We start from the raw sequence: 57671 nt of genomic DNA on the forward strand, positions 1-57671 counted from the left end.
ACCTAATTGATGACACGCCCTAACACTACGGCCTTTGGGCAACTTGCGTTTAGACATAATTATCCTCTAAAAGTTACGTGATATTTCAGGAAGTAATACCTTGTGGTGTATAATTCTTCCTCGATTTATGATTCCCAAAAGAATGCGGAAATATACATTGGAATGATTGAAGAAGAATTCAGAAGTCAGAATGGGCTAAACCTTAGCTATCCGCTAACAGGAGTCAGAATAAAGACGCGACTCGAAAATACTCGCTACCGCCAGTCATACAGAAAACATTGCTGAATTCTGACTCCTGACTCCTGAATTCTGTTCAATAAAAATTCAGCAGACTGAAACCTTTGATATGTATAGTTTTGAAGAAGGATAAAGTAGCGCTTGATGCTGCATCCCAGCGATCGCTTCTTCTATTAAATGCGTAATTTGATACCCAAACTGGGTATTACAAATAAGTACTTTAGATAAAATAGGTTTTTAAAGATGATTTTAAGTTTCAGAAATATCAGTGTTGTGTGTGCTGTATTTTTATCAGTCGGCGTTAGCAGCTTTCACAAGTCAGCCATAGCTACTATCAACAACCAGTCCCAACTGATAGCACAGCAGAGTCAAACCCAGCCACACCCAATTTTTAAATCTATTCTGCCTAAATTAAAGCGAAAGACTCAGATTAAGATTTTATTGCCAAAGTTTATTCCTGAGTCGGATGGGGAAAATCCAATTTACGCAATTATAGAAGCTGCTACGCCAAAGAAGTACGATATTTTACTGGGTTTCAGTCCTGACTGTACGGGTGGAACTGCCTGTCGTTTGGGTGTGCTTTCTGCTGAAGCAGTAACGCGCAAAACACCGCGCCTGACTGGTAAACCTGTATCTTTAGCTAAGGGTATTACTGGCTATTTTGTGGATTTTAGTTGTGGTGCTAATTGTTCAGATGCTACCTTGACTTGGAGACAGCAGGGTGTGCAATATGTTGTTGGATTGAAAGCAGGAGAACGCACTTCTTTAGTAAAAATGGCTAATTCTGCGATTAATCCCTAGCAACGTCAGAGTTTGATTGTACTTCCCAGCGAAACAGCCGTGGCAATTGAGATACATCTATGGCGTAGTTAACAATCCATAGCACTAATTCAAAAATCAATAAATATCGTACCCACTGCAACTCACTTGTAGAATCCAAAAGTGTCAAACCCTCATATAACTGCCAGAAGCGGTAAGGCAGATATATATAAGGAACCATTACCCATACGACATTTTGCAACTGCCTAAGTGTCACTCTTTCAGAGATGATTTGCAACCCTAATACGATAAAATACCAACCAAGCACAGTTAATACACTGCGATCGCCCCACAATACACCCCACAATAGCATGACTACTAAGGGCAGCAATCCTCCTAGCAGTTGCACTGAGCCAAACCAGATTTTATACCAACCGGGAAATGGTAAAGGTAGAGTGTAGGGCTTGGTGTTTTTCCATCCCCAGTTCACAATCACAATAAAAAGTGTGGCAACTAGGAAAAAGAGGAGATTTTCTAGGAGCAGATAGAGGTTGATGTTTAAGGAAGTCATGAGGGTATTATCAAGTTCTGGTGTTCGTGTGTCATTCTCCTGAAGTAGTATTTTTGCTATCCTGCCTTGTCTACGACACGTTCTTGCGTTCGACCTCCTGCCTTTTGCCTCCTGCCTTCTGCCTCCTGCCTCCTGCCTTCTGCCTTCTTCAACGACCTAACCAAGTCTTGATGATATCAAGAAGACTAGAACCTCCCCAAACCAGTGCCACTAGTATGGAAGTAGTTAAAACTGCCCCCATCACACACATAACTAGACCACCCAAGCTGATAGCACCATCATCTTCCGATAAGCCAAAGCTAGTTACAAAAATTCCCATTGCTGGCAGGGTATTAGTTCCTGGAATGGGAATCATCATGGAAATTCCCATCAAGGCGATCGCTATTCCAATGGTCACTCTACCTGGTAAAGTAGTACAGATATAGCTTAGACGAGGACGAGCGATCGCTTCAATTCTTTTTAACCAAGGAATTCCTGCCTTCAAAAACCCCTGAACTGTTGTAAGTTGCATAGGATGATTCATCATCCGCTTGGGTAGCCAGGGGATTTTTGCACCGGCAATCAGCTGTATAGCCAATAGAAAAATCAGGATGCCGAAAGGAGTTGAGTATCCCGGCGCTGGAACTGGCAAAGCGGAAGGTAGAGACAAAATAACTAGCAAAAATCCAAAAACTCTTTCTTTTGCTAACAGTAAAATCTCTGCCAATGTTACCTTTGAGGGTCGTTCTTCCTCAAAAAAATAGCGTTGTAATTCGTTAGACAGTTTAGCCATAGATTACCAATATTCCGCAAAATTAAGTAAATAAATATACCAATTAAAAAGCCAGATTCAGTAAAGACAATTGCTCATACCCCAAAGTAGCGAAGTGATTTCATCAGTTCTGGTAAATCCAGATGCATAGAACTTCTTACCTCTCAACAGTAGATCCACAACATCTTAACGTTTAGCAATTTTCCTGAATAAAAAGTAATATTAAATTTACATAAAGTTATGATGTAATCCTGGGAAACGTAGTGACAGATAGCAGGTTTTGAGTTAAGGGTGCAAGATGCAAAGATATTTGAAAGTACTAAGACTATTTTGGGGTGCTGCGATCGCAGCTGAGTTGGAATATCGGATTAATTTTTTCATAGCTACCCTCAGCAGCCTGGGAAATCTTGCCGGTAGCCTCTTTGGACTATTCTTGTTTTACCGCACTGGCTATACTTTTAGTGGCTGGTCATGGGAAGCAGCTTTAGTAGTTCTAGGAATTTTTACCTTACTGCAAGGATTTTCTGCTACTTTTCTGGCATCGAACTTAAATCGTATTGTCCGCCATGTCCAGGAAGGCACTTTGGACTTTATATTATTAAAACCTATCCGCAGTCAGTTTTGGCTTTCCACTCATACCCTTTCACCTTGGGGAATGCCGGATCTAGTTTTTGGTGGTATTATTATTGGCTACGCAGGTCAACGCCTGGGTGTAGGAATAGACAGCTATTTACTGGGTGTGCTGCCGTTATTGTTCAGCTTGGTGATTTTGTATAGCCTGTGGTTTATGCTGGGAGCGACAAGTATTTGGTTCGTCAAAATATACAACGTTACTGAAGTGTTGCGTGGTTTATTGGATGCTGGAAGATATCCCATTGCCGCATATCCCACGGCTTACCGCTTTTTCTTCACCTTTGTAATTCCAGTAGCTTTTTTAACAACCGTACCAGCGCAAGTGTTGTTAGGTCGGAGTGAAATTAGCTGGTTGATAGGTGCAGCAATATTAGCGGTAGCGCTGTTTTTTGTTTCTACTTGGTTTTGGCGGTTTGCGTTGCGGTTTTATACTAGCGCTTCGAGTTAACGAGATAATTGACATCCTCACCGACTTAAAGGCGCTCTTAAGAAGGAGTAATGAGTAATAAGTAATGAGTAATAAGTAATAAGTAATAAGTAATGAGTAATAAGTAATGAGTAATGAGTAAATACCCATTTTTCATCCACTCATTACTCCTTACTCATTACTTTAAAGCATTGCTTGAAGCACGGGGCTTTATAGACCCAATTATTTGGTAATCAGACAGAATTAATTACACAAGTTTTTTCCTGTAACCCTGTAACCTGTAACCTGTTCCCTATCTCCACCAATGAATTTAATTGTGTCCGACTACTTATGAAAAGTAATCAAATTCCTCCTGGAAGCTTTGGTATACCTGTATTAGGTGAAACACTTTCCTTTGTTTTCGACCGCGATTTTGCTAAAAAGCGCTATCACCAGTATGGGCCTATCTTCAAAACCCATCTTCTTGGCAGACCAACTGTGGTAATGGCAGGGACGGAGGCATTAGAGTTCGTTTTGTCCAGCCATATCGAGAATTTTTCTTGGCGGGAAGGATGGCCTGATAATTTCAAGACATTACTGGGTGAATCACTTTTTTTGCAAGATGGAGAGGAACACCGCAAAAATCGCCGTTTAATGATGCCGGCATTGCATGGGCCCGCATTGGCGAATTATGTCTCCACAATGGAAGATATTACGCGCGGCTATCTCCAAAAGTGGGAGAAAAAACAGGAATTTACTTGGTTTCAAGAGTTTAAACAGCTGACATTTGATATTGCTAGTCAATTGTTGTTGGGTACGAGTCCTGGGCCTGAATGTGTGCGCCTTAGTCAGTTGTTTACAACCTTGACAAATGGGCTGTTTGCTATTAACCCGTTGTCTTTACCATTTACTACATTTGGTAAAGCTATAGCCGCTCGTAATGAAATTTTAGAACATCTAACTCAAGTTGTCAGAGAACGTCAGCAAAACCCAACTCAAGATACCATCAGCTTGTTAATAAAAGCTAGAGATGAAGATGGTAATAGCTTAAGTGAAAAAGAAATTATTGCCCAAGCGGTGCTGTTACTTTTTGCTGGACATGAAACAACTACTTCAATGCTGACTTGGTTGTGTGTAGAGTTAGCCCGTCATCCAGAAGTACTCGAAAAAGCAAGAGTTGAACAATTGCAACTTGCAAGTAAAGGTGATTTAGATTTAGAACAATTGGGCAAAATGCCCTATTTAGAGCAGGTTTTGTGGGAAGTCGAAAGATTGCATCAACCTGTCGGAGGTGGTTTTCGTGGTGTAATTAAAGACTTTGAGTTTAAAGGCTATCACGTACCGGCTGGTTGGCAGTTGTTGTATTCAATTATGATCACTCACAGCCTAAAAGAAATTTACCTTGAACCAGAGCGTTTTGATCCAGATCGTTTCAGTCCCCAGCGCCAAGAACATAAAAAATATCCTTTTAGTTTAGTTGGTTTCGGTGGTGGGCCACGCATCTGTATTGGTATAGCCTTTGCCAAAATGGAAATGAAGATTATTGCTGCCCACCTTCTACGCGATTATCATTGGGAGATATTACCCAATCAAAGTTTAGAAACAGTGTTAGTTCCTAGCAATCGCCCTAAAGATGGGTTACGGGTTCGATTTCAACCTCGGTGAAATGTTTTATGGCATCCCAAATAGACATACACTTGCCTAACAGAGTTTTAGAACGTTTGCAAACTGCGAAAGATTTTGTGGGTGGAAGCGTTAACTCTTTAAGTAACTCAGCACAACAAGCTGGAGAGTCTTTGAAGGCAACAGCAACTACAACGACCGATAAAGCAATTAATACATTTACCACAAGCTTAGAGCAAACTTGGCAAACTGCTGATAAATTTAAAAGTACAACATCGGGAGCAGTTAAAGATGTAATGGCATCTTCTGTAAGTGATTGGCTGACACAACACCCGATATTTTTTCGGTTAGTTCAAATACTAGGTTGGGCGACTAATCACCCAATTATTAGTATAGTGATTTTGGTGTTTGCGATCGCTCTTATTTGGAGCATCATCAAAGCAATTGTCCGGTTGATTGAAACAGCTAGTTGGTCAATACTCCAAGTTCCGTTAAAATTGCTTCAGGCTTTGATTAAAGTTAGCTTTCTATCCTTAACTAAATTTGGCAGTTTTGCTGTTCAACAAATTACAGCGACTAAAACAACCGATAATCTGCCAGCTTTGTTACCTGAAAGTTTTCAACCACATAAACAACAACGATTAGCAGAAATTTCTAGTCGATTAGAAGCAATTCAAAAGGAACAGCATGAGCTTTTACAAGAAGCAGCAGACTTGATTGCTTCTGACACAATTGATAGAGACAATACAAAATTTATAATTCCGAATTCAGAACAAGAAAGTGGAGAAATTAAACCCGTTTATACTCCTATAGAGAAGCAAGCTACATCCGCCAGTCACATTCCAATTCAATTCTGAATTCTGACTCCTGACTCCTGAATTCTATTTTATTAAACAGCTAAAAAGCGTTGAATCACATCTTGGCTGAGTTCGGCTGTGGAACCGGAGGCGACAATACCACCTTTTTGCATGGCGTAATAGTAATCAGCCTGACGGACAAAGTGCAAATGTTGCTCTACCAATAATACAGAAATACCTGTGGTTTCGACGATGCGACGGACTGCGGCTTCAATTTCTAGGATGATGGAGGGTTGAATCCCTTCCGTGGGTTCATCTAAGACGAGTAATTGAGGTTCTCCCATTAAAGCACGTGCGATCGCTAATTGTTGCTGTTGTCCACCACTCAAATCGCCACCCATCCGCGAAAGCATGGTTTTTAACACCGGGAATAAGCTAAAAACTTCCTCTGGAATTTCTGCTTTTTTTACTGGCTTGCGTCTAGCTTCCAACCCCAGCAGCAGATTTTCTTTGACTGTCAACCGGGGGATAATTTCTCGTCCTTGGGGGACATAACCAATTCCCAACTTTGCCCTTTGGTCTGGGGATTTTGAGTTGATTAATTCTTCAGCTAAGTTAATAGTACCGCTGCGGGGTTTGAGTAAACCCATAATTGTTTTGAGTAATGTAGATTTCCCTACGCCATTGCGTCCAATTAGGCAAACCATTTGCCCAGATGGTACGGTTAAATCTACATTGCGGAGAATGTGGCTTTCGCCGTAGTAAACGTTGAGGTTAGAGATTTTTAGCACTATAAATTACCTAGATATTAAAATTTCACGCAGATACGCAGAGCAATATTAGCCTCCTGACCGCAACAAACAAGTAAAACCTTCTTGTTCAAAAAGATAACTAATTATACTGATGATCTCTGCATCACTTGTAATATATTGCTTAAATTTATAACATACAAAACTTTTCTAAGTATATTGAAATATACCAGAACTTATCCGTCTATTTATTCAATTTGTTATAAAGCTTTAGGATTCAATTTTGTTGTTTCTTGACTTCACGCGCATCTGAACGCAGAGCTATAAAATCTTGTACGGCGATCGCTCTTTGAGCATCTTTCTCTGACATCTCTTGCCGTGATAATACCTCTGGGGGTGTGATCAGCTAATCAGCATTTAAAATGCAACCTCAATCCGGTTGGTGAAAACCTGCTTGAGCAAGTTCTGTCATAGATCCAAGAATCTCCGTGGCTAAAGCTACGGATAGTGTCAAGGTTAGTGCTGTTGAAGTAACAGAGTTGACCCATGATGAGCAAAGCGATCGCAACATTCAAGTGTATAATAATGAGCAAGAAAAATATTTTTCAGGCAAGAAATCTAAATCTTCAAAAGTATTAACAAGTAATTTTAACGATTTGTGGATTAGTAAGGTTACGAATTAGATGACAACTGCTGACCACTTACTTTTTGCATTGAAACTTTTTACTGCCTTGGGCTGCGGACTTGTGGCGGGAGTCTTCTTTGCCTTCTCGACTTTTGTAATGAATGCTCTTGCTCGACTTCAGCCAAGAGAAGGCATGTCCGCCATGCAGTCGATTAATATCACAGCGATCAATCCGTTATTTATGATGGCGCTCTTTGGAACCGCTTTGGCTTGCCTCTTTCTGGCGATCGCTTCGCTGTCAAAGTGGCATCAACCCGATGCTGTTTACTTACTAGTTGGTAGCCTACTCTATCTCGTTGGCACTGTTGTAGTGACGATCGCCTTCAATGTGCCGCTGAATGATGCCCTGGCGATCGCCAAACCAGATAGCAGTGAGGGCGCAGACTTGTGGGCTAGATATCTGACCAACTGGACGCTCTGGAACCATGTTCGGACGATAGCAGCGTTTGGGGCAGCAGCATTGCTGACGATCGCACTCTGTAAACAAACAGTGCAATAAGGAATCCGCTTTGATTTCTGAACGAATTTGCGTAGACAGGCAATAGGCAACAGGCAACAGTCAAGAAGGCTTCTTAGTTGTACTGAGTTTTGTTCAAAAATCAAATATGAGTCCTATAGGAATGTTAAGTATCAGAGTAAAAATAGGATAATTCTACTCATGAAAATGTAGGTATTTTTTTGAGTCAATATTAGTGTTAAATCCGCATACGATAATTGGTCATAATTACACAATAAGCTAACGAATGATAGAGTTAAACTGCAATGGAAAGTATTAAAAGGATTTAACAGAACTATGCCAATTAAAAAACACATTAATCTGAATCAAGGAAGTTTCCTCAATCCCGCAGATAAAAATATAATTGTCACTTTAGCTAGTGAAGATATTTTAACTTTAATCACGCAAGAATTAAAAACTCGTTATTCCCCAGAAACTCAAAAAATCCTACTTGAGGAGAGTTCCCAGTTGTTGCCTGATTTCGTGCTTCAAGAATTATTAAAGCGCCAAGAGGAGGTAATAAACGTTAACCCAGATACCTTAATAGTGGTTAACTGTCAGCTAGCAGAGGTAGAGGTCGATGACTTGGGATTTGATTTAAATGTCGAAGCGTATTTTGTAATTACAGATACAACAGGTCAAAATCATTTTCGAGCTAATAAGATAGTTCTTTGGTCGAATATATGGGGTGATGAAGAACGTCTTTTTGAATTAGAAGATGAACTAGGTGAGCAATTCTGGACACATTATCAAATCCAGTTGCTTTTTGATGAAAAAGAGCAGCCAACAATTGGACTGGAAGTATCACAAACAGATGATTATGCAGCGAGATTAGAATTTTATCCATCACTGAAAATGTTTTCACCATCCATAGTTCCCTTTTCCCCTTTAAGCGAAAACTATTGTGAGTAAGGATGCATAGCTGTAATGAAAAACTCCACGCCACTTGCGGGATGGCACTAATACCAATTTAATGTGAAGTTGCACATATCTTGATCCCCCTAAATCCCCCTTAAAAAGGGGGACTTTGAATTCCCCCCTTTTTAAGGGGGGCTAGGGGGGATCGAATTCTATGCAGCTTCATAAAGAATTGGTATAAGTTAATCACAAAGCCCTGATATAACTGGCTTTTTGGGTGTGGGGAGATAGAAAAAAGCAGCAAACCTGCCACACCTCCCACACCCTGCCCTGACGATGTTTCAGCTTTACAAGCGTGCAATTCGGGCATGGGGAAAATATGGGGAAAAAGCTACCAATGCCCTAACTAAGCAACCTTAACCTACCAAATCTTGGGATGGAGTTTCACGCCGCTTTGAATGAACATCGTCATTAGTCCTTTGTCCTCTCTCTGTAAACACAAATGACTAATGACGATGGATAACCTAATGAGTTAATTTGTGAGTTAAATTGGTAATATAAAAACAGCGATTTTGAGATTTCAAAATGAGTAAATTGCCTGTTTAACTAATGATGGGCTTTTTCTCGTCAAATTTAAACTACTCCTGTTCCTTTCTGAACTTAGGTTAGGCATCTCTTGCCAGCAGTGGCGGCAGAACCAGTAGGTTTCTTGTAAGCGAATGTGACGGAGCATTTGGTTTGAACAGCAAGGGCAGTTTGTCATAAAATTGTTGTTTTATTAAAAAAGTTAAACAGAAATAAGTAGTTTGCTCTTGGCTTTACTACCAACAGTTTTAATTTATAAATAGAAAATAAAGAACTAATGAAGAAATGAAAGTAGTTAACAACTTTTAAAAAATCTCAGTAGTCTTGTAGTGGCGTGTTAACAGAGTGTAACGATTAGTGGTAGGCGTTAGTGGCTGGTTTAAAACCGACGCTTATACGCCTGATAACTGATGACTGGTGACTGGTTCACTCCATTAGTGAAGTAAAATCCCAACCCAGCAGTTGAGCAACTTGAGCCGGGAGGGTAACTGGATTAAAGGGTTTGAGGATTACACCTGCAACTTGATACTGTTGCAAAATTTGCGAATCGAGCCATCGCGCTTTAGCACTGAGCAGCACTACTGGAATAGCTTGAGTTTCTGGATTATTTCTTAGCTTACTCATAAACTCAAAACTAGCCATGTCACGGATTGAGATATCTAATACAATCGCATCAGGACTATGGCGTACTGCATTCTGCAATCCTTCTGATGGAGAATCTGCTGTCACCACATCCCAACCAGCTAAATCTTGGAGGCAAAATTTTACTATCTCACGTACATTCAGTTCATCGTCAATGAGCAATATCGTTTTGCCAGTTATATTTACCTCCAATAGCATATTCATACACTTTTTCAGTGAGATAAATTATTTTTATCTGCAAACAAAAAATATATATTACAAAAATAAAAAACTAATAAAGATATAAAAATTGTTACAAATCTTAAAAAATAGAATTCAGGAGTCAAGAGCCAGAATGGGCTAAACCTTAGCTATCCGCTAACAGAATTGAATTCTGTGCGATCGCTGCATGAATAAATGGGTTTAAGTCCCTACTCCCTACTCCCTCCTTAGAGGTTGTTTGAAAAGTGTTTCGCTGTGATTTTAGGCACTTTAGATCCCCCCTAACCCCCCTTAAAAAAGGTGGAACCGGAGTCAAAGTCCCCCTTTTTAAGGGGGATTTAGGGGGATCTAAAACTTTTGATACCGACAAGAGGACTTTTCAAACATCCTCTTAAGCCTTCGTTTCTGAATTCTGACTTCTGAATTCTGAATTCTTCTTCAAGAATTAATTGTCCCACCCCAGAATCTCAGTAACTTCGTTGCAAATAGAGGTGGGTTCAAAGGGTTTGGTAATAATCCCGGCAATTCCCATCTGGGCGAAACGGGCGCGATCGCTCCCTTGGACTTTCGCTGTTAACAAAATCACTGGAATCCCTTGGGTGGTAGAATTTGCCTGAAGTTTTTCGTATACTGCAAAGCCGTCAATGTCAGGCATAGAGACATCAAGTAGAATGGCATCAATGGGTTCTGTCTGGGCGATTTTTAGTCCTTCTGCCCCTGATGCAGCAGTCAGGGTGTCCCATCCTCCCAAATCTTCTAAACAAGCTTGTACTAATTCGCGGATTCGTTCTTCATCATCTACAATTAACAATCTTTTTGTCATTGGTCATTTGTCATTTGTCATTTGTCATTGGTCATTGGTCATTTGTCATTTGTCATTTGTCATTGGTCATTAATTATTCTCCGCTACTCCCTACTCCCTACTCCCCACTCCCTACCTAATTTCCTGCCAATGGCAGAGTGAAGAAAAACGTGCTGCCGACACTAAGAGTACTCTCAGCCCAGATTTGCCCACCGTGCTGATCAATAATACTACGACAGATTGCCAATCCCAAGCCTGTGCCGCCTTTGGTGCGAGAATCAGATGCATCTACTTGCTGAAATCTTCCAAAGATTGCTTCTAACTTATCTGCTGGGATACCTCGTCCTTGATCCGCGATCTGGAAGAGTACGCGGTCTGTTTGCTGTTGGACACTCAGGGTAATAGTAGAATCGGCAGGCGAGAATTTAATCGCATTACCTAACAAATTGGTGAGTGTTTGCACAATGGCATCAGCCGCCGCCCAAACTTGAGCATTGCTGGGGTGGATCTTAAAGATAATATTTTGTTGATTAGCGATCGCCTGCACTCCTGCTACTGCTTGTTGAATTAAATCGGCTGCATTGCAGGTGGCTTTTTCTAAGACAGCTCGATCCGATTCTAAGCGTTCCAAATCGAGAATATCGTTGACTAGACGCACTAAGCGATCGCTGTCGATGGCTGCAATCTCAATCATCCGCTTGAATTTGTCTGGTTTTTTGTCGTAGATACCTGTTTGTAGTAAGCCGAGTGCGGCGCGAATAGCAGTTAAGGGAGTGCGGAGTTCGTGACTAACGATGCCAATAAACTCACTCTTCATCAGGTTAATCTGCTCTAGTTCAGTAATATCTTCGGCAATACCAGCAATCCGAACTACCTCGCCTAATTCATTTTTGATTGGAAATGCGCGATCGCGAATCCAACGGATTGAACGATCAGGGCGGATAATCCGATATTTTTTATCGTATTGCCCTGGTTTAAGCTGTTCAATGACTTCAGTTTCGACGCGCTGGCGATCTTCTGGGTGAATTGCATCTAACCAATTTGAATAGTTGTGATACAAGTCCTCACAATTTCTTTGCCAGATGGTTTGGTATGCGTTGCTCACATATAGAACTTGTTGACTTTGATTATCGGTCATCCAAAATACTGCTTGGATGTTTTCTGCCAGCTGACGAAACTTTTCTTCGCTCTCGCGTAAAGCTTCTTCGATGCCTTTACGCTTGGTGATATCTTGGTGAACCGCAACCAGAACGTCGCCGTAGTCGGGATGCCTAAATACAGAAGTCGTCACACTACACCAAAATGGTGTACCATCTTTTTTAAGATTCTGGACTTCGTAGTTGGCTTCAGTATTTTGTAAGACGGCAGACAAAGTGGCTTGATTTACATCTTCAGTATTTACCGATTTGGTGACACTACTCACAATCGAAACGTGCTGACCGTTGAGTTCATTAGAGTCATAGCCAAACATCTGCTCAAATTTAGGATTGGCATAGATAATGACTGCATTATCAATTCTCACTAAGCAAATGCCTTCCCCCATATTTCGGGTGATTACAGCCTGAAGCTCCAGCTTTTGCGCCTGTTCTAAAAGTGTGAGTTGGGTTTGTTGCTGCTCTATCACTGTTTTTCGCAGGCGATCATTCGTCTCTGTCAGTTGTGCAGTGCGTTCTTGCACCCGTTGCTCAAGTTCGGCATTTAGTTGTTGTAGGTCAATTTCTGCTTGTTTGCGCTCCGTTAGTTCTATCTGTAACTGTTTAAACAAATCTGCTTGCTGGATAGCAATGCTTACCTGCGCTCCTAACTGCCGCAACAGAGTAATTTCTGAAGATTGCCACTCACGAGGAGCCGCACATTGATGAGCTGCCATTAATCCCCACAATTCATCTCCCAAAGAAATGGGAACGACGAGATTTGCCCTCACCTGGAGACTTTCCAAAAATTGAACGTGACAGGGACTAATTCCGGCAGTATAAATATCAGTTTTCGCAGTGACTAAGCCTTGTTTAAAGGGTTCAACGTTCTCTTCACCAATGCAAGGGTCGTAAATCTGGAGTGGTAAAAGAGCCATCCATTCCGGTGCAACAGACTCAACAACAATTGTTCCACCCCAACCTGGATAAAATTGAAAGATAGTGACGCGATCGCACTCCAGAAAATGCCGCACTTCATCGACAGTAGTTTGCAAGATATCTTGTAAATTCAGCGATCGCCGGATACGCTGAGTCATCTCCATCACTAAGCGCTGTTGCTCAAATTGCTGTTGCAACGTTTCTTGTGCTTGTTTGCGATCGTCAAGAGTTATCCGCAATTGCTCGGCATTTTCCTGAGACAATTGTTGGTTGAGTTGTTGAATCTTCCGTCTGCTGTATTGAAGATTGCCTGTCACCAAGTTAATTATCAAGGCAACCAATAAGAAAATTCCTAACCGCAATACATCTTCTGATTGATTAATCCCCAGTTGATATCGAGGGGAAATCAAGTAATAATCAATTGCCAGTGTGGAAAGAACAACTGTAACAATTCCTGGTCGAAAGCCACCATACCAAGTACTGGCGATGATCGCTATGTAGAAAAATCCACCAATGGTTCGAGAAATCAGCGGTTCTAGCCAGACTGATAAGAAGGTGGCGATCGCAGCTGAGGCAATAGCCACACCGTACTTCAATAATCGTGATTTTCCGATCATGCTTGACTTCTGCCTAGCTGAGAGCGCCAGCGCGTTCTTTGAATGCGGCTCAGTACCCGTGTCACAAGTTCTGGCCCTAGCACTGGCTTGCTGATAAAATCATCGGCTCCGGCAGCAAAAGCTTGCTGAAGAAATTCTGCATCAGTATGGGCTGTCACTACTAAAATCGGTAAATCTCCCCACTGGGCATCTTGGCGCACAACTTTGCACAACTCTAAACCATTAACTATCGGCATTTCTAAATCTAGCACCACCAAATCTGGAGATGTTGCAATCAGCACCTTCCAAAATTGTTGTGATAGAGAGAGAGTTGTTACTTCCAGCCCCCAAGGAGTTAGTAACGCCGATAGTCCAGCCAGGATTACAGGATCATCATCTACGATTAAAACTTTGGCTTCGGAAGTTTTAGGTTGAGGTAAGACACGAGCGATCGCCTGAAAAATCTGCTCGGTTGTCGCCGGTTTATGCAAAAATTGTCTAGCTCCTAAACGCGATACTGCCAGTCGATCTACTAGGGTATCTCTTCCTGTAAAAACAATCACTGGGATATTTGGCGATCGCTGTACTATCTCGCTCAACAATACTAATCCATCTTCTTCGGTTCCAGGAAAACTCAAATCCAGTAAAACTACGTCAGGAGTTTTTAAGGAAAAAAGCGATCGGGCTGTTGCTAAATTTGGTGCAACCTTCATTCTGATTCCCCATGAGTCGGCTTCTGCCTGCAACTGTTCCGTCAGCATCGCATCATCATCGATGACTAACAGACGATAAGTTTGGTTCATCGGGACGCTTTGAGCGGTGGAAGTAACAACAGGCTTGCTTAACTCTTGCTGTAATGCTGTTACCAGTTGCGAGAAATCAGAGATTTTATCTGGAGATAGCGAGGAATATTGAAGCAGTAAATGCTCTATTTTTCGTGCTAGCCGGGAACCCTCTGGATAACCGAACGACCCCATCGAACCTGCTAGCTTATGGGCTTCATGCAATGCCTGCTGGTGTAAATCTTCATTAAAATTCCCGGCTAAGAGTGCAGTTTTTGCCCGTTCCAACACTCCAACCTGTCCAACAAAGGAATTACGAAATCGCTCCAGCACCCGATTTACAGAAGTCATATCTTTGGAGCCGGTTTTTTTCTTTCCATCGGGATTTGTTGCCATAACAGAGATGGAATGATTAGGTGCAGGCTTGATGCGATAGCCCATACCATATATAGTTTCTAGAAATTCTTCTGCTAGTCCTGCTGTTTTCAGCTTCTTTCGCAAGTCTTTAATATGAGTCGTAACTGCACTTTCAGTTGGTGCATCCCCAAATCCCCAGAGCCGATCTAGAATGACTGCACGACTAAAGATCCGATCTGGGTTTTGCAGAAACAATTCCAGCAGTTTGTATTCAGTGGCGGTAAGGGGAATTTCCTGATCATTACAAGTTACTCTGCCAGCATGTGGATCTAAACAGAGATTTCCCCAGGTTAACGTGGATGATGAGATTGCCTCATTGCGTCGTAATAAAGAGCGAATTCTGGCTAGTAATGCTTCTGAGTTGAATGGCTTAATGACGTAATCATCTGCTCCGGCATCTAACCCAGCAACAATGTCTGCATTAGAATTTTTCCCAGTTAGCAACAGAATAGATTTACGGTAGCCTTGCTTTCGCAGTTGCCGGCATAAGCTAATGCCATCCAGTTTTGGAATTAACCAGTCCAGCAAAATCAACTCATATTCAGTCGATAGTGCTAGTTCTAATCCAGCTTGTCCATTGCTTGCGATATCGATAGTATAACGATTTGCACTCAACAACTCGAAGAGTGCTGTACTCAATAATACGTCATCCTCTACCAACAAAATTTTCATAAGTTGCATCTAAAGAAGATGCTTATGACACCTCCGCGATCGCAGCGCACACTATCTGCGTGGTCAAACTCCTGTGTAATTTTAATATATCGTTACAAACATTACAACAAGTTAATTATTTTTTTTGCAGTCTGATATTTTTTTTTACAAATCTTGATAAAAGGCATTCATATAAGATATGCTCTTTATGATTAAAAATCGCTAACTCGTTAACCTACGCCCCGACAGCTTCCTTCGCGGCGTACAAAACTTCAGCGTTGATTTCTTTGAAACCGCGATCGCAATTAAATTTATTAGTGCTGCACTAGAGTTATATTCTGTTAACTGAAATTATTACTGAATAGCACGTACAAACTTATAATTCACATTTTACAAATAGTTGTGATTGTTCTCAAGCTAGACAAGGCTTTCTTCCACTTGCTATGAACAAGCTCGCTTTCTTCGTCTGCTGAAGTCAGAATAAGTAATAATAAAAGGCATTCCTTAAGATATGCCCTTTATTATTAAAAATCTCTAACCTGTTAACCTACGCCCCGACAGCTTCCTTCGCAGCGTATAACACCTCAGCGTTGATTTCTTTGAAACCGCGATCGCGGGCAAATTTTTCAGTATTTCGCTTCACTTTCCCGCGAACAAATCCCGGAATCTTATTCAATTCTGCTTGACCATCTTTTGTCCAATTCAAATCAGAATCAGCCGAAATTCCTCTAGTAATTACTTCTTTGGTATCATGACCACCGAAGATTTCTAATAGGTGATCTTCCATTCCTAAAGTGAAGGAATTGTAGATCAAATCTGTAATCTGATTTGTGCCTTCGTAACCCATAAATGGTTTGTAACCAATGGGGAAGTTTTGGACGTGGATTGGTGCAGCAATTACGCCACAGGGAATATCCAAACGCTTACCAACGTGGCGTTCCATTTGCGTGCCGAAAATGGCAGAGGGTTCGACACGAGCGATCGCATCCCCAATTTCACCATGATCTTCGGAAATTAGCACTTCATCGCAATACTCGCTCACCTGTTCGCGGAACCAATCGGCATCATATTTACAATAAGTACCAGCCCAAACAACATGAATCCCCATTTCTCGCGCCAGAATCTTGGTAATGGCGGCGGCGTGGGTGTTGTCACCAAAAACCACAGCTTTTTTGCCAGTCAAGTTTTGACAGTCAATCGAACGGGAGAACCAAGCAGCCTGAGAGACATGGAGGGTTTGCTCATTGATGAAGTTTTCGTAGTCAACTTCTGCACCTTGAGCATTAATTACCTGCTGAATCTTGCGAATACAACGGGCAGTTTCCACTACACCCATTGGAGTAATGTCTATATAAGGTGTGCCAAATTGTTCTTCCAGATAACGAGCTGTAGTCAAACCGAGTTCACGGTAAGGCACTAGGTTAAACCAGGCTTGGGACATCTTTTTCAAGTCATTCACCGAAGCACCTTCAGGAATTAAGGTATTTACCTCAATTCCTAAATCAGCCATCAGCCGTTTCAGTTCGGTGCAGTCGTGATTATTGTGGAAACCGAGGGTGGTAGTACCGATAATGTTAACCGAGGGTTTTGCTGTTTTGCCCTCTGGTAATTCGCCCCGCTTCCGGGCTTTTTCAATGTAGTATTGGACAATTTGATCCAAAGTGCGATCGGCGGCTTGCAGTTCGTTGTAGCGGTAGTGGTTCACATCCGCCAGCATGACATCTCCTTTCGCTTCCAACTGCGCCCGTTCCACAAAGTTGTGTAGATCCTCTTGCAAAATGCTGGAGGTGCAGGTGGGAGTTAACACAATCAAATCTGGGTGTTCCTCGGCATCCTTGCGGACGATGTTATCTACCACCTTCTCTTGGGAGCCGCGTGCCAAAACGTTGCGATCGACAACACTGGTTGTCACCGGAGTAAAATCCCTCTCCCGCGATAGCATGGAGCGCATGACGTTAAAGTAGTCATCGCCAATGGGAGCGTGCATGATCGCATGAACATTTTTAAAAGAACTAGCGATTCGCAGAGTGCCGATGTGGGCTGGGCCAGCATACATCCAGTAAGCCAATTTCATGTTTGTGTCTCCCTTTTCAACTCAAATAACTAAGTAAGTGGGCGTAAAAAAATATAAGATAGACTTCACCATCAACCCCTTCGGTGCGTAGTTTACCGCCGTAGGCATCGCACAGCTGCCGTTGGCAGGGAAAGGGGAATAGGATTAAAGCCAAGGAGAGATGTTTGGAGAGAGGTCTTACATTTAATTCAGCCGATCTACTTATAAGTCTTTAATTATTAAATCGTTTCTGATTTTCTCAAACATACTGGCTGAAAAAAAATAAGGTTTGTTGCGGGTTTTAGGAGAGACGATATAGCTGAAACCTATTTCCTACTTTGGATGCAGCTATAAATTTAAACAACATTACCTGTTTTTTTTGTAAAAAAATCTTAATATTTCGGGAAATTAGACCTAACCCTCCCCTTAGAAAGGCTACGGTGTACACGCAAATCTGAAATAGCTGATTAAGCAAGGTTTTACCCCACCCTAACCCTCCCCGATGCATTGGGGAGGGAACAAGATTTTCCGGTTTCCCCCCTTGACAAGGGGGGATTAAGGGGGGTGATTCTATTTATGTGTACACCGTAGCCTTTTAGGAGAGAGATCAGAAGTCCCTCATTCCCTAGTCGGTTGCGTTTTTACCTAATTCGCTAAGATGTACACAAGCTCATTTTCACAACAATTATGGTGAAAACACCCTCCCAGCCTTCGACAATTCCTCCTTTGGAAAATGGCGATAAACTTACCCGCTACGAATTTGAGCGTCGCTACAATGCCACCCCTAACCTGAAAAAAGCTGAATTAATCGAAGGGATTGTCTATCTTATGCCAGCTGCTCTGCGTTTCCGAAGTCACGGTCAACCGCATGGTTGGATTTTGACATGCCTTGGTACTTACGAAGCTGCAACTCCTGGTGTAGCGTTGGGAGTTGAACCTACCGTCCGCTTAGACTTAGATAACGAACCTCAACCCGATGTTGTTCTGTTGATTGAACCGGAAGCAGGTGGTCAAACGCGGCTGAGTGAAGATGATTATATTGAAGGTGCGCCAGAGTTAGTTGTGGAAATTGCTGCTAGTAGTGCGGCTATCGATCTTCATGGCAAAAAACAGGCTTATCGTCGCAACGGTGTCAAAGAATATATTGTTTGGCAAGTTTTAGACCAAAAATTGACTTGGTTTTCTCTGGAACAGGGTGAATATCTGGAATTAGTACCTGACAATGAAGGCGTTTTGCGAAGTCGGGTATTTTCAGGGTTGTGGTTAGCGGCGACAGAATTATTAGCAGGTAATATGCAGGGTGTCTTGAAGGTTTTACAAGCAGGTTTGCAGTCTGCTGAACATGAAGATTTTATCAAGAAATTAGGTAGCGATCGCTGAACATTTTCTAAATGGGAAAAGTCTCTTAAACAATTAATTATGTTTGCACACCAAATGTCTCTGGATCTACACCCCAATTTACCCAGCGAATCGCTTCACGTGCTGATTTCATATTCGGTGGAACTCGTAAGGTATGAATAAACCCTGTGCTAGGGCAGATCATTTTTAATAAATAAATTGATTCTTCATCAACATCAGCATCAATTTTTAATAACGTGTATTCTTGCCAACTATCTAATTCAATAGCTTGTAATTCTTGGCAAATTCGGGCGTAAACAATACCTTGAATTAACACTCGGCGTAGTTCGGCATTATGCTCTGTTAAAAGCCATTCAGCTTGCCATTGCTGCGGGTTAATTTTACCATATTTTTCAGGTAAGGTTACACCGTGGTAGGAGTAGAGGCTATATCCATCAGTAAATTCAATGGCTGGTTCGCCTTCAGCGTGGAGGCGATTTTCATTGTCGAAGCGTAGGTGAAGCGGGCGATCGCATACTATACAAATTTCCTTAAAAGGATAAACCCAACCACAATTCTCAACCAGTCCTCGCAATAACTGCCATCCTTTGGAATTGTAAGGTGCATTGAATAAAACAAAACCAATTTCAATCAAACAGCATCTTTGTATCCATTCTTCAGGCTCCACTCGCATATCGCTCTCTAAGAAGCTCAAAACTTCATTAGGAATATCTTCTTGAGTGATTAAATGCTGTATGATCTGTTGCCAGAATAAAAAACATATATCTAAGTCAAAGTAGAGTTCATTGGATATAGAGGAAAATAAATCTTCAGACAATAACTCTCCTAAAAAATTAAGTATTTTATTAAACAAGTCATGGTATGTTTTTAGCAGATTATCTGGTAAATTCCATCGATACCAATATTTTTCAAGATTGCTGTAGCTATTTTTTAAATTAGTATTAACACTTTTAAAAGCTGCAAGAGGGCTATCAAAAAATAAAATTTTCGGCTTAGGTAAGCCTAGAACTTCGTAAGCTATTTTTACAGCTTCCCCTGCTTTCTCTCTATCAATTCGCTCAGTTGAAAGTGCGATCGCTCTCCACTTGTCCCGATAAACTGGAATCAAAGCCTCTTGCTCAGGCGTTAACTTTTCAATCAGCGACATAACGCCAACCTTCAGGCTCGTATTCTCGCTGAATTTTCACCATCCAGTCACCTTGGGGAATAGAAATAGCTTTATGCTCCTCATGAGCTAGCAATGCCGATTCTGAAAAAACACGTAAATAGAGTGTGCCATCTTTTTCAGATAATTCCGCTCTACCCTCAGTGATACGATGTTTATGACCCGTAACTTCGCCTTCTGCCAAAGTTAAATGAGGTATTTTTTGTCCTTCAACCTGCTGCACAGGTAGTAAGATAACATCACCCTGACGAATTGGTTGCATGGTTTTGCTTTCCTGACATGGGTACAAACCCACTTCGCTTTTGCTCTCAAGTTTGATTTAATTTTGGCACAAGCTCTATTAAAGTTGGGAATTGGGCATAGGGCATAGGGCATTGTGAAGAGGACAAGGAGAAAGACTTGTTACAAGTACTCACTCAAGTCCCCTTGTCTCCCTGTTCCTTGCTTTCTCATCTTCCATGCCCAATGCCCCATGCCCCATGCCCCATGCCCAATACCCAATTGGAATATTTTAAAAACTGTAGTCGCCAATTATGCGTTAGATAAGTTAAAGATTGAAATAGCTGGAAATTCAGACCCAGCGTACCCTCATTTATCCTCTGGGACAGACTGGGCATTAAGTTCAGCGGATTTTCTCCCAAGCAGGCAGTTTATGTGAGGATTAAATCACCGCCCTAAGCGTGACCATTTATCTTGACAATTTGCAAAAGTTACCTCAATTTGACTGTTTGGCTTAGTAGCTCTTCTTTTTATTGAAATTTCCATGTCAACTCTCGTCATCGTCGAATCTCCAACCAAAGCTCGTACCATTCGCAACTACCTGCCAGCAGGCTATCGGGTGGAGGCGTCTATGGGTCATGTGCGTGACTTACCCCAGTCGGCTAGTGAAATTCCCGCCGCCGTCAAGGGGGAAACATGGGCGCAGCTAGGGGTAAATGTGGACGCCGACTTTGAACCGGTGTATGTTGTCCCGAAAGACAAAAAGAAAATTGTCACCCAGCTTAAAGAAGCCCTTAAAGATGTAGATGAACTGATTCTGGCAACGGACGAAGACCGGGAAGGTGAAAGCATTAGTTGGCATTTATACCAATTGCTGAAGCCAAAAGTTCCCACTAAGCGGATGGTGTTTCACGAAATTACCCAAGAAGCGATCAAAAAAGCTCTGAAAAACTGCCGCAATATTGATGAGCAGTTGGTTCGCGCCCAAGAAACGCGGCGGATTTTAGATCGGCTGGTGGGCTATACCTTGTCTCCCCTGCTATGGAAAAAAATCGCCTGGGGATTATCTGCTGGGCGAGTGCAATCTGTAGCCGTGCGACTTTTAGTCACTAGAGAACGCCAACGCCGCGCTTTCCATGAGGGTACGTACTGGGATTTGAAAGCCAGTTTGTCAAAGGAAAAAACCCCCTTTGCTGCCCAGTTGATCACATTGGGAGGAACCAAAATCGCTAACGGCAGCGATTTTGACGCCACGACCGGACAAATTACCGCAGGTCGCAATGTCTTGTTGCTCAACGAAGAACAAGCGGTAGCGCTCAAGGAACGCCTAACTGGGAAAACCTGGAATGTTAACGACATTGAGGAACGCCCAGTGACGCGCAAACCGTCGCCACCGTTCACTACCTCGACACTGCAACAAGAATCTAACCGGAAACTGCGCCTTTCAGCCCGTGACACAATGCGGGTTGCCCAGAATTTGTACGAGCAAGGGTATATTACCTATATGCGGACAGATTCGGTACATTTGTCAGATCAAGCGATCGCAGCTGCTCGGAGTTGTGTAGAAAAGCTCTACGGTCAACAATACCTCAGTCCCCAACCCCGGCAATACACTACCAAATCTAAAGGCGCACAAGAGGCGCACGAAGCAATTCGTCCAGCGGGTAGCACTTTCCGCACGCCCCAAGAAACTGCTTTGGGCGGTCGAGAACTTGCCGTTTATGATTTGATTTGGAAGCGGACTGTCGCCTGTCAAATGGCTGATTCCCGCCAAACTCAAATTACCGTGCAATTGCAAGTCGAGGATGCTGGATTCCGTTCTTCTGGCAAACGAATTGAATTTCCAGGATACTTACGCGCCTACGTCGAAGGTTCAGACGACCCGGAAGCAGCACTGGAAGACCAGGAAGTAATTTTGCCAAATCTGAAAGTCGGAGATCATCCCGATTGTACAGAATTGGAAGCTGTCGGGCACGAAACTCAACCGCCAGCTAGATACACCGAAGCTTCTTTGGTGAAAACCTTAGAAAGCGAAGGTATCGGTCGTCCCAGTACCTACGCCAGCATCATTGGCACAATCATCGACAAGGGTTATGCCCATTTGGTGACTAACGCCCTCATTCCCACCTTCACTGCTTTCGCCGTCACCGACTTGCTGGAAAAACATTTTCCAGACATCGTTGACCCCAGTTTTACCTCAAAGATGGAGCAAACCCTTGATGACATTGCCACAGGTGAAGCCAAATGGCTGCCCTACTTGCAGCAATTTTATTTGGGAGAAAAAGGGCTAGAAACCCTGGTAAAAGAACGGGAAAGTCAAATTGATGCCACCAAAGCTAGGACTGTGGAACTGGAAAATTTAGATGCCAAAGTCCGCATTGGGAAATATGGCCCTTATATTGAAGTCGAAAATGGTGAAGGAGTTATCACCGCTTCAATTCCCAAAGACCTGACACCATCTGACCTCGACCCCAAACAGGTAGAAGTATTGCTGCGGCAAAAAATCACTGGCCCTGACCAGGTAGGTAGGCATCCCGAAACTGGCGAACCGATTTATGTAAAAATTGGCGCTTATGGGCCTTATGTCCAATTGGGTGACAAAACCGATGAAAACCCCAAGCCGAAACAAGCCTCCCTACTCAAAGGTGTCACCCCAGAAACCGTTACCCTGGAAATGGCTGTTGGTCTGTTGGCACTACCCCGAACATTGGGAGTTCATCCAGTTACAGGCGGCAAAATCCAAGCAAGTTTGGGACGCTTTGGCCCTTATGTTGTTCATGACCAAGGCAAGGAGGGGAAAGATTACCGCTCCCTGAAAGCTGCTGATAATGTATTGGCAATTAGCTTAGAACGGGCTTTAGAATTATTGTCCGAACCAAAAAAAGGGCGCAGTTCCACCAACAGCAAGTCCAAGGCAGCCTTACGCGAATTGGGTACGCATCCAGAGGACGGAGAAACAGTTAACATCTACGACGGCCCTTATGGCCCTTACATCAAGCATGGCAAAACTAATGTCAGTATCCCAGAAGGTCAAACAGTAGAAGATATAACCCTGGCTGAGGCGCTGAACTTGTTAGCAGCTAAGGCATCGACTGGAAAATCGACTCGTAAAACGAGTAAATCAACGAGTTCCAAATCTAAGTCAACTGCTAAATCATCAACCACTGCTGCGAAAAAAAAGGCGACAGAAAGCTAGTTGCAAGTCAAGAGTCCAAAGTCCGACTCTTGACCCTTAATATTCATCCTTGATAGGATACAGTTCGATAGGTTGCAAGTGTGATAGTCTAAAAGGTAAGGGAAAACACAACGCCAAATTTTAGAAGTGGTTTATGTCCCAAATGCGGGATTGTGTATCAGCCCGATTGGAAGCCAGAGGTGCGAAAGTATACTATTTTCTGCGTACCTGTTAATCAAAATTGAGGTAGTATCTCAGGAGCGGTCAGTTCATGGACTATATAGAAAAGGTGCTGGAAAAGCTTAAGGAATTAGCTCGTAGGCTTATTGAGAGCCTATTAGGGCCAGAGGCTGAACCGGAACCGGAACTGATTCCGATTCCTGTAAACGATCGCTCGCGTCGTCGCCACTAAAATCACAGTGGTCAACTCGACGTTACAACCCTTACGCATTCTGGCATTGCATGGGCCAAACTTAAATTTGCTAGGACAGCGAGAACCAGGAATTTATGGTTCCTTGACACTAGCCGAAATTAACCGCCTGTTAGAAGAAGAAGGATTCAAGTTACAGGCGAAAGTTTTTCCTTTGCAGTCAAATCATGAAGGAATTTTAGTAGATACTATTCATGAGGCATTAGGGCAATATCAGGGAATTTTGATTAATGCAGGGGCGTACACCCATACAAGTGTGGCATTGCGAGATGCGATCGCTGCTGTTAACTTGCCCACAGTAGAAGTACATCTGAGCAATATTTACCGCCGGGAAGATTTTCGCCATCATTCTTACATCGCTCCAGTCGCGATTGGGCAAATAAGTGGTTTTGGCGTCCAAAGTTACTTGTTGGGCTTACAAGCTTTAGTGAATCATTTAAGAAAAGACAAAACGTAAAGAATGAAAAATGAATCGATTTTCGAGTTTAGATTTTGGATTAAATTCTTCAATACAGAATCCAAAATCCAAAATCCAAAATCCAAAATTCTATGCGTTACTCTCCTATAAGTCGGTTTAAAGGTACTTTACTCGGAGCATTCCTGGGGGGAAATTTAGTCTCTAATGGTAAAGTACAGTTTGAGAATTACCTAGATTTGGGCAGAATGGCGGTTCTGGGTACCCAGAGTTTGATAGCATTGGGTAGGTTAGATTTAGATGATTGGATAAGGCGTCAGCAACAAGAATCTCCTCATTTACTAGAAACTGATGACATATCAATAAAAATAATTATTTCCACACTACCAGTAGCACTCTTTTTTCACGAAAATCCAATTAAGCTACGACAAAACTTGTTGCGTGTGCTAAAAATTTGGGATGATGACCCAGTAGTAAGGGATGGAACACTAGCAGTAGGATATGCGATCGCTCTTGCCCTAACCGAAAAACTCGACCCCTTAACCCTAATCCCGCAAACGGTTTCTTTTCTCGGAGAAACACCGACATCAATACCAACAAAATTATTAAGAGTTCAGAATTTATTGCAACAAGGGGCTGGATTGTCAAGGGCGCAAGCTGAGTTTACTAAGAAAGAAAAACTCAGTAACACTATTGCTATGGCATTTTACTGCTTTTTAAGTACCTTGGAAGATTTTCGCCTTGCAGTTTTGCAGGCTACTCACAATGGCAATACGAAAGTGCAAGATGCTACGCCTCTAATCTCACAGGCTACAGGTGCAATTACTGGTGCTTTATCAGGAGCATATAATGGTACAGGTGGAATTCCCGTAAATTGGCAAGTCTTGCTCTTGCAGAGGAATTCTCCAGCATGGGGACTAACTAGCTTTTCTCAAATGTTAGAATTGACCGATGCATTTGTGGCGGTGTGGTCAGGAGTGTATAATCTAGCTCTAAATCCAACGGAGTTAACAGAGGAGGAATGTGAGGTGGCTCTGCTTTCAGTTTATGCAGCTCCTCGCGTTATTCGGTCGCGTTAATCTCAATTATCGAGGAAGGCTGGAGGCAGAGGGCAGGAGGCAGGAGGAAAACTGCCCGACGCTCGCAGACTCGCTACCGCTGCGCTATCTGTAACAGCCCGCGACCTAATGGAGCAAGGGTTTAAGACAAGAACTCCAAATTTTCAATTTGGTGGCTCTTTTTCAGGAGGGGTTTGAATTCTATAAGTGAAAAAACCTTCTGCCTCCTACCTCCTTCAATGACAAATAAGGGGCTTAAGACCTTATTCAAGGTAAGCAAATTTCTGCCATAGTGCATTAGTCTTATATACTAGAATTTTTCAGTAAACTCTCGGACTGATTCTGTAGGTAGCTATTGTGGTAAATCGGCAACAAAAAAGCCCCACCACCATAGTTGCAGCAGCCACAGAGCAAACTTCCCTGATAATTGTCTTTTTTTGAGCTATCAAAGTCGGCAATTGCAGGCAAAGATGATGAAAATGCAGCAATTTTTGCAGTTATTGACCCAGCAATTGACTCACTGGCGGCGACAGTACAAAGCACTACGCCGTAAGGGAAAGTTAATGAGAAGTCCCAAAAGTAAAAGCCATAGAAGGGAACTTATCAGGACTATGGCCACAAATTTATTCCTGTTCTTATCAAAAACCAATGAAAAAAGTGAACGCCGAAAACAAGAAAGAGCACTAAGGTTAAAGGCAAAATCGCTCAAAACTAAGAGTGGTATTTATACAGCCGGTTTAGAATGGTTACATCAACAGCGTTCCTTGGTGATTTTAGCGATCGCTGTAGTGTCCCTCACAGGGGTTATTGGATATAAATTATACAATCAAACTCAACTCCAAGTAGGAAGTCCCGCGCCCCAAACATTTACAGCGCCTTACACAGCTAGCATCGAAGATCAGAAACAAACAGAAGCCGAGCGTAAAGCCATCAGTAAAAGCTCCTTACAAGTGTTGATGGTTAATGTGCGAATAAACGAACAAATCAAGGAAAAATTGCAACAATTTCTCAATGATGGCAACGAAATTCGTGCCGTTGCTGGAGCTTTTCCTTTTTTTGATCCTCTAGTTTTGTCCATCTCTATCCAGAATTACCTCCGCTCCTGTCCTAACCCAGAATGGCAAGCACTGCTATTGGCTCTAGAAAATAGTAAAAATCAGCAGAAGAAAGGAATAGGACAAACTACCACCTCATTCCGTTCATCATTGATAGCCGCTCCTAATCAGGAACGCCAGCCGCACACAACACCACCTAAATCTGATTCCCAGAGTCCAGAAGAGACACAGACAGTTGATTTTTCTCAAAACACTAACTTTGCTCAAGCAAAAGCAGAACTAGAATCTTACGGCATCGCCACTTCTGAGAAAAACTTGTCCTTACTGATTGCCAAAATTTCCCAAACCCGCCAAAAATTTACCCAAGCCACTGCCAAACTTTTACAGTTGGAGAGTGTTAGCCCAGAAGCAGTATATGAAGAATCTCTCCTTTTGGATTTGTCAGATGCGGAGTGGGAAAAAACACAAATGGGAATTTATCAGAGTATAGAGCGAATTCTTACCCAAGGCATCCCACTGGGACTGCCACGAAATATCATACAAGATGCGGTGAGCTTACAAGTGCAGACTTTTGTACCAGAATCCGCTGAACCTTTAGCAAGCAAACTTTTGTTAGCTGTACTCAAGCCGAATCTACAAAACGATGAGGAACAAACGAGAGAAAATGCTCAAAAGGCTGCTGCGGGTATCCCACCGGTGATGGTAAAAGTACAGCGTGGTGAGGTAATTGTCAAAAAAGGAGAGCAGATTAGTGCATGGAACTTTGAGGTGCTGGAGCATTATCACCTAATTCGTCGGGAGGTAAAATGGCACGAGTTAGTGAAGTTAGCAGCTGTTATTGCGATCGCTATTGGCATTTTTGTCTGGGTAGAACGGCATATTGATCACGAATTGCGACAACGCGATCGCCTATTAGTATTATTGCTAACTCTAAGTGTGCCAGGAGTAATCACACTCGGATTGCCCTATACCACCTGGAGCGCCCTTGGTCTATTGTTGGGAAGTTTCTACGGCCCCACTTTAGGGTTGACAGTTGTCGGACTGCTGTTGCCGATATTAGGAATTAGCTTGGATATGAGCAAGGCTGCCCTTTTAGCTGGTGTAGGCGGAGGAATATTAGGTAGTTACATCGCCCAACGATTGCGATCGCGTGAAGAATTGGCATTATTGGGTATTGCGATCGCTTTAACTCAGGGCGGTATTTACCTGGCTGTTAAAATCTTAATTGGTCAAGCCTTTGGTTCAACTTGGTATATCGTCCTCCGAGAAGCCGGATTATTTGCTTTATCCGGTTTAGGTTGGAGTGTTGTTGCTTTAGGGTTGAGTCCTTATCTAGAAAAAGTTTTTGATTTAGTTACCCCAATCCGCCTAGCAGAACTGGCGAACCCTAACCGCCCTTTATTAAAACGACTCGCTACTGAAACTCCCGGAACTTTTCAGCACACGCTGCTTGTCGCTACCCTTGCGGAAGCTGCTGCCAAAGAACTAGGCTGCAATGTTGAGCTAGTCAGGGCTGGCACACTGTATCACGATATTGGTAAAATGCACGACCCTCTTGGCTTTATTGAAAATCAAATGGGGGGGCCGAATAAACATGATACAGAGATTAAAGATCCTTGGAAGAGTGCAGAAATTATCAAAAAGCACGTAACTGAAGGGTTGGTGATGGCGCGGAAACACCTTTTGCCGACAGCAATTCAAGCTTTTATTCCAGAGCATCAGGGAACGATGCTAATTGCTTATTTCCATCACCAAGCGTTGCAAATGGCTCAGGAAGATCCAAGTTTAACAGTAGACGACGCAGATTTTCGCTACGATGGCCCAATTCCGCAATCACGGGAAACCGGAATTGTGATGTTAGCAGATTCTTGTGAAGCGGCGTTGCGATCGCTCCAAGGGTCAGATTCAGGTAAGCGTCCCCTTCGCGGCTCGTCTCTCTCTGGAGAAGGAAAGCGATCAGTTAAAGATGTCTCCAGTGAACAAGCTTTAACAATGCTAAATAATATCCTGCGTGCCAAATGGCAAGATAATCAACTCGTAGATTCAGGGCTAACACGAGAAGAAATGTCACAAATTGCTCAAATATTTGTGGATGTTTGGCAGCAATTTCATCACAAACGGATTGCTTATCCGAAGTTGAAGGCTGGTAGCACTGCGCGTAATTCGTAATGCGATCTCTACGACTGGCTACACCTACGCATATCTGTTGGCGACCTAATTTAAAAGATGAAGCAGACAACCAATTATGTTAAAAAAACAGTAACACGACCACGTAAAGAAGCATCTGCCGCTGTTTAGTACCTAAGATTATTCATACTTTTGCGAAGTCTCTGATTAACTCAGCCCTGCTGGGTGATTTTGTATGGCTTAGTTTAAACTCCAGTTTAAAGCCGGAATTGTTGATTCCCATTCACAAGTTCTAAGATAGAAGAGTACTGCCTCGAACCACCACAACCCGAAAACCCACAAAGTAGTACCAATTTTCACGCCCGTAATAGCGGCGAACCGCCGAGCGGCAATTCCTGGGATTATGTTCCCACGAACCACCACGCAGAAGCCGAAATTTATTATTATCAACTAACCAAGCACTTTCGTCTGTTGGCGCTCCGTTATAATTTTTGTGCCACTCATCCTGACACCATTCGCATACATTACCATGCATATCAAATAAACCAAAGGGATTGGCAGGAAATTTTCCTACATCTGTTGTTTGCTCACGATATTCGCCCTTTGGGCCAGAATTATAGACGTAATCGCCGTTGTAATTAGCTAAATCAGTCGTAATCGTTTCGCCAAAATAAAACGGTGTAGTCGTTCCCGCACGACAGGCATATTCCCATTCTGCCTCACTGGGCAAACGATAGGTTTTCTCAGTATTTTTAGATAGTCGAGCGCAAAACTCAATTGCATCATCCCAAGAAACCTGTTCAACAGGTCGATTAGCACCTTTAAAATAGGATGGTTTAGGATTTAAATCAATATTAACCTTGGGTAAAGCGGCAACAGATGCCCATTGACTCTGAGTTACTGGAAATTTCCCCATGAAAAAGGGTTGAATGCTAACAGGATGCTGTGGACTTTCATCGCCACTTCTTTCTGGCTCACTCTCTGGCGAACCCATGAAAAATCTACCACCGGGAATTGCAACCATCTCCAGAACTACACCATTACCCAGATTTTCTGTAAAAAACTCGGTGCGTCCACCTGCTTGTCGTTTTTGATGCTCTACTTCTTGTTCTTTCTTTAAGCGATCTACATCCCCATCTTTAAGCAGATAGTATTTCTGAAATTTCTCTAATTCAGCTTCGGATTTTTCACGCAACGGATATCCTTGTTCATCTACAAACTTTGTCAAGTATTGCTTGTATTTATCTAGATTTTTCTTATATATACCGTAAGGCTCTAATGCTTTTTCTCTAACTGCACTAGCTTCTGTATCTGTTAATTTTAACTTTTCTTGTAAATCTTTTAATATGTCAGATTCCACCAGAGAAATCTCGCCATCAGACGCAAATTCTTCAGCCTTAGAACGATACTCAGCTATTGCGGCTTCCCTGCTTACCCGTTTTTGTTCACGCTCCTTAATTATTTGTTCAGCCGCAAACTTAATTCCCTGAGCTACATTCGTGAATGCATCATCTTGATTACTCCAAGACTTAATAGGTTGGGCATTTTTGGGCAAAGCTTGTAGTTTAGCAAATGGTGCATCTTGCCAAAAAACGTTTCGCAGAATAATTGGAATGACACAAGCCTCTCCATTTGCGTGGCGTTCTATTGCTGTGGTAACTTCAACATCCCAGCAGTATTTAGAAAATATAAAGTCTGAACTGACTAGTAATAAAATGATATCGGCTGTCTTTAAATTTTCATTAATTTGCCGATCCCATTCTTTTCCAGATGGTATTTTGCGATCGTGCCAGGTTGAAATAAGACCTTGCTTTTCCAACATAGTCATGTGTTTAGCCAGTTCATCCTTTAGGGGTTCGTCGTTGTGAGAGTAGGAACAAAACACCTTGAGTGGTTCTAACGAAACATCTGCCATTTTGCGTCTTCAGGAGTAGTATAAATTACGCTTCTCACAAATTATAGTATTTTTGCCTGATTTCCTTGATAAACTAACCCCGATCGCCAGTGCAACTCCTCATCTCATCGTCTAAACCCGGAGATATGATACTGCGATCGCTGCATAAATATCTGAAGCTGGGAATATAAAATTGCGATCGCTGGTTAAGGCTGGAAGCAGGTTTAAAATATAAGGATGTCTGAAGCGTTCCCCAAACTATACTCTAAAATTTATCTAAATTCATTAAAGCCTTAACTTATGCTTCTTACCGAACTCATACCGCTAGTTAAAGAATTATCCCACACTGATAAACTCTTGCTAATACATTTCCTGGCAGCCGAATTGTTGAAGGAATCAAGTTTAGTTCCATTGGATGCTGAGGACAAAGTAGCTAGTCTTGGCTTATATGATTCTTTTGAAGCTGCTGCTGTTTTAGCGAAGGCATTAGCAGAAGAAAAAGCGGCAACACATGGTTGATAAAGTTAGATTTGCATTTACTGAAGTAAATCCAGAACTCGGTGCATTAAGTACCCTGCCTTATAGCGGTTTCCACTCAGATGCGGTACAAAATTATATTGCAAGGTGTAGGGGCACGGGATGCCGTATTGGTGTCAACTTAACGTGAAACTGCACGTCCACCAGGAATTTTAATTCCTGGCTCATAGCCGAAGTCATCTAAAGATGACTAAATATCCCCAAAAATCTTGAGTCTACTTCAGTAGACTTTAGTTATTAGGCGGGAACTTCAGTTTCCGACGGGTACTCAAGCCAAGCGAGAAGGCATTTCTAGCTTAAAAAGATAGAAACGCCCCATTGATTTTAGGACACATGAATTTCTTTTTAGCGTTTGAAATTAGCCCTAAAATAGCCTGATGGAAATAGTGAAACCCAACATCTAATTAGGTTAAGGTTGGGTTTCACAGAATTTAACTACCTTGATTAGGCGGTATTTCTTCAGATGGCGGTTCTGCTGGGGGGGCGAGTACCGCATCCGGCGCAATTTCTTCTACGGGAATCGGTTGCTTATCCTCAATTTCTAAATCTGGTTGTGCTGCTTCCACCAATTCAGGAGATGGGGGATGTGGTGGAATCGCTTCCGGTACGCTCTCAGTTTTTGCTTCGGTGTCAGTAGTAACTGTCTCCTCTACTGGTTGTTCTGGTATGACAATAGTTTTGTCGATAATCTCAACAGCAGGTTGCTCTGATATTACAGAAATAATATCTTCAGGCTTAGGGGTTGTGGGTGTTTTTTTACTCACAGTCTGCTGCACCTTGTCTTTCGCACCACTGAAGGTACTACCCAGACCTTTTTGCAACTGGCCCAACCGTTCCTGAAGGGACAACTTATTCACCTGTTCTTGAATGCCAGTTTTTACCGTCTCAGGACTGGGTACTTGGGTTTGTTGTGCCTGTGGGGTCAGTTGGCGACGTAATGATAGAGTTTGCCAGCCAAACCAGACCAAAAGAGCCACACTAGCCACATGACCCAGCAACAAACCTCCAGTAATGCGTGGTGCAAACACCCATAAAACTAAAGCGTAGAAAAGTCCCACACCACTCCAGATAAAGTCATTCTTACGATGGATTTCTGGAAAAAAGAAAGCTGCTATGTAAATGGCTAAACTACCAAGACCGACCACCAAAGCTAGGACAAATGCCAGCATTTTTTGGTTACTCCTTTAACTAGAGATTGGGGACTGGGGATCGGGTACTGGGGATCGGGTACTGGTTATTAGGTATTAGGAAGAAAAAGTAATTTAGTGAATTAAATTATTTCCTAGTCTCCAGTCCCCAATCCCCAGTCCCCAGTCCCTAGTCCCTCAAATAACAATTTTGCAAATTTTGCCAGTCAATTGTTGATTTAGATACAATTTAAAATTAATTATCCATGTTAGTTGTGGATTTTTGTCGTTTATATCAAGTCTTAAGGTCTTCTTTAGGGGAGAACGGAAAATATCGGACTACCCTTATAGGTAAAGGATCTGCAAGAGTTAGCCAGAAATTTTTTATGACACTACAAAGCTTTGGTGTGATTGGATTAGCCGTTATGGGTGAGAACATCGCTCTCAACGTGGAGCGCAATGGCTTCCCAATTGCAGTTTACAACCGCTCCCGCGAAAAAACGGATGCGTTTATGGCGCAGCGTGCCACAGGACGGAACGTCAAAGCCGCCTTTACCTTGGAAGAATTCGTCGCCTTATTGGAACGTCCCCGCAAAATCCTAGTAATGGTGCAAGCTGGTAAGCCAGTGGATGCGGTGATTGCTCAACTAAAACCCTTGTTAGACGAAGGCGATATCATTATTGACGGTGGCAACTCTTGGTTTGAAGATACGGAACGACGCACTCAGGAATTAGAACCCGCTGGGCTTCGGTATCTTGGTATGGGTGTCAGTGGCGGTGAAGAAGGAGCGCTAAATGGGCCTTCACTGATGCCTGGAGGTACAACAAGCTCTTACGAGTTTCTATCACCAATTTTCAACAAAATTGCTGCCCAAGTCGATGATGGCCCTTGTGTAACCTACATTGGCCCTGGTGGTTCTGGCCACTATGTCAAAATGGTACACAACGGCATTGAGTATGGCGATATGCAGCTAATTGCTGAAGCCTACGACTTGCTGAAAAATGTCGCTGGATTAAATCCTACTCAGCTACATGAAGTGTTTGCTGAATGGAACACCACCGATGAACTCGATTCATTTTTGATTGAGATTACGAAGAATATCTTCCCATATATTGACCCAGAAACAAATAAACCCCTGGTGGATTTGATTGTTGACGCAGCCGGTCAAAAGGGAACTGGACGCTGGACTGTACAAACTGCATTGGAATTGGGAGTTGCTATTCCCACAATTACAGCAGCAGTTAATGCCCGGATTATATCTTCGATTAAAGATGAGCGGGTTGCAGCATCGAAAGTCCTCACAGGCCCTAGTGGCAAGTATGACGGGCAAACCAAGGACTTTATCAACAAAGTCCGTGATGCTCTCTATTGCTCAAAAATCTGTTCTTATGCTCAAGGGATGGCGTTGCTATCCACAGCTTCAAAAACATATAACTGGAATTTGGATCTGGGCGAAATGGCGCGGATTTGGAAAGGTGGTTGTATTATTCGCGCTCGCTTCTTGAATAAGATTAAGAAGGCTTTTAGCGAAAATCCAGCTTTGCCTAACTTGCTGTTAGCTCCCGAATTTAAGCAGACAATTCTTGACAGACAGACTGCTTGGCGGGAAGTGATTGCGACAGCTGCAACAGTAGGAATTCCAGTACCCGCATTTAGCGCCTCCCTAGATTATTTTGACAGCTATCGCCGCGATCGCTTGCCCCAAAATCTAACTCAAGCACAACGCGACTACTTTGGCGCACATACTTACCTGCGTCTTGATAAACCCGGAAGTTTCCACACTGAATGGGTACCTATTGCTGAAGCCGAGAAGTAAGGTTTTTTACCTCTAAAGTCTCAATTTATTTTATTTGCAGGTGACTCTAGATATTAGAGTCACTTTTTTGTGAAAACTACCAAAGACATTTAGTAGTCTATTTGAACTATAAGAGATGAATAAAAACGGAGATTATAAAGTCCCTACAAAACTTAAAAACCTTATCAAATATAGGCTTTATGAAATTTGAGTATATATCAAAAATGAGCAGACGGACAGTAATTAAGCGATTAAGACAACGTGCGAATCAAGAGCCATTTAGCAAGTAATCATTAGTTAAATATTTGGAATCAATTTGGTGTTCCCGTGGAAGATAAATCGCAACCGGAATTCCTATGTTATGCAAATACCGACACATTAGTGGTCCTACTTCAGACCAATTTAAATTGCCTAAACCACAACCCAAAGCTGGCATTGCCAAAGACTGAATACCAATTTCATGACAATTGGTTCTAACCCATTCTAAGCCACCTTCAATGTCTTCTAAACGAGAGTTTTCTCGCCATTGTCTTTTAGTAGCAAACAATAAGAACCACTTTACAGCATTGGAGGACACAAGCGGAAGACTAAGATCAGCTAATTCTTGGTCTAAAGAAGCTTCCCGTTTATAGAGATAGGGTTTTGTGGCAGTAAGCTGTTGATTCCTGCAAGCATCTTGATAAACTACATATACGTCAGGAAACTGATATTTTGCTCGTGACGCTAATCCTTTGCCCATTATGCCTTGAAGGTTAACACTAATCGTCAAGGTTTGCATATTTGAAAAAAACATATCCCCATCAATCAAGGAAATATTAGTCCCGATACGGGCAGCAGATATAGGTTGGAAGAACATATTTGGTTCAGGAACAACAGGTATTCTAGCTGAACCTACAATTGTTTCGACTCGCTCTTTAGCCTTATAGTCTGCTACAAAAATTGAATGAACAAGTTCTGGGCTGATTTGTTCAGGAACCAGGTACTCAGCCATTATCTTCCGTTTGGAACCATCAAGCTCATTCCACCACTCATTTTGAATAATTTTCCATTGTTTCTGAAGTATTTCTATTCCTTCCTTAATAGCAAAAAATTGAGTTGGATCATTGGCAGCATTTCCATCTGTAATTAGTCCTCCTGCTGCACCAAATACATCCGGTTTAACTCCAACAACAGCAATATCTCTTTTGTCCTTTTCATGAACCACTCGATACATCATTGGGTTACGTGGCTGAAAGTATAAGTTAGCGTACTCCCACAAACTACTCCTTCCAGGCGTAGACTTATCTTTACGCTTGCTAACAATCCCACTATCGTAGATTGGTGTATATGAAACACCTAACTCCTCAACTGCTTTGTGGGATAAAATACCTCTTTGAAGTATTGAAGGCAAATTTTCAATATGTGTGATGTAATAGAGGCTTTTGATATTTGGTTTTATCATTGATTTGGCGTATTATTATTTCCAAGATATTTGGCTTTTAATTCTTCTAACTCTTGATCTATTTTATTTGTACTAGAAGGCTGAGGTGTTGGGTTGGGTGGCTGTATTTTATTTGGTTGAGGTTTGTTGTTACCCATAAATTGGGTTTTCATTTCCTCTAATTCTTTCTCAAGTTGACTAGGAGATTTCGATACAAAAGCGGCTGGAGATTTGAGTGGTGATTGAGGGATAGGTTTTGGCGCAATCGCTGGTGTGGCTGCTACTTGCGACTTTTGATTTAAGTCTTTGAGAACTTCATCTACTGTTTGATAACGCCGCATTGGGATACTTTCTAGCATCTTGTTGAGAATGTAACTCAACTGATTACTAACAGGAGTTTGCAAGTATTGCTGCCATATCCAAGTATCGTTGTTGGTATCATAAGAATCGAAAGGCGATCGCACTGTTAATAAATTAATACAAGTCGCACCCAAACTGTAAATATCACTGGCAAAAATAGCCCTACCTCTCATTTGTTCAGGTGCAACATATTCTGGACTCCCAATACTAGTACCAGTTTTATTTAAGGCAGTACCAGTAGCAGATTTAGCAGCACCAAAATCTACTAATACTAGTTTGCGATCGCTCTCGCGTAAAATAATGTTTTCTGGCTTAATATCGCGGTGAATTACGTGTCTAGTATGACAAAATTGCAAAACTGGTAATAAATCACTTAGTAATTGCCAGATTTGTATTTCACTAAAAGCACCTCTATGTGCCAATTCCTGAGCTAAGTTTTGTCCGTCGATAAATTCTTGTACAAGATACTGCCGATTTTCTTGGGTAAAATATGCCAGTAGTTCTGGAATTTGAGGATGTTTGCCCAATTCATCTAATTGCACAGCTTCTTGGTTAAATAACTCTACGGCTTTGGCAAGAGTGTTAGTGCCTTGGGATTGGGGATAAAATTGCTTAATTACGCAGCGTGGTTTTGAGGGTTTATCCTCATCCACAGCTAAGAAGGTTTTACCAAAACCACCTTGTCCGATTGGTTTGATCGCACGGTAACGTTCTTTGAGGAGTAACTTGGAACCACAAGTCACGCAAAAATTTACATGATTAGGATTTTCAGGCTTGGGACAGTGGGGATTAAGGCAGTAGCTCATACAGGCGATCGCTCTTATATCTCTTTATTTTACTGGCGTTGAGGATGTGGACTTCTCCGAATCCGTTAAACTATGAGCGATGTCTACGACGGGCTACGCCTACGCACTGCTTAACTAATACAGCACGGCGGAAACAAACATACCATTTCAAATGGCGCAAAAGCTTAGAATACAATTCTTTTGACTTTTAACTTTTGACTTCCGCCTTGCGGTACTAGCCTATACCTTCTATAACTGGATGGAAGTAGAAGGCGAATCCCAACACTGTATAGGTAGCTAATAACAAAGTGCCTTCCAGCCAATTGGACTTACCATCAGAACTAATACTGTTTGCAATCAACACTGACGCAACCACAGCTACTAATTCAAAGGGTTGGAAATCTAAATCCATTGGTTTACCCATTATCCGCCCTGCTATCACCAACACGGGCGCGACAAACAAGGCAATCTGCATACTTGATCCCACTGCTACTGAAAGGGAAAGATCCATTTTATTTTTCATCGCCACGGTGACTGCTGTGGCGTGTTCAGCCGCGTTACCCACGATGGGAACCAAAATCACCCCTGTAAACAGCGCCGTCAAACCTAGCTGAGATGTGGCCACTTCTAGAGAATCTACTAGCATTTCTGACTCAAATGCCACTAGCAAGGTGCATACTAGCAACACGCCAACCCACAACATCATATTTGGTTTAGCATGAGGGATTTCCTCTTCTTCTGTCTCTGCTACACCCACATCATATAGATAGGAGTGGGTTTTCATCGAAAATAGCAGCGTTAAGGCATAAACCAGGATTAACACTACAGCAACAGCAATAGAAAAATTTTGCAGTGTTTGTTCGTTAATTCCTTGAGAGGTATAATTCATGGCTGTTGGCATCAAAATGGCAATCACTGCCAAATTCATGGAATCAGCATTCACCCGCGCCACAATTGGCTGAAATGTCTGTTCTTTGTAGCGCAGTCCTCCCAAAAGCATGGAAAAACCCATCACCAATAGTAAGTTGCTAATAATTGATCCCGTGATGCTGGCTTTGACTACATCTATTAATCCAGCGTTCAGCGCTACTAGGGCGATGATTAGTTCTGTAGCATTGCCAAAGGTGGCGTTTAACAAGCCCCCCAATGATGGCCCGACTACGACAGCAATTTCTTCTGTAGCTGTACCCATCCAAGCTGCTAAGGGCAGAATTGCTAATCCAGCTGTAATGAAAACTATCAATTCTCCCCATTCCAGAAAGTGGGCTGCTACAGAAACCGGGATAAACAGTAGTAAAACGAAAAGAATAATGTTTTTGGTTGACATTTGTTGTCTTAAGTTGAAGGTATCATTCACAGCGAGCAATCCTAAATTTTAAATTTGGAGTGTTGAATTAACAATCACTTTCACTCATCACTCCGATATGATACTCTCAACCGTCTGTAGAGCAATTCAGGAATTGTACTGTTTTCACCTCACTGCTCTGTATGTAAAATTCGATTGCGATATAATGAGTTTTTGTAATCTTTTGTTGCAAAACTATGAAATTGAGCCAAAATATTACACCAAAAATGGGGTTTAATGTATTAAAAGACAATTAAAATTTTGATTAGCGCTGCTAACGAGAAACCCCTAACTAAGGCCTTGTTCAATGGCTAATTACTTTGAGCCTTCAGGGAAAGGGCTGTGCGATAACGCAGATTTCCCACTACAATGAAAACGCTTTGTCAAAAATTTTGTTGTATTCCATAGTTGTTCTTTATACCGGATTTTGTGTAAAAACCATTGTAGAAAGGTTTATCGAAACAGAATTCAGGAGTCAGCAGCCAGAATTTAGAATGAATTTTGTGCGACTGGTGGATAGCGCAGCGTTAGCTCATCCTGGAGCGTCCTCATTCTGACTCCTGAATTATTCTTCAAGCACAATGTTTTTGGTACAACTACAAGTTTTTTGTTTTGGATTAAATATACATGACTTCTGCTGCTGAAATGCCAGCTAGCTCTGGCTCAACGTTAACATTACATTCAGATCCCAAAAACACCAAAGAAACCGATCCCCTGAGAAAGGCTAATGGTGTTTATGTGACGGTGCATGGTCATTTTTACCAGCCACCAAGGGAAAACCCTTATCTGGACGCAATTGAACGCCAACCGAGCGCTGCACCTTTCCATGACTGGAATGAGCGGATTCATTGGGAATGTTATCGTCCGAATGCCTTTGCCAGAGTCTTAAATGACCAAGGCGAAGTGGTGAAGATCGTTAATAATTATGAGTATTTCAGTTTTAATATTGGGCCAACGTTGATGTCGTGGCTAGAACGCTACGATGTGGAGGTTTATCAGCGGATTTTAGAGGCGGATGCTAAGAGTAGCGATCGCTTGCATGGTCACGGCAATGCGATCGCGCAAGTATACAATCACATCATCATGCCTCTGGCGAATGAGCGCGACAAATATACCCAAATTCGCTGGGGTAAAGAAGACTTCCGCTCCCGCTTTGGCCGTGATCCCGAAGGAATGTGGCTAGCGGAAACTGGTGTGGATTATGCCACCCTAGAAGCCCTTGTGGCTGAGGGTATTCGCTTCATTATCCTTGCACCATCTCAAGCACTGCGTTGTCGTTCCGTCCCCACTCCAGATCATCCCCATCCTGAATGGCACGAAGTCGGTGGTAGTCAGATTGATCCCACCCGTCCCTATCGTTGTTATTTGAAGCCAACGCTAGACACTTCATCTTCACCTCTGAGTGCGATTAATGAGGGGAATGGGAATAGTAACCACTCCCAACTCCCGACTCCCGACTCCCTCCCCTACATTGATATCTTCTTCTACGATGGCCCGATATCGCGGGATATGGGTTTTAGTGATGTTGTTTATAATTCCAGTCGCTTTGCTGGACGTATCGGTTCAGCAGTCCGTGGGGATCATCGTCAAACACAGTTAATCTCTGTGGCGACAGATGGGGAAACCTTCGGACATCACAAAAAGGGAACTGAGAAAACTTTAGCCTACGCCTTTACTAAAGAGTTTCCTCAACAGGGTTGGACTGTAACGAACTTCGCCCACTACCTCAGCTTAAATTCTCCCAGTTGGGAAGTGGAATTAAAGTCAGTCACAGCCTGGAGTTGCGCCCACGGTGTAGACAGATGGCAAGATGACTGTGGTTGCGGTGGAGAAGGCTCAGTTTGGCATCAGAAATGGCGTCGTCCCCTGCGGGATGCCCTAAATTGGCTGCGGGATCAGTTAACTGAGGTGTATGAAGAACATGGTAGGCAGTTATTTCGTGATCCCTGGCAAACACGAGATGAATATATCCAAGTATTGCGCGATCGCTCTGCTACCAATGTCAACCGATTTCTAGCCCGTCATCAAACCCACAAACTAACCGCCGCCGAACAAGTAGATGCGCTACGCCTATTAGAAATGCAGCGTCACGCTTTGTTGATGTTCACTAGTTGCGGTTGGTTTTTTGAAGAAATTTCCCGTCCAGAGGGGACACAAATTCTGCGCTACGCTGGCCGTGCTTTGGAATTGGCAGGGGAAGTGGCTGGTGTGCAGTTGGAAAAAGGCTTCGTCAAACGTCTTGGTTTAGCCCCCAGCAATGTGGATGACTTCAAACACGGTGGCGAAATTTATCGGCAACTCGTGTTAACTGCCCAGCTTGGCTTTAAGCAAGTAGCAGCCCATTACGCTATTACTTCCCTATTTACCAATCACAAACCAGCAGAAACGCACAATTCCTTACCTAGAAAAGATGCTGCTGATCAACAGTCTCAGCGTTACCACAAAAAGGTTTATTGCTACGCTGCCAATGAGCTAGATTACCAACTGCAACGGATGGGATCGCTAACTCTGGCTGTAGGAAATTTAAAGCTGGTATCAGAGATTACTTGGGAAAGTGAGCATTTGGTATTTGCTGTTCTGCATTTGGGAGGCTGGGATTTCCACTGCTGCATTCAACAATTTACTGGGCGGCGTGACTACAGCCAATTAAAAGAAAAGCTGTTTGGGGCACTAAAACAAGCTAGCGCGGCTCATACTATCTTGGTGATGACGCAGCTATTTGGGGAAGAAGCTTTCAGTTTACAGAATCTATTTGCTGAAGAACGCCACCGGATTATGCGGCTGCTTAGTCAGGAAACACTGACACGTTTAGGACAGTTGTATACTCAAGCGTACCGTGATAATTATGGTGTGCTGATGGCATTTCATCGAGATGAATTAGCAGTACCGCAAGAATTGCAGGTAGCAGCAGATATTGCTTTAGGGCATCGTTGTTTAATGACATTGCGATCGCTTGAGCAAGATATTGCTGATCCCCAAAAGAGTTGGAGTCACATCTTAGAATTGGAAGCGATCGCAACTGAAGCAAAACATCTGCGTTGTCGGTTGAATATTCCCGACGGTAAACAGATGTTAGAACAGTTAATCGCGCGATCGCTCTGGCAATTGTTGCACGATGCCAATGGTAGCTTTAATGCAGATATCCAACTGTTGGAGCGATTGATTGATGTCGGGGATCAACTGAATATTGATGTTTCCCTACAGCGATCGCAGGAACTATATTTTAGTTGTCTGCACAGTCAGATCGAGCCGGTGTGTATTACTAGCGTTGGGAATGAAGGAGATAATCAGTGTCTTCAATTGCTCAAGTTGGGTAAAAAGTTAGCCGTTGATGTCAGCATGATCTCAAATCAGTTGGGATAGATTTAGACACGCACAGCGGTGCATTGATATCAACTTAAGTCAAAAACCTCGTTCCTAATCGGAAACTGGGAACGAGGTCAATTTTTGGTTAAGTCAATTGGGGTAAAATTTTTATACCAATTTGAAAAAAGAATGCGACAAATAGACCATTTGTAGAGACGCGATGAATCGCGTCTTTACCCAATGATGTGTTGAAATCATTAATTAAATGGGTATTAAATAGAGAGAAGGGGAAAATTTTCCCCTTCTCTTTTTAACGAACTTTGGGGGTTTAAGTTTTAGCCTTTGAAGGGCAGCGCGAATTGAAGCCTAAGCTAAATCCCCGGATGCTCTCTACGAGACGCTAAAAGCGAACGCAGACTCGGTAACACAAAACGTAATTGCGAATTGGTTTAATTGCCTTTACTTAATCTGGGAGCGATCGCAATGGTAGGGATAAAGCCACTCACACCTAAAGAGTCCATAGGTATGTTTCTCAAAAAAGGTTCCTGCGTGGCGGCTACGTGATATATCGATCCCAGCTTTAGTTTTAATCTCATATAGCCAGGGAAAAGCTACTACTAAAACAGCAATGAAAGTAAAGACGTAGAAAAACGTAGTTTTTATGTTGAGGAATTTTGGCGAATTGCTATTGTGATTTTGAGGCATAGAAATAAGAAACGAATAGCTCATACCATCGTAACCTAAAGCTGAAAATATCGCCGGAAACGAGGATCAATTTTGTCTGTTTTCTGCTGATTGCAGGTAAAACAAAGAGTTTGGAGATTGCTGATATCGTTTTGACCGCCACGGGCAAGGGGAATGATATGGTCAATGCTAAGGTTAGTTTCTACAGTGGTTTTACCGCAGCTTTGGCATTGATATTTGTCACGTTGAAAAACATAAATTCTGACTTCCGGTGGAATACGAATACGGGGAGTTTTGCTCATTTCTTTAGTTACGAAGAAAACCTTCCAAACTGGGTACATCTATCCAACTAGCTTTTTGATGAGATTCATGGGATAAATCCATCAACAACTGAGAATAAATTCCTTCTCGCAGGGATGGTGTAATTTCCTTATTGTTGTCAATTCCTTGCACCCATTGGTCTATTACGCGGATAAATGCAGAAATGCGTCCATCAGCATAATTTTTGGGAAAAATTAACCGATTTGGTATTTCTATTTCGGTTAGAGGTTTACCTGGCTGGGAACCCCAAACACGAAAACCATGTATATAATCTTTTTGATTTTCACTGCCCACTATTAATGTACCGCGATCGCCATATACTTCTACCCAATGGGTTCTTGGTGCATGAACAACTGCACTAATAGAAAGTTGGCAAGGTGTACCATTAGCTAATTCCAGCGTTAATATACAGTTGTCATCTGTATTCACTGGCTTGGATTCGCCACTAACAGGGTCAACTCGTGTGGGAATCGCAGTAGTTAAATGGGCGTTTAATCTACGGACTGGCCCGAATAACCAGTGAATATAATCGAAGGCGTGGGAACCTAAAGATCCTAATGCACCACCTCCTTTATCCTTGTCAGAATACCAATTCCAAGGGCGTGAAGTATCAGCACGAGAAGAACCTAACCAATCAATTTTAATTAAGCGTAACTTACCCACATAATCTTCTGACAATAATTCAGCAAATAACTGCCATGCTGGGACAAAGCGAAATTCAAAATCTACAGTTGCAATTACGCTTTTTGCTTTCGCTAACTGATAAAGTTCTTTAGCTTCAATTGCATTTAAAGTTGTCGGTTTTTCTAATAATAAATGTTTCCCAGCTTGCAGTACAGTTTTTGCCATTTCATAGTGCAAAAATGGCGGTGTAGAGATGCTGACTGCTTGCACTTCAGGTAATGCCACAATATCTGCAAGAGAGTCAGAGGCGTGGCGGATATTATGGGATTCTGCTATGGCTTTAGCTTTATTTATATCTCGATGATAAACAGCAACTACCTCAGTGCGAGGATGTGCTTTAAATCCAGGAATGTGGACTTTTTGACCAAATCCCGTGCCTGCGATCGCAACTCCAATCATATTATTATATACTCCCAGATTTATACAAGTTATTATTTATTTAATAATATCATTTTGTCTATTATATCGTTTAGGATTATATTATGCTAAAACTCTATACCATAAAGTAAGTAAATAAAAATATAACACTTTAATGTTTATTTGAGAATAATCGATATTAAATCATTTCTTATCGTAAAAATCTAACTGTTAAAGGGTAACGATAATGCTCTCCATTGTAAGCTTTGACAGCCGCAAAAGTTACTAAGAATGATTGAAGTAATAGCTTTAATGAAATTAAAGATATCAGAAAAAATAATAAGCTGTCTAAAGTAGTTTTTATTTCATTAAATGAACCATTGCTAGCCAGTGCCAGACTAAAGCTAATTAGCAATAAAAACAAGGAGATTGCTATAAAAATCAAAGTATATAATGTTAACGAGATTTGAAAATTCAGTGATTCCTTCCCCTGTAAATCAATCCAGGGATATTGTGATTTTTTAAATTTCCAGATGAGGAGTGGGGCTAAAAGATTGAGGGGTAAATATAAAGGGATACCAATAAATACTAAAAAACATAATAATATCCATCCCAATAAAGCTGATAAATGACACAACATCGCCCATATACGCATTTGTTGTTTAGGTTTTGCTCTCATGGCTTTTTATATGTAAGTGAATTTACCAGACAGTTATCCACTGTAATTATCTATAAAAAAGCCAAATAAGAGTTTAAAATCTGAGTATTTCTCGATCATAATTTTCGGGAAGAGGTTCTATTTCCCAGACTATGCCTTCTCCAGGCAGCAGCGCAACTTCTACGTAAAGTTGTTCTACAGCAGATATAGCAATATCTTCGTTGTTGGGAAAAGGCTGTAAATCTTCAGTGAGTAGTCGGAGTTTAAAACCACCAGGAATAGCTGCACCCACTGTCAGGTTGCGTAACTCAAAGCGCCAAACAGTCGCGTCTGGTTCGTCTTGTGGTGTAATCAGCAATTCATAGATTTGACCTGCGATCGCCAGTTCACGAGATAAAATAGATTCTGGTTGCCTTTGGTCAACACTCCGCGCCCCAGCCGCACTCAGTTGTAAATCAAAGCTTCCCCAACCGGCAGCTTCAGCAACTTGGGAAACACCGCTTTGCAACCATTGGAGAACCGACCACTGTTCTGGTAGTCCCAAGCGTCGTTGATATAAGCTTTTTCGCCACCCGCCATGTGCAATTAACCCTCCCCATAATTGAAAAGGGATAGCTAGTCTCGGTGTAAGTATTTCTGGATTTCCCAGACGGCTAATTAAGTTTTGTGCTTGTGGTTGCGGTATGGCAAGAATCTCTTGAATAGCGCTACGTGTTGATTCTTCTAAACAAAGTTGCCGCGCCACAGCTAAAACACTGATATCATTGATGATGTCGGCAGCATCAAGAGAATAAGCGCGATCGCCTGAATCATAACTACCCTGAGATTTGAGTTGTGTATGGGTGCAATAACCCCAAACTCTAACATAGCCTTCATCTGGTTCTACCTGCACAGCTAAGTAGTAATCACCTACCCAACTAGGAATATCTACCCATTCTTGCGGTACTCGCAATTCGCTTAAATCAATTGTCTCACTGGGAATCAAGATAAATCGAGTCGCATCTAAGGTGATTGCGGTTCCATTTACTATTTCCCAGAAACTCGATAAAACAGTTGTATTTGGCCAGACCTTTGCTTGAGGCGTGAAATCTTCTTGTAACCATAGCAAAATAGCACTTAGGCAAAGTTCATTAATATAACCTTGATAGCCAGAAGTGGGGTTAGAAAAAGATTGACTGTAAACATCCGCTTGACTTTGGGTGGCGGTGGGGATTTCTAAAATCAGGTCAGTTGGGTTAGCAAAAGTAAATATAGTAGTGTTGGTAGTCATGGGGATTAGGGATTGGGGATTAGGGATTGAGGATTAGGGATTGGGGGAGAGGTTACAGGTGAAAGGTGATAGGGAATAAATAATCTGTACCCTGTAACCTGTACCCTATTCCCTTCTTCACTCCCTAGTAATAATTTCTCAGCCATTCCTCCATGACTGTATTTATATTTTTGAGTAGGTCTGAAGTAATAGAAATATGCAAATTATCTTGACTCCAGTTAGCCAAAGACCGCAACAAAGCTTCCTGCGCTTTTTTTAGTCGCCGCGAGACAGTATATTGCTGCATTTGTAATTGTTTGGCAATTTTGTCTTGAGTTAGTTCTTGCCCGTAGTAAAGTTGTACAATCTCTTGTAATTGCGGTTCAAGTTGAGCGATCGCCACTACTAAAACTTTGTTAATCTCAGTTTGCTGAGAAATTCTAGTTTGTTCTTCTTCTTGGGCGACAATTTCATTGATTAGAGATTCTTGTTGACCTCCCGTAAGATTGTCCAGCCACTCCCAGGAATCATCGCCACCTTTGGGAGTATTCAGAGACTCCGGGGTGGGATAACAATACTTGCGGACAGATTTAGCAGCATTTAGCAGCCATTTTTCCAAAGTTTGGGGATTGACTTGCTGACTACTTTGTGAATTATAAGCTTTAGCGATCGCTTCCCAAACTTTATCGTCGGGTCGAGAAAGTTGGCGAGAAGTACCAGTTTTTGTAGGAATATATAGGGTTGTGAAACAATTCCAAGCAAGGATATAAGCATTAATATTCTCTGGGGATAAGCCAGCATTTTGCAAAGACTCCACCAAAAGCTTTTTAGTGATTTTTCGCAACAGTCCCCAATCTGTACAAATGTCAACTTCCCTCTTTTGGCGCAAAGTTTCGCGGATAGCACCGCTAAAGATGGCATTGGCGTAGTTTTTTAAGGTAAAACCTTGATTGGGGTTAAAACCTTTGAGGACTTTATCAACTTGTGCGATCGCAATCTGAAAACAGTCTGACAGTTTATACTGAGTACTAGCAAAACTAGTAACCGTCTTTTGGGATACCCAATAGCAAGGTTCTTGCAAATAAGCTATAAGATGTTGCCTAGCTATTGACTCAGTTTCGGGAAGCTGCCAAAACTTATACCAATAAAGTGCCCAAAAGTATTCAGAAGTTTCTTGTGGTGTGCGGTTTAGACAACTTTGAATGCTGCGACGCAAATTTGATTCCGTCCCCCAACGACTAAAGCGTTCGCCAGCAAACTGCACAAAAGTTGAAAAGATTTCAATGATGCCTTGTCGAGGTTGCATAAAAATTGGAAAATCCCAAATTAAATCTAGTACACTGTGGCGGAAGTTAGCTTATTTTATAACAAAGGGTTTAATACCAATTCTCTGTAAAGCTGCGTATTATTTTGACCCCTCCCAACCTCCCTTTTATAAGGCTACGGTGTACACACAAGTCAAATTACCCCCCTTAATCCCCCCTTGGAAAGCTACGGTGTACACACAANNCTCGTTCCTATGCTCTGCATAGGAATGCCTGATTAGAGGCTCTGCCTCTAGTCAGATATTGAGTCAGAGACTCAATGAATGCATTCCCAGTCGGAGACTGGGAACGAGGAAATGCTTATCAAGCTAGGTTTTTAGGACTTGTGTGTACACCGTAGCCTTGGAAAGGGGGGAAATAGAAAATCTAGTTCCCTCCTCTTTGCAAGTTATAATCAACGCCTCTTATCCCTTTGGAGTGCGAAAAGGGGAAATAGAAAATCCAGTTCCCTCCCCTTTGCAAGGGGAGGGTTAGGGTGGGGTAAAACGCTGGTTAATCTAAAACGTTTTTTTACCAACAAGAGGACTTTTCAAACATCCTCTAACTGAAAAGCGTCTTACTCGTGGTCTAAATACGTAAAATCTACTTCGACATTGCAACATTCATCATCAAAATTGCAATGTTCTTCATCAAGATTGCAACATTCCTCATTAACATTGCAATGTTCTTCACCAAGATTAAAGCATTCCTTATCAACATTGCAACATTCCTCATTAACATTGCAACATTCCTTACGAACATTGCAATATTCCTTATCAACATTGCAACATTCCTCATTAACATTAAAGCAATTGTGAAGAAAAACAGATACAGGCTAAAAATTAAGAAAAATTACTCAAGCTTAGTTGTTTTTTTTAATAAATACAATTATTCCCTAATTTTACTGAACCAGAAAACAGCCTTGGTAAGGCAAAGTAGCTTTATAAGCATCTTTAAGGAATATATTTATGTCTCGTAAAAAACGTACATCCCGTGTTCTCAAAAAAGCTGAATTGAGATCCGCTGGACTGAAAGCAATTGATTCAAATATGGATTTTGGTGATAATTGCGATTTGCAAAACTTGACTAAATCAATTGAGCAATTACGGACTATGCTTGATGCTTATAACACTGCTTTAACTGTAATTGACTCTTCCAAAACTAAAATTGATGAGATGGAAAAAATTTTAAGCAATCTTACAGATAAGATGGTAAGAGGAGTTGCTTTTAAATATGGCAAAGACAGCAGCGAATATGAAATGGCGGGTGGTATTCGTGATAGCGAACGTATTCGCAAAAGCAGATTGAGCCGCTTGAAAGCTGTTTCAGAAGAAATATCAGATGAAAATCCTAAAACCGCTTAATAAAGTACGACGGTAAGCAGGAGGAAAAGGATAAAAAAGATTCTCGCAAGGGATGTGGAAAATGAACAAACGCTACATTGTTTATTAAACACTTTTTTTGAACTCCTGCGATTGCCTATAGTGAAGCGTAACCTATTGCAATTTCTTCTAGCTACTGATCCTCTTTGATAAGCAACAATTATATACAGCTACTATCAGGCATTTTCACGCATATTAGATTATGCATTTTGTAGTATAGCCTGATCTTTTATAATGTTGAAAACATTGCAAAATGAGAGCTTTAATAATTTTACTTGTCTAAATACTGATTAGAGTTTATAGTGGTACGGTGTTTTCCGTTCCACTTTACTCGGCAGGTTTATACCATGATTTATTCTGGCAAATTACAAAAGTATTTTGCAGGTTTTTCTGTATCTGTAATATTAGTAGCTGATTTTGTACTCACCCAAAAAACGCCTCCAGTTTCAGCCCAAACGGTAAATACATCTATCGGTAATGCTGTAACATTCAGTTGCAATGATAGTGAAGCGACAATTAAAGGTAAAAATGGGCCCAGAGTACTTAATGGAAAAACTAGCATTTACATTGGTTATCAGCAACTTTCAAATAACAAAAACCCTATAACTATTCGCTTCAATAATGGGATAAAAGCATGGTGTCGTACTGATTACGAAACAACCAGGGATGATGGTACAGGTTACGGATTGTATTGGAATGGAAGTAATGTTTTATATGGCGTTTACTCTTCTACTGGTAGTCAGTCTGGTAATGATTTTCGCCGTTTTGCTATTGGACGTTGGTTGCCTAGTTATGGTAGCGGAGGCGGGCCAAAAGTCGCAGTTATAGCCCGGATTAATCCAGCTAATGGCGATGTTTCCGATGCCACATTTTTATCTGCTAAAAAGGCGGATAATGGACAAACTAACTCTTTAGTAGTCAACAACCTATCATGGAATAGCACAAATTCAACTTTGACTGTGCAAGCAAAATCATGGTGGACTCCCCGCCGCGCTAATACAAATTCTATGAGTTGTTCTGGTTCATCACCTTATCAATATACAGCCATATTTACTGGTGACTTAAGAAAGATGAACTGGGCTTCAGCAAATACTTGTAGTTAAAAAGTTAGGATTCAACTCTCAAATTGAAGAAGCATATTTTTTGCAGTTGTTTGAGAATTGAAAAAGCCCTAGCGAATAAAATTCACAGTTACACAAATACAGCAGTTGTTTTTTGCATAAAGTACAAAGATTCGAGTTTTGAGGCAGGAAGTAAAAACTCTTTCTAGATGATGTGTGAGTCCTACCTTTTGTACCTCAGTTACTTGTAAACTGTTGTAAGAGCTACACCAACTTGAGCTAATAGAACATGAAAATTTCTTAACCCGCCTGTGCGGGTTTTGTCTGTGTAAATGCAGTTTCTAAGCGCCAATTGAACTTCTGATTCCTAACTCCTAAATTCTGCTGTATCTATCCCTAATTTCTCCCATTTGGACGCTGAATAATCGTCTCCACCACGCGCCGCTTCGCCTTTGGATCAATCCCTACCAAACGCACATATTCACCGCTATATTCTGTTAGAGTTGATTCCAAATTGGAGATTGCATCAGACTCAGCATCAATGTGGCTATTAACACAACTTTGCCAAGAACCTGTGCGAAAACGACGTTCATCTACGTGTTCAATACTAATTTTGTAACCTTGAGACAATAATTGCCGAATCTGTTCTTGTGTCTCTAGAGTCAAATGTGGACTTGATGCTTGCTGTTTCTGGAATCTATTAGTTTTTACTTCTTGAGTTGCACCATTTGAAGGTTGACTAATTGGTGTTACAGCAGCAGGTGGTGCAGATTGATTATAATTACCACCTCGATTTAGTCGGTTGTAATCATCAACTAAGTGGGAATTTTCTACCCGTTTTTGTTCACCAACGAGAAAGTTACCAGACTCGATTAAGTGAGACAGCCTGAAATCTGGCTTTTTAAATTCTGGTGGCCCTTGAGTGCTGTTAACTACATTTAAGGATATCTGCTCAAAACCTACCTTATGAATGTAGTTGCGGATTTGTTCGTCATAAATGCGGGATCGCAAAGCGCTAAAAAAGTCAATGGACTGATTGATAAAAGTATCAACTAGCTGTTCAACTTCTTTTTGTGACAGTCCATCCGGTTCAAAAATCCCCTTGACAATTCCCACCTTGTCGTCCCTATCTGGTTCCCAGTAGAATTTCTCCATCCGTCCATCCCGAATTAACGGTGCATAGAGGGTAGAAAAATCATTACCTGTGACAATAATCGGTACACGATGCAAAGGTGTGGAATCATAACTTCCCGGCAACTGCACATCTGTGGGATTATCAGCAATATTCATCAGTGTGGCATTTACCAACTGCGTATTGACGGTATATTGAGTACCTTCATCAAAACGTCCAGCACCAGCATCTAAATCGTTAATCATCAGTACACACATTTTGCCGCGTACTTTGATCAATTCTGCTGTTTCCCGATAGCGTAGCCGAATCAACCGCGCTGGATCTCCTGCATCTGGACTTTCCAATTCGCCGCCAGATACGTGAGTCACTTCGATACCCATTTTCTCGAAGACTAATTGACATTGAAATGTTTTGCCTTCACCTTTGCGTCCATGAATACCCAAAATCACGGGAACTCGCACGCCAGGAAGTTTCAGGAAATTTTTAGTGATGTGGACAGCAAGTTTGTCCAAAAAGCGGGGAGCGATGTAGTAACCCATGAGCTTGTATGATGAAAAATTAACACTTCTAAGGTTAATGTTAAGTTTTTTTTGAGGATAGCGATCGCTTTTCTTTCATACAGGATACAGTTTAGCTACGCCTAAGCGCAGCTAAACCTAGTACAGCACGGCAAAAATAAACCACCCATTCCCAATCAACAAAACCCTTACGCTGTCTTCATTTTTAATTTTTAATTTTTAATTCCGCCTTGCGGTACTAGGCATCGCCGCAATCAGTTGAAATTTTATAAAGGAATGTTACACAGTTATTTAATTTTGGGAATTCTACTATAGGACTCGTATTTGATTTTTGAAAAAAACTCAGTACACTTTTATTCCTTCTTCCCTGTTCCCCGTTACCTCTTCCCTGTTCCCTCCCTACGCAAATAATTTCAGGAATCAAAGCGGATTCCTATATTTTGCGATTTCTTTAAGGAATAGCTTGTAGTTAGGCGATAATAATTACATTTGCCAATAAAAGCACAGTTATGATCTGCTGCCTTAATTCAGATTGCCACAATCCGCCCAATAGCGATCGCACAATGTTTTGCTTCAGCTGCGGTACAGGATTGGTAGTGCTGAGAAACCGCTATCGCCCGATTAAATCATTAGGTGCTGGGGGATTTGGTAAAACTTATTTGGCAGAAGATATAGACAAATTGAATCAAAAATGTGTCATTAAACAATTTGCACCACAAGTGCAAGGAACTGGCGCACTGCAAAAAGCCACAGAATTATTTGAACAAGAAGCAAGGCGACTTGAACAATTAGGCGAACATCCGCAAATTCCCACACTATTGGCGTATTTTGAGCAAGAAAATCGTCTGTATTTAGTGCAGCAATTTATCGATGGGCAGAATTTATTGGCTGAATTACAACAGCAGGGAATTTTCAACGAGGAAAAAATCAGAGAATTATTGCTCGATTTGTTAGATATTCTCAAAACAGTTCATCACCACAAAGTTATTCACCGCGATATCAAGCCAGAGAATATTATTCGTCGCGGTGATGGCAAGTTGGTACTAATTGACTTGGGTGCATCCAAGCAACTGACAGCAACGGTGATAACGCAAATAGGAACAACCATTGGTTCCTTTGGTTATGCGCCACTGGAACAAATGCAAGGAGGTGAAGCTTACCCAGCCAGTGATTTATATAGTGTTGGCGCAACTTGCTTTCACCTGTTGAGTGGAATTCACCCTTGGGAACTTTGGCAACGACAAGGTTATGGTTGGGTTACTAATTGGCGACAATATTTGCAGCAACCAGTAAGTCAAGAATTAGGGCAAATCCTGGATAAGTTGTTGCAAGAAGAATACCAGCAGCGTTATCAGTCGGCGGCGGAAGTTTTACAAGCGTTAAATTCACAGCCAATACCAGTAACTCAGCCTCTTACACCTCCAATTACTCCATCACCCCGCCAAAAAAATTCTATTCCAATATATCTTGTTGTTATTCCATTAATTGTATTGATGGGTGGTGGTACTGTTTATTTGCTAGGACTGACAAATCCAATAAGAATAGAACAGAAAAGTGCTGATACTTATTATAAAGAAGGATTAAAAAAATACAATAACAAAGATTTTCGCGGTGCAATTGAAGACTATACTCAAGCCATCAAAATTAATCCCAACTATGTAGATGCTTATATAAATCGGGGTTTAGCTCACGATGAGTTAGGAGATAAGCCAGCAGCAATTGAAGATTACAGCCAAGCCATTAAAATTAATCCCAACTATGCACTAGCTTATTACAATCGCGGTGTAGCTCGCTCTGTTTTAGGAGATAAGCAAGCAGCAATTGAAGATTACAACCAAGCCATAAAAAATAATCCCAACTATGCAAATGCTTACTACAACAGAGGTATAGCTCACGATGATTTAGGAGATAAACCAGCAGCAATTGAAGATTACAACCAAGCCATCAAAAATAATCCTAACTATGCACTAGCTTACATTAACCGGGGTGTAACTCGCTCTGCTTTAGGAGATAAGCAAGCAGCAATTGAAGATTACAACCAAGCCATTAAAATTAATCCCAACTATGCACTAGCTTACTACAATCGGGGTGTAGCTCACGATGATTTAGGAGATAAGCAAGCAGCAATTGAAGATTACAACCAGGCCATCAAAAATAATCCTAACTATGCACTAGCTTACTACAACCGGGGTGTAATTTACTATGAATTAGGAGATAAGCAAACAGCAATTGAAGATTACAACCAAGCCATCAAAAATGATCCTAACTATGCAAATACTTACTACAACCTGGGTTTAGCTCACTCTAATTTAGGAGATAAGCAAGCAGCAATTAAATATTTTCGTAAATCTGCTGATTTGTATAAACAACAAGGAAAAGAAAGTGACTATGAATATGCTATAAAACGCATTACACAACTTGAGAAATAATCAGATTACCAACTGGTTCAAAAGTCAGCAATATTATTTGCAAAAGAGAAAAATTATAGTAATTAGGGTTAATCAAGATGGCCACTGTAGAAATTGACCAGTTACGGGAACAAGACGCTATCAAGAATTGTTAGCTAAACTTAAAGAAAAGGGGGCGTTGCATATTTGCGGAATGATTTTGCTAGTTTTGTGGGATGGGCCGAAAAGCCATTGGTGTCAACTTAACGCGAAACCGCACGTCCGCCAGTCCGCCAGGGATTGTAAATCCCTGTCTCATAGCTAAAGTCCTCTGAAGAGGACTTCATAGCGCAAAAATTTTCAGTCTACTTCAGTAGACTTGAGCAATTAGTCAGGGATTTACAATCCCTGGCGGGTGAACAACACCCAATCAGTACGCTATTTNNGAATCATCCCTTGATTCAGCAACGCCGAAAAGGGAATTGACACAGATAATTTGTAATTGTTGCTGTTGATGGTGCGTTATGCTGTCGCTACTGGTTATGTCTAAAACGCCCTACTTGTTGATGCGTTCTAGCGCTGATGCTGGTAGATACTTATGATGATATGGAAATTAAAAATTTAACTATGGAAACACAACCGATACAAGTAATTGGAGGTGGACTAGCTGGGACAGAAGCAGCTTGGCAAATAGCCCAAGCTGGAGTGCCAGTAATTTTGCATGAAATGCGTCCAAAGCGATTTAGTCCGGCTCATCATACAGAACATTTGGCAGAATTAGTCTGTAGTAATTCTTTTGGAGCAATGGCAAGCGATCGCGCGGCGGGATTATTGCACGAAGAATTACGCCAACTCGGTTCGATTGTCATCTCAAAAGCTGATGAACACGCCGTTCCTGCCGGTGGGGCGCTAGCTGTAGACAGGGGACAATTTGGCCAAGATTTAACTGAAACTTTAGCGAGTCATCCTTTAGTTGAATTTCGTCGGGGTGAAGTGTCTGCCATTCCTGAAGGGATTGTGGTTTTGGCAACCGGGCCATTAACCAGTCCTGATTTAGCAGAAGATTTGCAGCGTTTTACAGGGATGGAATACCTGAGCTTTTTTGATGCAGCTAGTCCGATTATCGTGGGAGAATCGATTAATCGTGACATTGCTTTTATGGCATCACGTTATGACAAAGGTGAAGCTGCTTATCTCAACTGCCCAATGAATAAAGAGCAGTACTTGCACTTCCGCGAAGAACTTTGTAAAGCTGAACAAACAGAACTCAAGGGTTTTGAACGGGAAACAGCGAAATTTTTTGAAGCTTGTTTACCCATAGAAGAACTAGCACAGCGGGGGGAAGATACCATGCGCTACGGCCCCCTCAAGCCAGTCGGATTGTCAGATACTCGCACAGGGGAACGTCCTTATGCTGTGGTGCAGTTGCGACAAGAAGATAAAGCCGGTCAACTGTGGAACATGGTAGGATTCCAAACTAACCTGCGCTGGGGTGAACAAAAGCGCATATTTCAGTTAATTCCCAGTTTAGAAAAGGCAGAATTTGTGCGGCTGGGAGTAATGCACCGCAACACTTTTATTAACGCTCCCCAATTAATGCATCCTACCCTGCAATTTAAAGAGCGTCCCACATTGTTAGCCGCTGGACAGTTGATTGGTACTGAAGGTTATACCGCTGCGGCTGCGGGTGGCTGCTTGGCGGGAATTAATGCAGCAAGATTAGCTTTGGGTAAAGAAGCTTTGGTTTTACCACCAACAACAATGATGGGTGCGTTATTGGAATTTATTAGTTCCGCTTCGCCGAAGCATTTCCAACCAATGCCACCCAACTTTGGGATTTTTCCCGATTTAGGAATGAAAATCAAAAGTAAACCAGAGCGTTATGGACGTTACCGCGATCGCTCTTTAGCTGATTTGGCAACCTGGAAAGCTAATCGTAATTAATGGGCATGGGGCATGGGGCATGGGGCATTGGGCATTGTTTATTTCTCCCTCATCTTCCCCACTCCCTATTTTTTAATCGTGACTAATCCATGTATGCCTAGTGCTGTAATTACACCTCCCAGTAATCCCCAGGTACCATCGGCAAATACGTTGATGCGATGAATGTAAGTGCGATGATAGGCATACTCTAACTGTCTATCATTGACTTTCCCAACCTCTACCAGGTTTTCCACATTATTTTCAGCTTTGATCAGTGCTGCATAATCGAGATTAAACCAATACAACGATACTCCCACCACTGCCAAACCTGGAAAAACTAAAGTAATTAAGAGAATTGCTATACGTGCGTTCATATACCTCACCCGCTGACCAGTTTTAATTAAAGATTAAAAATTAAAAATTGAAAGAAATAATAATTTTTAATTAATTAATTCTGGGTACAAGCCCCTACTGATAGCGCAGCGTTAGCGAGTCCGCGTACTCTTACAGAGAAGCAAGCTACGCGCAGCGTCTCGTAGAGAGCGTCTTGCAATTTTTAATTTTACATTTTTAATTTTTAATTGGTTTGACATACCTGCTTAATGCTGACATAGCTGGAATCCTTGTGTTACAACTTGGCAGACCAATTTAATAATGTGTTGGCGTGGGTGAATGAGATTTTGGGAATAATCCTCATAGTGTTTGAAAGTATCGTTTTGATTAGGTTCGCACTATGAGAGGGCGATTTCTAGGAAAAAAGCAGATTTATTGTTGTTTCTCTATTGCATTTTGCTGCATTTTGTGGATTTGTTTGGCACTAATTTCAGCCAACGCAACGTCTACAGGGTCTATTGATACTCTGCGACAACAGCAGCAACAAATGAACCAGCAGCAGCAGAGTGTGGTTAATGAGCGCGATCGCTTAACTAATCTCCAACAAGAGGCCCAAAAACACCTCACTGGTTTAAAGCAAAATCTGCAAACTACAGATAGCTATCTTCAAGAGAGTGAATCACGATTACAACTCGCTACCCAACGCCTCCAGCAATTGGAAACTGATTTAGCTGTGGCGGAACGTTCCTATCAAGAGCGGCAAATAGCAACAGTAGCACGATTGCGTTATCTCCAGCGATCGCCTGCATCCGCTGGATGGGCGGTTTTATTGCAAAGTCAAAATATCAGCGACTTTATCAGCCGTCGTCATCAGTTGAAGTTAGTGTTTCAGGCAGATCAGAAAATTTTGGTAAAACTCAACACCCAAGCAAACCTGATCAATCAACAAAAAACGGACGTAGAACAGCAAAAAAACGAAATTGCTTTAATTCGTGAGCAACTTTTAGCACAAAAATCCGATTATCAAACCCAGGCGCAATCGCAATCAGAATTGATTCAACGCCTCAATAGCGATCGCCTAGCCTTGGAAGCCGCACAAAATCAGCTAGAGAGGGAATCCAAAAATCTGGAAGTCTTGATTCAACAAAAAGTAGCAGAAGCCCAAGCAAAAACCAACAGCCGGACAAGTGTGATTATTCGCGGAACTGGTGTCATGGCATATCCTAGCAATGCTTCTACTAGCAGTCCCTTTGGCTGGCGGATGCACCCTGTTCTCGGCTATCGTCGTTTTCACGCCGGGTTAGATTTTGCCGCTAGCTATGGCAGTACAATTCGAGCAGCCGATTCGGGAACAGTAATTTTTGCTGGGTGGTATGGTGGTTATGGCAAAGCGGTAATTATCGATCACGGCAATGGTATTACAACACTGTACGGTCATAGCAGTGAATTATATGTTGCTGATGGACAAGCAGTTGAACGCGGACAAGCGATCGCAGCTGTTGGTTCCACAGGTTTATCGACTGGCCCCCACCTCCACTTTGAAGTGCGTCGCAATGGTACACCCGTAGACCCGACTAATTATCTTTAAGGCTGAAAATATTATCACAAACGTGCTATAATAGTGAGGATTAAGGGCGCGTAGCTCAGTGGATAGAGCAACAGATTCCGGTTCTGTGGGTCGGGGGTTCAAATCCCTCCGCGCTCGTTACCTTTAGAAGACTAAGCACAAAATCGAGAGGTCATTTTCTCTCATAGGATAAAACCAATTTACCCTATGAGACAGAATGCTAACCGATAGTCTGGAATACAAAAATTAGTGTGTCTATGTGGTGAGTGATATAACACTACATATCTTCTTTTCTCATTCAGTCTCTCACCCCTATAACTACCCCAAGCTTTTTTAAAAAATAAAACAACGGCGCATTTGTTGGGGAGAATTCCTAAAGTAGAGGTAGAAGCTAAATCTTCCCTATTAGCAGCAGATGGGTTTGATGCAACTAGGATTTTTGTGGAGCGCAATTAATTATGACTGCTTTAACCTTACAATTACCTCCTAATCTGCAATTTACTGATGAGGAATTTGCACAGATTGTAGCTGTGAATAAAGAATTACGACTAGAGTTAACTGCTGAAGGGGAATTAATTATCATGTCACCGACTGGGGGAGAAACGGGAAACCGTAATTTTGAACTGTATCTTGATTTAGGAGTTTGGAACAGACAAAATAAGCTAGGAAAAGCTTTTGATTCTTCTACTGGGTTTAAACTGCCAAATGGGGCAACTCGTTCACCTGATGCTTCTTGGGTAAGGATAGAAAGATGGGATGCTCTTAGCTCAGAACAAAGAAAGAAATTTCTCCCTTTGTGTCCTGATTTTGCAGTGGAATTAGTTTCTGAAACTGATGATGTGGAAGATACTAAAACCAAAATGGAGGAATACTTAGCAAATGGCTTACAACTGGGTTGGTTAATTAATCCTAAAGTTAAACAAGTAATAATTTATCGCCCCAATCAAGTACCGGAAGTTTTACAATCTCCTACACGTTTATCGGGTGAAGATGTTCTCCCTGGTTTTGTTTTAAATTTACAGCATATTTTTGCATAGATGACTGATTATCTTGATTTTATTTCTACAATCACTGAACGTTATCAAATTCGCTTAAACCATCGAGACTCCCTTTAAAATTCAAAAGCCTTTCTGACGTGGGCTACTGGAACTATACTTACAATTTAATAGCGA

Annotated in this window: 46 protein-coding genes and 1 tRNA gene; 24 read left to right on the top strand and 23 right to left on the bottom strand. The window is 41.9% G+C overall.

The genetic code is table 11. The features are described 5' to 3' along the window. Positions 1 to 480 precede the first annotated feature (480 nt). Entirely contained in the window at positions 481 to 1038 is a 558-nt protein-coding gene (locus A4S05_RS00005) for a hypothetical protein (RefSeq protein ID WP_069067789.1), read from the top strand. Here A4S05_RS00005 and A4S05_RS00010 read toward each other — a convergent pair. Both A4S05_RS00010 and A4S05_RS00015 read right to left on the bottom strand, forming a co-directional pair. Next, positions 1028 to 1567 carry a hypothetical protein gene (locus A4S05_RS00010; protein ID WP_176726872.1) on the bottom strand — a complete coding sequence of 180 codons (540 nt, stop codon included), beginning with the start codon at positions 1565 to 1567 and terminating at the stop codon, positions 1028 to 1030. The genes A4S05_RS00005 and A4S05_RS00010 overlap by 11 nt on opposite strands. Positions 1568 to 1715: 148 nt before the next feature. Beyond that, positions 1716 to 2339, bottom strand: a complete 624-nt coding sequence (locus A4S05_RS00015; RefSeq protein WP_069067790.1) for an exopolysaccharide biosynthesis protein — start codon at positions 2337 to 2339, stop codon at positions 1716 to 1718. Between the two features lie 277 nt (positions 2340 to 2616). Here A4S05_RS00015 and A4S05_RS00020 point away from each other — a divergent pair, with 277 nt between their 5' ends. From A4S05_RS00020 to A4S05_RS00030, 3 genes are all read left to right on the top strand, one after another. After that, positions 2617 to 3399, top strand: a complete 783-nt coding sequence (locus tag A4S05_RS00020) for an ABC transporter permease (RefSeq protein WP_069067791.1) — start codon at positions 2617 to 2619, stop codon at positions 3397 to 3399. 309 nt (positions 3400 to 3708) lie between these two features. Continuing rightward, positions 3709 to 5022 carry a cytochrome P450 gene (locus A4S05_RS00025; protein WP_069067792.1) on the top strand — a complete coding sequence of 438 codons (1314 nt, stop codon included), beginning with the start codon at positions 3709 to 3711 and terminating at the stop codon, positions 5020 to 5022. A gap of 8 nt (positions 5023 to 5030) precedes the next feature. Further along, positions 5031 to 5837, top strand: a complete 807-nt coding sequence (locus tag A4S05_RS00030) for a hypothetical protein (protein ID WP_256090759.1) — start codon at positions 5031 to 5033, stop codon at positions 5835 to 5837. 32 nt (positions 5838 to 5869) lie between these two features. Here the strand turns inward: A4S05_RS00030 and urtE are convergent, their stop codons facing one another. After that, complete coding sequence (gene urtE, locus A4S05_RS00035; RefSeq protein WP_069067793.1) at positions 5870 to 6568, bottom strand: urea ABC transporter ATP-binding subunit UrtE; 699 nt, start codon at positions 6566 to 6568, stop codon at positions 5870 to 5872. 446 nt (positions 6569 to 7014) lie between these two features. Between urtE and A4S05_RS00040 the strand changes: the two genes are divergently transcribed. From A4S05_RS00040 to A4S05_RS42835, 3 genes are all read left to right on the top strand, one after another. Beyond that, a complete protein-coding gene (locus A4S05_RS00040) occupies positions 7015 to 7209 on the top strand; it encodes a hypothetical protein (protein WP_069067794.1) in 195 nt (64 codons plus the stop codon). Further along, positions 7210 to 7710 (top strand): anthrone oxygenase family protein, encoded by a 501-nt coding sequence (locus A4S05_RS00045; protein ID WP_069067795.1) that lies wholly within the window; start codon positions 7210 to 7212, stop codon positions 7708 to 7710. Positions 7711 to 8004: 294 nt separating this feature from the next. Beyond that, positions 8005 to 8619 carry a hypothetical protein gene (locus A4S05_RS42835; RefSeq protein ID WP_256090760.1) on the top strand — a complete coding sequence of 205 codons (615 nt, stop codon included), beginning with the start codon at positions 8005 to 8007 and terminating at the stop codon, positions 8617 to 8619. A 957-nt stretch (positions 8620 to 9576) separates the two neighbouring features. Here A4S05_RS42835 and A4S05_RS00055 read toward each other — a convergent pair. The 5 genes from A4S05_RS00055 to bchB all read right to left on the bottom strand — a co-directional run bounded on the left by A4S05_RS00055 (position 9577) and on the right by bchB (position 17387). Then, entirely contained in the window at positions 9577 to 9996 is a 420-nt protein-coding gene (locus A4S05_RS00055) for a response regulator (RefSeq protein ID WP_069067796.1), read from the bottom strand. A gap of 442 nt (positions 9997 to 10438) precedes the next feature. Further along, a complete protein-coding gene (locus A4S05_RS00060; RefSeq protein WP_069067797.1) occupies positions 10439 to 10816 on the bottom strand; it encodes a response regulator in 378 nt (125 codons plus the stop codon). Positions 10817 to 10931: 115 nt separating this feature from the next. Then, positions 10932 to 13484: an ATP-binding protein gene (locus tag A4S05_RS00065; protein WP_069067798.1), complete on the bottom strand. Its 2553-nt coding sequence runs from the start codon at positions 13482 to 13484 to the stop codon at positions 10932 to 10934. Then, the gene (locus A4S05_RS00070) at positions 13481 to 15334 is read right to left on the bottom strand and encodes a response regulator (RefSeq protein WP_069067841.1); all 1854 of its coding nucleotides are present in this window, start codon (positions 15332 to 15334) and stop codon (positions 13481 to 13483) included. Before A4S05_RS00070 ends, A4S05_RS00065 begins: the two co-directional genes overlap by 4 nt. Before the next feature lie 526 nt (positions 15335 to 15860). Then, a complete protein-coding gene (bchB, locus tag A4S05_RS00075) occupies positions 15861 to 17387 on the bottom strand; it encodes a ferredoxin:protochlorophyllide reductase (ATP-dependent) subunit B (RefSeq protein WP_069067799.1) in 1527 nt (508 codons plus the stop codon). A 666-nt stretch (positions 17388 to 18053) separates the two neighbouring features. Here bchB and A4S05_RS00085 point away from each other — a divergent pair. Continuing rightward, the gene (locus A4S05_RS00085) at positions 18054 to 18746 is read left to right on the top strand and encodes a Uma2 family endonuclease (protein WP_069067801.1); all 693 of its coding nucleotides are present in this window, start codon (positions 18054 to 18056) and stop codon (positions 18744 to 18746) included. A gap of 37 nt (positions 18747 to 18783) precedes the next feature. Here A4S05_RS00085 and A4S05_RS00090 read toward each other — a convergent pair whose 3' ends face one another. Together A4S05_RS00090 and A4S05_RS00095 are read right to left on the bottom strand one after the other, a co-directional pair. After that, on the bottom strand, positions 18784 to 19872 hold the full coding sequence (locus A4S05_RS00090) for a DUF6745 domain-containing protein (RefSeq protein ID WP_069067802.1): 1089 nt from the start codon (positions 19870 to 19872) through the stop codon (positions 18784 to 18786). Then, a complete protein-coding gene (locus A4S05_RS00095) occupies positions 19859 to 20152 on the bottom strand; it encodes a hypothetical protein (RefSeq protein ID WP_069067803.1) in 294 nt (97 codons plus the stop codon). Before A4S05_RS00095 ends, A4S05_RS00090 begins: the two co-directional genes overlap by 14 nt. A 501-nt stretch (positions 20153 to 20653) precedes the next feature. Here A4S05_RS00095 and topA point away from each other — a divergent pair. The 6 genes from topA (at position 20654) to A4S05_RS00115 (ending at position 28411) form a co-directional block, all read left to right on the top strand. Next, on the top strand, positions 20654 to 23305 hold the full coding sequence (gene topA / locus A4S05_RS00100; protein WP_069067804.1) for a type I DNA topoisomerase: 2652 nt from the start codon (positions 20654 to 20656) through the stop codon (positions 23303 to 23305). 250 nt (positions 23306 to 23555) lie between these two features. Continuing rightward, positions 23556 to 23696, top strand: coding sequence for a hypothetical protein (locus tag A4S05_RS41155; protein WP_012410890.1), 141 nt, complete (start codon positions 23556 to 23558; stop codon positions 23694 to 23696). A gap of 7 nt (positions 23697 to 23703) precedes the next feature. Further along, on the top strand, positions 23704 to 24171 hold the full coding sequence (gene aroQ / locus A4S05_RS00105; RefSeq protein WP_069067805.1) for a type II 3-dehydroquinate dehydratase: 468 nt from the start codon (positions 23704 to 23706) through the stop codon (positions 24169 to 24171). A 92-nt stretch (positions 24172 to 24263) separates the two neighbouring features. Next, complete coding sequence (locus A4S05_RS00110) at positions 24264 to 25208, top strand: ADP-ribosylglycohydrolase family protein (protein WP_069067806.1); 945 nt, start codon at positions 24264 to 24266, stop codon at positions 25206 to 25208. A gap of 406 nt (positions 25209 to 25614) precedes the next feature. After that, positions 25615 to 25740 (top strand): hypothetical protein, encoded by a 126-nt coding sequence (locus A4S05_RS42845; protein ID WP_256090762.1) that lies wholly within the window; start codon positions 25615 to 25617, stop codon positions 25738 to 25740. A gap of 58 nt (positions 25741 to 25798) precedes the next feature. Beyond that, positions 25799 to 28411, top strand: coding sequence for an HD family phosphohydrolase (locus A4S05_RS00115; RefSeq protein WP_084226920.1), 2613 nt, complete (start codon positions 25799 to 25801; stop codon positions 28409 to 28411). A 250-nt stretch (positions 28412 to 28661) separates the two neighbouring features. On the opposite strand, the gene A4S05_RS38385 is transcribed toward A4S05_RS00115, so the two are convergent. After that, the gene (locus A4S05_RS38385; RefSeq protein WP_084226918.1) at positions 28662 to 30284 is read right to left on the bottom strand and encodes an SUMF1/EgtB/PvdO family nonheme iron enzyme; all 1623 of its coding nucleotides are present in this window, start codon (positions 30282 to 30284) and stop codon (positions 28662 to 28664) included. A gap of 279 nt (positions 30285 to 30563) precedes the next feature. Here A4S05_RS38385 and A4S05_RS00125 point away from each other — a divergent pair, with 279 nt between their 5' ends. After that, a complete protein-coding gene (locus A4S05_RS00125) occupies positions 30564 to 30782 on the top strand; it encodes a hypothetical protein (protein ID WP_069067808.1) in 219 nt (72 codons plus the stop codon). Between the two features lie 449 nt (positions 30783 to 31231). Here A4S05_RS00125 and A4S05_RS00130 read toward each other — a convergent pair whose 3' ends face one another. Continuing rightward, positions 31232 to 31969 (bottom strand): Ycf66 family protein, encoded by a 738-nt coding sequence (locus A4S05_RS00130; protein ID WP_069067809.1) that lies wholly within the window; start codon positions 31967 to 31969, stop codon positions 31232 to 31234. A gap of 344 nt (positions 31970 to 32313) precedes the next feature. Between A4S05_RS00130 and gndA the strand changes: the two genes are divergently transcribed. Continuing rightward, positions 32314 to 33744, top strand: a complete 1431-nt coding sequence (gene gndA / locus A4S05_RS00135; protein WP_069067810.1) for an NADP-dependent phosphogluconate dehydrogenase — start codon at positions 32314 to 32316, stop codon at positions 33742 to 33744. 247 nt (positions 33745 to 33991) lie between these two features. Here the strand turns inward: gndA and A4S05_RS00140 are convergent, their stop codons facing one another. From A4S05_RS00140 to cax, 3 genes are all read right to left on the bottom strand, one after another. After that, positions 33992 to 35164 carry a DarT ssDNA thymidine ADP-ribosyltransferase family protein gene (locus tag A4S05_RS00140; protein ID WP_069067811.1) on the bottom strand — a complete coding sequence of 391 codons (1173 nt, stop codon included), beginning with the start codon at positions 35162 to 35164 and terminating at the stop codon, positions 33992 to 33994. Further along, entirely contained in the window at positions 35161 to 36309 is a 1149-nt protein-coding gene (locus A4S05_RS00145) for a serine/threonine-protein kinase (protein WP_069067812.1), read from the bottom strand. The genes A4S05_RS00140 and A4S05_RS00145 overlap by 4 nt, the downstream gene beginning before the upstream one ends. Positions 36310 to 36523: 214 nt before the next feature. Then, positions 36524 to 37615 carry a calcium/proton exchanger gene (gene cax / locus A4S05_RS00150; RefSeq protein WP_069067813.1) on the bottom strand — a complete coding sequence of 364 codons (1092 nt, stop codon included), beginning with the start codon at positions 37613 to 37615 and terminating at the stop codon, positions 36524 to 36526. 645 nt (positions 37616 to 38260) lie between these two features. Between cax and A4S05_RS00155 the strand changes: the two genes are divergently transcribed. After that, the gene (locus A4S05_RS00155) at positions 38261 to 40996 is read left to right on the top strand and encodes a DUF3536 domain-containing protein (RefSeq protein ID WP_069067814.1); all 2736 of its coding nucleotides are present in this window, start codon (positions 38261 to 38263) and stop codon (positions 40994 to 40996) included. A 402-nt stretch (positions 40997 to 41398) separates the two neighbouring features. Here A4S05_RS00155 and A4S05_RS38390 read toward each other — a convergent pair whose 3' ends face one another. The 6 genes from A4S05_RS38390 to A4S05_RS00180 form a co-directional block, all read right to left on the bottom strand. Next, the gene (locus A4S05_RS38390) at positions 41399 to 41644 is read right to left on the bottom strand and encodes a hypothetical protein (RefSeq protein ID WP_084226919.1); all 246 of its coding nucleotides are present in this window, start codon (positions 41642 to 41644) and stop codon (positions 41399 to 41401) included. A gap of 35 nt (positions 41645 to 41679) precedes the next feature. Further along, positions 41680 to 41925, bottom strand: coding sequence for an HNH endonuclease (locus A4S05_RS00160; protein ID WP_069067815.1), 246 nt, complete (start codon positions 41923 to 41925; stop codon positions 41680 to 41682). A gap of 4 nt (positions 41926 to 41929) precedes the next feature. After that, complete coding sequence (locus A4S05_RS00165) at positions 41930 to 43027, bottom strand: Gfo/Idh/MocA family protein (RefSeq protein ID WP_069067816.1); 1098 nt, start codon at positions 43025 to 43027, stop codon at positions 41930 to 41932. A 169-nt stretch (positions 43028 to 43196) separates the two neighbouring features. Next, positions 43197 to 43664 carry a DUF4870 domain-containing protein gene (locus A4S05_RS00170; protein ID WP_069067817.1) on the bottom strand — a complete coding sequence of 156 codons (468 nt, stop codon included), beginning with the start codon at positions 43662 to 43664 and terminating at the stop codon, positions 43197 to 43199. A gap of 73 nt (positions 43665 to 43737) precedes the next feature. Further along, positions 43738 to 44913 (bottom strand): DUF1822 family protein, encoded by a 1176-nt coding sequence (locus tag A4S05_RS00175; RefSeq protein ID WP_069067818.1) that lies wholly within the window; start codon positions 44911 to 44913, stop codon positions 43738 to 43740. 124 nt (positions 44914 to 45037) lie between these two features. Further along, entirely contained in the window at positions 45038 to 46198 is a 1161-nt protein-coding gene (locus A4S05_RS00180) for a sigma-70 family RNA polymerase sigma factor (RefSeq protein WP_069067819.1), read from the bottom strand. Between the two features lie 966 nt (positions 46199 to 47164). Between A4S05_RS00180 and A4S05_RS00190 the strand changes: the two genes are divergently transcribed. Then, positions 47165 to 47560, top strand: a complete 396-nt coding sequence (locus A4S05_RS00190; protein ID WP_069067821.1) for a hypothetical protein — start codon at positions 47165 to 47167, stop codon at positions 47558 to 47560. 365 nt (positions 47561 to 47925) lie between these two features. After that, positions 47926 to 48681, top strand: coding sequence for a hypothetical protein (locus A4S05_RS00195; protein ID WP_069067822.1), 756 nt, complete (start codon positions 47926 to 47928; stop codon positions 48679 to 48681). Between the two features lie 354 nt (positions 48682 to 49035). On the opposite strand, the gene A4S05_RS00200 is transcribed toward A4S05_RS00195, so the two are convergent. Further along, positions 49036 to 50310 carry a RuBisCO small subunit-like domain-containing protein gene (locus tag A4S05_RS00200; RefSeq protein ID WP_069067823.1) on the bottom strand — a complete coding sequence of 425 codons (1275 nt, stop codon included), beginning with the start codon at positions 50308 to 50310 and terminating at the stop codon, positions 49036 to 49038. 488 nt (positions 50311 to 50798) lie between these two features. Here A4S05_RS00200 and A4S05_RS42850 point away from each other — a divergent pair, with 488 nt between their 5' ends. Together A4S05_RS42850 and trmFO are read left to right on the top strand one after the other, a co-directional pair. Further along, positions 50799 to 52718, top strand: coding sequence for a tetratricopeptide repeat protein (locus tag A4S05_RS42850; RefSeq protein ID WP_069067824.1), 1920 nt, complete (start codon positions 50799 to 50801; stop codon positions 52716 to 52718). 585 nt (positions 52719 to 53303) lie between these two features. Beyond that, a complete protein-coding gene (trmFO, locus tag A4S05_RS00210; RefSeq protein ID WP_069067843.1) occupies positions 53304 to 54620 on the top strand; it encodes an FADH(2)-oxidizing methylenetetrahydrofolate--tRNA-(uracil(54)-C(5))-methyltransferase TrmFO in 1317 nt (438 codons plus the stop codon). A gap of 65 nt (positions 54621 to 54685) precedes the next feature. On the opposite strand, the gene A4S05_RS00215 is transcribed toward trmFO, so the two are convergent. After that, the gene (locus A4S05_RS00215) at positions 54686 to 54973 is read right to left on the bottom strand and encodes a hypothetical protein (RefSeq protein WP_069067825.1); all 288 of its coding nucleotides are present in this window, start codon (positions 54971 to 54973) and stop codon (positions 54686 to 54688) included. 359 nt (positions 54974 to 55332) lie between these two features. Here A4S05_RS00215 and A4S05_RS00220 point away from each other — a divergent pair, with 359 nt between their 5' ends. The 3 genes from A4S05_RS00220 (at position 55333) to A4S05_RS00230 (ending at position 57536) form a co-directional block, all read left to right on the top strand. After that, positions 55333 to 56520 carry a murein hydrolase activator EnvC family protein gene (locus A4S05_RS00220; RefSeq protein WP_069067826.1) on the top strand — a complete coding sequence of 396 codons (1188 nt, stop codon included), beginning with the start codon at positions 55333 to 55335 and terminating at the stop codon, positions 56518 to 56520. A gap of 44 nt (positions 56521 to 56564) precedes the next feature. After that, a tRNA-Arg gene (locus A4S05_RS00225) sits at positions 56565 to 56637 on the top strand. A 320-nt stretch (positions 56638 to 56957) separates the two neighbouring features. Continuing rightward, positions 56958 to 57536, top strand: coding sequence for a Uma2 family endonuclease (locus tag A4S05_RS00230; RefSeq protein WP_069067827.1), 579 nt, complete (start codon positions 56958 to 56960; stop codon positions 57534 to 57536). The last annotated feature ends 135 nt before the right edge of the window (positions 57537 to 57671 follow it).

The organism is Nostoc sp. KVJ20, from assembly GCF_001712795.1.
GTDB lineage: Bacteria > Cyanobacteriota > Cyanobacteriia > Cyanobacteriales > Nostocaceae > Nostoc.

Coding starts and splice junctions, on each gene's coding strand:
- A4S05_RS00005 (WP_069067789.1), top strand. CDS start 481: ATGATTTTAAGTTTCAGAAATATCAGTGTTGTGTGTGCTGTATTTTTA.
- A4S05_RS00010 (WP_176726872.1), bottom strand. CDS start 1,567: ATGACTTCCTTAAACATCAACCTCTATCTGCTCCTAGAAAATCTCCTC.
- A4S05_RS00015 (WP_069067790.1), bottom strand. CDS start 2,339: ATGGCTAAACTGTCTAACGAATTACAACGCTATTTTTTTGAGGAAGAA.
- A4S05_RS00020 (WP_069067791.1), top strand. CDS start 2,617: ATGCAAAGATATTTGAAAGTACTAAGACTATTTTGGGGTGCTGCGATC.
- A4S05_RS00025 (WP_069067792.1), top strand. CDS start 3,709: ATGAAAAGTAATCAAATTCCTCCTGGAAGCTTTGGTATACCTGTATTA.
- A4S05_RS00030 (WP_256090759.1), top strand. CDS start 5,031: ATGGCATCCCAAATAGACATACACTTGCCTAACAGAGTTTTAGAACGT.
- A4S05_RS00045 (WP_069067795.1), top strand. CDS start 7,210: ATGACAACTGCTGACCACTTACTTTTTGCATTGAAACTTTTTACTGCC.
- A4S05_RS42835 (WP_256090760.1), top strand. CDS start 8,005: ATGCCAATTAAAAAACACATTAATCTGAATCAAGGAAGTTTCCTCAAT.
- A4S05_RS00055 (WP_069067796.1), bottom strand. CDS start 9,996: ATGAATATGCTATTGGAGGTAAATATAACTGGCAAAACGATATTGCTC.
- A4S05_RS00060 (WP_069067797.1), bottom strand. CDS start 10,816: ATGACAAAAAGATTGTTAATTGTAGATGATGAAGAACGAATCCGCGAA.
- A4S05_RS00065 (WP_069067798.1), bottom strand. CDS start 13,484: ATGATCGGAAAATCACGATTATTGAAGTACGGTGTGGCTATTGCCTCA.
- A4S05_RS00070 (WP_069067841.1), bottom strand. CDS start 15,334: ATGAAAATTTTGTTGGTAGAGGATGACGTATTATTGAGTACAGCACTC.
- bchB (WP_069067799.1), bottom strand. CDS start 17,387: ATGAAATTGGCTTACTGGATGTATGCTGGCCCAGCCCACATCGGCACT.
- A4S05_RS00085 (WP_069067801.1), top strand. CDS start 18,054: ATGGTGAAAACACCCTCCCAGCCTTCGACAATTCCTCCTTTGGAAAAT.
- A4S05_RS00090 (WP_069067802.1), bottom strand. CDS start 19,872: ATGTCGCTGATTGAAAAGTTAACGCCTGAGCAAGAGGCTTTGATTCCA.
- A4S05_RS00095 (WP_069067803.1), bottom strand. CDS start 20,152: ATGCAACCAATTCGTCAGGGTGATGTTATCTTACTACCTGTGCAGCAG.
- topA (WP_069067804.1), top strand. CDS start 20,654: ATGTCAACTCTCGTCATCGTCGAATCTCCAACCAAAGCTCGTACCATT.
- A4S05_RS41155 (WP_012410890.1), top strand. CDS start 23,556: ATGGACTATATAGAAAAGGTGCTGGAAAAGCTTAAGGAATTAGCTCGT.
- A4S05_RS00110 (WP_069067806.1), top strand. CDS start 24,264: ATGCGTTACTCTCCTATAAGTCGGTTTAAAGGTACTTTACTCGGAGCA.
- A4S05_RS00115 (WP_084226920.1), top strand. CDS start 25,799: ATGGCCACAAATTTATTCCTGTTCTTATCAAAAACCAATGAAAAAAGT.
- A4S05_RS38385 (WP_084226918.1), bottom strand. CDS start 30,284: ATGGCAGATGTTTCGTTAGAACCACTCAAGGTGTTTTGTTCCTACTCT.
- A4S05_RS00125 (WP_069067808.1), top strand. CDS start 30,564: ATGCTTCTTACCGAACTCATACCGCTAGTTAAAGAATTATCCCACACT.
- A4S05_RS00130 (WP_069067809.1), bottom strand. CDS start 31,969: ATGCTGGCATTTGTCCTAGCTTTGGTGGTCGGTCTTGGTAGTTTAGCC.
- gndA (WP_069067810.1), top strand. CDS start 32,314: ATGACACTACAAAGCTTTGGTGTGATTGGATTAGCCGTTATGGGTGAG.
- A4S05_RS00140 (WP_069067811.1), bottom strand. CDS start 35,164: ATGATAAAACCAAATATCAAAAGCCTCTATTACATCACACATATTGAA.
- A4S05_RS00145 (WP_069067812.1), bottom strand. CDS start 36,309: ATGAGCTACTGCCTTAATCCCCACTGTCCCAAGCCTGAAAATCCTAAT.
- cax (WP_069067813.1), bottom strand. CDS start 37,615: ATGTCAACCAAAAACATTATTCTTTTCGTTTTACTACTGTTTATCCCG.
- A4S05_RS00155 (WP_069067814.1), top strand. CDS start 38,261: ATGACTTCTGCTGCTGAAATGCCAGCTAGCTCTGGCTCAACGTTAACA.
- A4S05_RS38390 (WP_084226919.1), bottom strand. CDS start 41,644: ATGCCTCAAAATCACAATAGCAATTCGCCAAAATTCCTCAACATAAAA.
- A4S05_RS00160 (WP_069067815.1), bottom strand. CDS start 41,925: ATGAGCAAAACTCCCCGTATTCGTATTCCACCGGAAGTCAGAATTTAT.
- A4S05_RS00165 (WP_069067816.1), bottom strand. CDS start 43,027: ATGATTGGAGTTGCGATCGCAGGCACGGGATTTGGTCAAAAAGTCCAC.
- A4S05_RS00170 (WP_069067817.1), bottom strand. CDS start 43,664: ATGAGAGCAAAACCTAAACAACAAATGCGTATATGGGCGATGTTGTGT.
- A4S05_RS00175 (WP_069067818.1), bottom strand. CDS start 44,913: ATGACTACCAACACTACTATATTTACTTTTGCTAACCCAACTGACCTG.
- A4S05_RS00180 (WP_069067819.1), bottom strand. CDS start 46,198: ATGCAACCTCGACAAGGCATCATTGAAATCTTTTCAACTTTTGTGCAG.
- A4S05_RS00190 (WP_069067821.1), top strand. CDS start 47,165: ATGTCTCGTAAAAAACGTACATCCCGTGTTCTCAAAAAAGCTGAATTG.
- A4S05_RS00195 (WP_069067822.1), top strand. CDS start 47,926: ATGATTTATTCTGGCAAATTACAAAAGTATTTTGCAGGTTTTTCTGTA.
- A4S05_RS00200 (WP_069067823.1), bottom strand. CDS start 50,310: ATGGGTTACTACATCGCTCCCCGCTTTTTGGACAAACTTGCTGTCCAC.
- A4S05_RS42850 (WP_069067824.1), top strand. CDS start 50,799: ATGATCTGCTGCCTTAATTCAGATTGCCACAATCCGCCCAATAGCGAT.
- trmFO (WP_069067843.1), top strand. CDS start 53,304: ATGGAAACACAACCGATACAAGTAATTGGAGGTGGACTAGCTGGGACA.
- A4S05_RS00215 (WP_069067825.1), bottom strand. CDS start 54,973: ATGAACGCACGTATAGCAATTCTCTTAATTACTTTAGTTTTTCCAGGT.
- A4S05_RS00220 (WP_069067826.1), top strand. CDS start 55,333: ATGAGAGGGCGATTTCTAGGAAAAAAGCAGATTTATTGTTGTTTCTCT.
- A4S05_RS00230 (WP_069067827.1), top strand. CDS start 56,958: ATGACTGCTTTAACCTTACAATTACCTCCTAATCTGCAATTTACTGAT.